Source organism: Alistipes onderdonkii (genome assembly GCF_025145285.1).
Classification (GTDB): Bacteria; Bacteroidota; Bacteroidia; order Bacteroidales; family Rikenellaceae; genus Alistipes; species Alistipes onderdonkii.
The window spans coordinates 3,567,960-3,625,630 of the sequence record NZ_CP102251.1 but is presented as its reverse complement, the minus strand read 5'-3'; the positions used below and the strand labels follow the sequence as shown (position 1 = coordinate 3,625,630).

38 protein-coding genes (2 of these 38 cut by a window edge) are annotated in these 57,671 nt (G+C 61.8%); 24 read left to right on the top strand and 14 right to left on the bottom strand.

Translation table 11 applies throughout. The features are described from left to right. The 3 genes from NQ559_RS14950 to glmS all read left to right on the top strand — a co-directional run. Window positions 1–1,365: the 3' portion of a dipeptidase gene (locus NQ559_RS14950; RefSeq protein ID WP_018696001.1), read on the top strand. The gene continues 3 nt to the left of window position 1, outside the view; the window shows 1,365 of its 1,368 coding nt (coding positions 4–1,368); its start codon lies beyond the left edge, outside the window; it ends in the stop codon at window positions 1,363–1,365. Window positions 1,366–1,369: 4 nt separating this feature from the next. Beyond that, window positions 1,370–2,152 (top strand): inositol monophosphatase family protein, encoded by a 783-nt coding sequence (locus NQ559_RS14945; RefSeq protein ID WP_018696002.1) that lies wholly within the window; start codon window positions 1,370–1,372, stop codon window positions 2,150–2,152. Window positions 2,153–2,360: 208 nt separating this feature from the next. After that, the gene (glmS, locus tag NQ559_RS14940; protein ID WP_018696003.1) at window positions 2,361–4,205 is read left to right on the top strand and encodes a glutamine--fructose-6-phosphate transaminase (isomerizing); all 1,845 of its coding nucleotides are present in this window, start codon (window positions 2,361–2,363) and stop codon (window positions 4,203–4,205) included. A gap of 130 nt (window positions 4,206–4,335) precedes the next feature. Here glmS and NQ559_RS14935 read toward each other — a convergent pair whose 3' ends face one another. From NQ559_RS14935 to NQ559_RS14920, 4 genes are all read right to left on the bottom strand, one after another. Next, window positions 4,336–5,694 carry an MFS transporter gene (locus NQ559_RS14935; protein WP_018696004.1) on the bottom strand — a complete coding sequence of 453 codons (1,359 nt, stop codon included), beginning with the start codon at window positions 5,692–5,694 and terminating at the stop codon, window positions 4,336–4,338. Between the two features lie 21 nt (window positions 5,695–5,715). Next, window positions 5,716–6,714 (bottom strand): glycerophosphodiester phosphodiesterase family protein, encoded by a 999-nt coding sequence (locus NQ559_RS14930; protein WP_018696005.1) that lies wholly within the window; start codon window positions 6,712–6,714, stop codon window positions 5,716–5,718. After that, on the bottom strand, window positions 6,711–7,886 hold the full coding sequence (locus tag NQ559_RS14925; RefSeq protein WP_018696006.1) for a mannitol-1-phosphate 5-dehydrogenase: 1,176 nt from the start codon (window positions 7,884–7,886) through the stop codon (window positions 6,711–6,713). The genes NQ559_RS14930 and NQ559_RS14925 overlap by 4 nt, the downstream gene beginning before the upstream one ends. A 97-nt stretch (window positions 7,887–7,983) precedes the next feature. Next, window positions 7,984–9,066 (bottom strand): PHP domain-containing protein, encoded by a 1,083-nt coding sequence (locus NQ559_RS14920; protein ID WP_018696007.1) that lies wholly within the window; start codon window positions 9,064–9,066, stop codon window positions 7,984–7,986. Between the two features lie 143 nt (window positions 9,067–9,209). On the opposite strand from NQ559_RS14920, the gene NQ559_RS14915 reads away from it, so the two are divergent. The 9 genes from NQ559_RS14915 to NQ559_RS14875 all read left to right on the top strand — a co-directional run bounded on the left by NQ559_RS14915 (window position 9,210) and on the right by NQ559_RS14875 (window position 27,058). Continuing rightward, window positions 9,210–9,806, top strand: coding sequence for an RNA polymerase sigma-70 factor (locus NQ559_RS14915; protein ID WP_018696008.1), 597 nt, complete (start codon window positions 9,210–9,212; stop codon window positions 9,804–9,806). A gap of 387 nt (window positions 9,807–10,193) precedes the next feature. Further along, a complete protein-coding gene (locus NQ559_RS14910; protein WP_169342437.1) occupies window positions 10,194–12,746 on the top strand; it encodes a GLUG motif-containing protein in 2,553 nt (850 codons plus the stop codon). A 40-nt stretch (window positions 12,747–12,786) separates the two neighbouring features. Continuing rightward, on the top strand, window positions 12,787–16,053 hold the full coding sequence (locus tag NQ559_RS14905; protein WP_033395210.1) for a SusC/RagA family TonB-linked outer membrane protein: 3,267 nt from the start codon (window positions 12,787–12,789) through the stop codon (window positions 16,051–16,053). 38 nt (window positions 16,054–16,091) lie between these two features. Further along, window positions 16,092–17,606: a RagB/SusD family nutrient uptake outer membrane protein gene (locus NQ559_RS14900; RefSeq protein WP_018696011.1), complete on the top strand. Its 1,515-nt coding sequence runs from the start codon at window positions 16,092–16,094 to the stop codon at window positions 17,604–17,606. 30 nt (window positions 17,607–17,636) lie between these two features. Beyond that, on the top strand, window positions 17,637–19,685 hold the full coding sequence (locus NQ559_RS14895) for a BACON domain-containing protein (RefSeq protein WP_018696012.1): 2,049 nt from the start codon (window positions 17,637–17,639) through the stop codon (window positions 19,683–19,685). An 85-nt stretch (window positions 19,686–19,770) separates the two neighbouring features. Further along, window positions 19,771–20,712, top strand: a complete 942-nt coding sequence (locus NQ559_RS14890; protein WP_018696013.1) for a glycerophosphodiester phosphodiesterase — start codon at window positions 19,771–19,773, stop codon at window positions 20,710–20,712. A 269-nt stretch (window positions 20,713–20,981) separates the two neighbouring features. Beyond that, entirely contained in the window at window positions 20,982–21,947 is a 966-nt protein-coding gene (locus NQ559_RS14885; protein WP_018696014.1) for a FecR family protein, read from the top strand. A gap of 74 nt (window positions 21,948–22,021) precedes the next feature. Further along, window positions 22,022–25,567: a SusC/RagA family TonB-linked outer membrane protein gene (locus tag NQ559_RS14880; RefSeq protein ID WP_018696015.1), complete on the top strand. Its 3,546-nt coding sequence runs from the start codon at window positions 22,022–22,024 to the stop codon at window positions 25,565–25,567. Between the two features lie 12 nt (window positions 25,568–25,579). After that, on the top strand, window positions 25,580–27,058 hold the full coding sequence (locus tag NQ559_RS14875) for a RagB/SusD family nutrient uptake outer membrane protein (protein WP_018696016.1): 1,479 nt from the start codon (window positions 25,580–25,582) through the stop codon (window positions 27,056–27,058). Window positions 27,059–27,226: 168 nt separating this feature from the next. Here NQ559_RS14875 and NQ559_RS14870 read toward each other — a convergent pair whose 3' ends face one another. From NQ559_RS14870 to NQ559_RS14860, 3 genes are read right to left on the bottom strand one after another with little or no spacing between them, the layout of a single operon-like run. Continuing rightward, entirely contained in the window at window positions 27,227–28,816 is a 1,590-nt protein-coding gene (locus NQ559_RS14870) for a calcineurin-like phosphoesterase C-terminal domain-containing protein (protein ID WP_026318391.1), read from the bottom strand. A 19-nt stretch (window positions 28,817–28,835) separates the two neighbouring features. After that, a complete protein-coding gene (locus NQ559_RS14865; RefSeq protein ID WP_018696018.1) occupies window positions 28,836–30,668 on the bottom strand; it encodes a RagB/SusD family nutrient uptake outer membrane protein in 1,833 nt (610 codons plus the stop codon). A 12-nt stretch (window positions 30,669–30,680) separates the two neighbouring features. After that, window positions 30,681–34,316: a SusC/RagA family TonB-linked outer membrane protein gene (locus NQ559_RS14860; protein WP_026318392.1), complete on the bottom strand. Its 3,636-nt coding sequence runs from the start codon at window positions 34,314–34,316 to the stop codon at window positions 30,681–30,683. A gap of 558 nt (window positions 34,317–34,874) precedes the next feature. Here NQ559_RS14860 and NQ559_RS14855 point away from each other — a divergent pair. From NQ559_RS14855 to NQ559_RS14840, 4 genes are all read left to right on the top strand, one after another. Then, a complete protein-coding gene (locus NQ559_RS14855) occupies window positions 34,875–36,257 on the top strand; it encodes a BACON domain-containing protein (RefSeq protein WP_244062048.1) in 1,383 nt (460 codons plus the stop codon). A 15-nt stretch (window positions 36,258–36,272) separates the two neighbouring features. Beyond that, window positions 36,273–41,072 (top strand): glycerophosphodiester phosphodiesterase family protein, encoded by a 4,800-nt coding sequence (locus NQ559_RS14850; RefSeq protein ID WP_018696021.1) that lies wholly within the window; start codon window positions 36,273–36,275, stop codon window positions 41,070–41,072. 180 nt (window positions 41,073–41,252) lie between these two features. Beyond that, entirely contained in the window at window positions 41,253–41,870 is a 618-nt protein-coding gene (locus NQ559_RS14845; RefSeq protein ID WP_018696022.1) for an RNA polymerase sigma-70 factor, read from the top strand. A gap of 40 nt (window positions 41,871–41,910) precedes the next feature. Next, window positions 41,911–42,891: a FecR family protein gene (locus NQ559_RS14840; RefSeq protein WP_018696023.1), complete on the top strand. Its 981-nt coding sequence runs from the start codon at window positions 41,911–41,913 to the stop codon at window positions 42,889–42,891. Between the two features lie 156 nt (window positions 42,892–43,047). Here the strand turns inward: NQ559_RS14840 and NQ559_RS14835 are convergent, their stop codons facing one another. The 6 genes from NQ559_RS14835 to glyA all read right to left on the bottom strand — a co-directional run bounded on the left by NQ559_RS14835 (window position 43,048) and on the right by glyA (window position 50,089). Beyond that, on the bottom strand, window positions 43,048–43,896 hold the full coding sequence (locus NQ559_RS14835) for an alpha/beta hydrolase (protein WP_022333191.1): 849 nt from the start codon (window positions 43,894–43,896) through the stop codon (window positions 43,048–43,050). Window positions 43,897–43,931: 35 nt separating this feature from the next. Continuing rightward, window positions 43,932–45,521, bottom strand: coding sequence for a phosphoenolpyruvate--protein phosphotransferase (gene ptsP, locus NQ559_RS14830; protein WP_051087687.1), 1,590 nt, complete (start codon window positions 45,519–45,521; stop codon window positions 43,932–43,934). After that, window positions 45,518–45,781 (bottom strand): HPr family phosphocarrier protein, encoded by a 264-nt coding sequence (locus NQ559_RS14825; protein WP_018696026.1) that lies wholly within the window; start codon window positions 45,779–45,781, stop codon window positions 45,518–45,520. The genes ptsP and NQ559_RS14825 overlap by 4 nt, the downstream gene beginning before the upstream one ends. 8 nt (window positions 45,782–45,789) lie before the next feature. Next, the gene (locus tag NQ559_RS14820; protein ID WP_026318394.1) at window positions 45,790–47,676 is read right to left on the bottom strand and encodes a PTS mannitol transporter subunit IICBA; all 1,887 of its coding nucleotides are present in this window, start codon (window positions 47,674–47,676) and stop codon (window positions 45,790–45,792) included. Window positions 47,677–48,115: 439 nt separating this feature from the next. After that, window positions 48,116–48,796 carry a DUF2461 domain-containing protein gene (locus NQ559_RS14815; protein ID WP_018696028.1) on the bottom strand — a complete coding sequence of 227 codons (681 nt, stop codon included), beginning with the start codon at window positions 48,794–48,796 and terminating at the stop codon, window positions 48,116–48,118. 12 nt (window positions 48,797–48,808) lie between these two features. Further along, the gene (gene glyA / locus NQ559_RS14810) at window positions 48,809–50,089 is read right to left on the bottom strand and encodes a serine hydroxymethyltransferase (RefSeq protein WP_018696029.1); all 1,281 of its coding nucleotides are present in this window, start codon (window positions 50,087–50,089) and stop codon (window positions 48,809–48,811) included. A 171-nt stretch (window positions 50,090–50,260) separates the two neighbouring features. Between glyA and fabG the strand changes: the two genes are divergently transcribed. The 3 genes from fabG to NQ559_RS14795 all read left to right on the top strand — a co-directional run bounded on the left by fabG (window position 50,261) and on the right by NQ559_RS14795 (window position 52,947). Beyond that, the gene (gene fabG / locus NQ559_RS14805) at window positions 50,261–51,007 is read left to right on the top strand and encodes a 3-oxoacyl-[acyl-carrier-protein] reductase (RefSeq protein ID WP_018696030.1); all 747 of its coding nucleotides are present in this window, start codon (window positions 50,261–50,263) and stop codon (window positions 51,005–51,007) included. A gap of 343 nt (window positions 51,008–51,350) precedes the next feature. Next, window positions 51,351–52,007 (top strand): chloramphenicol acetyltransferase, encoded by a 657-nt coding sequence (locus NQ559_RS14800; protein ID WP_018696031.1) that lies wholly within the window; start codon window positions 51,351–51,353, stop codon window positions 52,005–52,007. A 61-nt stretch (window positions 52,008–52,068) separates the two neighbouring features. Beyond that, the gene (locus tag NQ559_RS14795) at window positions 52,069–52,947 is read left to right on the top strand and encodes a PorV/PorQ family protein (protein WP_018696032.1); all 879 of its coding nucleotides are present in this window, start codon (window positions 52,069–52,071) and stop codon (window positions 52,945–52,947) included. 128 nt (window positions 52,948–53,075) lie between these two features. On the opposite strand, the gene NQ559_RS14790 is transcribed toward NQ559_RS14795, so the two are convergent. After that, window positions 53,076–53,546, bottom strand: a complete 471-nt coding sequence (locus tag NQ559_RS14790; RefSeq protein ID WP_026318395.1) for a low molecular weight protein-tyrosine-phosphatase — start codon at window positions 53,544–53,546, stop codon at window positions 53,076–53,078. 401 nt (window positions 53,547–53,947) lie between these two features. Here NQ559_RS14790 and NQ559_RS14785 point away from each other — a divergent pair, with 401 nt between their 5' ends. The 5 genes from NQ559_RS14785 to NQ559_RS14765 form a co-directional block, all read left to right on the top strand. After that, the gene (locus NQ559_RS14785) at window positions 53,948–54,361 is read left to right on the top strand and encodes a YybH family protein (protein ID WP_018696034.1); all 414 of its coding nucleotides are present in this window, start codon (window positions 53,948–53,950) and stop codon (window positions 54,359–54,361) included. 66 nt (window positions 54,362–54,427) lie between these two features. After that, window positions 54,428–54,841: a DoxX family protein gene (locus NQ559_RS14780; RefSeq protein ID WP_033395211.1), complete on the top strand. Its 414-nt coding sequence runs from the start codon at window positions 54,428–54,430 to the stop codon at window positions 54,839–54,841. Window positions 54,842–54,943: 102 nt separating this feature from the next. After that, window positions 54,944–55,462: a hypothetical protein gene (locus NQ559_RS14775; RefSeq protein ID WP_018696036.1), complete on the top strand. Its 519-nt coding sequence runs from the start codon at window positions 54,944–54,946 to the stop codon at window positions 55,460–55,462. A 4-nt stretch (window positions 55,463–55,466) separates the two neighbouring features. Beyond that, window positions 55,467–56,684 (top strand): BamA/TamA family outer membrane protein, encoded by a 1,218-nt coding sequence (locus NQ559_RS14770; protein ID WP_018696037.1) that lies wholly within the window; start codon window positions 55,467–55,469, stop codon window positions 56,682–56,684. Between the two features lie 12 nt (window positions 56,685–56,696). After that, window positions 56,697–57,671, top strand: partial view of a phosphoethanolamine transferase family protein gene (locus tag NQ559_RS14765; RefSeq protein WP_018696038.1) — the 5' portion only. The gene runs 738 nt beyond the window's last position; only the first 975 of its 1,713 coding nucleotides appear in the window; the start codon lies at window positions 56,697–56,699; the stop codon falls past the right edge of the window.

Here is a 57,671-nt window from a genome sequence, read left to right as displayed (position 1 = left end):
GATAAAGTAAAAAGTTATATAGAAGCCAATAAAGAACGGTTTATCAGCGAGTTGTTCGACTTGCTCCGCATTCCTTCGATCAGTGCCCAGAGCGAGCATAAGCCCGACATGACACGGTGCGCCGAATGGCTGGCCGCGGCGCTCGCAAAGGCGGGCGCCGACCGCACCGAGGTCTTCCCGACGGAGGGCAACCCGGTCGTTTACGCCGAGAAGATTGTCGATCCCAAGGCCAAGACCGTATTGGTTTACGGCCACTACGACGTGATGCCCGTAGACCCGCGCGGGGAGTGGCGCACGGAGCCTTTCGAGCCGGTCATCAAGGACGGCCGTATCTGGGGGCGCGGTGCCGACGACGACAAGGGGCAGCTGTGGATGCACGCCAAGGCATTCGAGGCGATGTGCGCCACGGAGAGCCTGCCCTGCAACGTGAAATTCATGCTCGAAGGCGAGGAGGAGATCGGCTCGCCGAGCCTCTACAAGTTCTGCGAACAGAACAAAAAAATGCTCAAGGCGGATATAATATTGGTGTCGGACACCTCGATGATCTCGATGCAGACCCCGTCGATCACCTGCGGCCTGCGCGGGCTGGCCTATATGGAGGTCGAGGTGACGGGCCCCGACAAAGACCTCCACTCGGGGCTGTTCGGCGGCGCCGTGGCCAACCCGGCCAACGTATTGACGCGCCTCGTGGCACAGCTCGTGGACAAGGACGGCCGCGTGACGATCCCCGGGTTCTACGACGACGTGCGCGAACTGACGCCTGCCGAGCGCAAGGCGTTCAACAAGGCCCCGTTCAGCCTCGCGGGCTATAAGAAATCGTTGTCGATCGGCGACGTGGAGGGTGAAGCGGGCTATACGACGCTGGAACGCACCGGCGTACGCCCGTCGCTCGACGTCAACGGCATCTGGGGCGGCTACACCGAGGAGGGAACCAAGACGGTGATCCCGTCGAAGGCCTCGGCCAAGATTTCGATGCGCCTGGTGCCGAACCAGGACTACCGCAAGATCAGCAGGCTGTTCGAAAAATATTTCAGGTCGATAGCGCCCAAGAGCGTGAAGGTCAAAGTGAAATCGCTGCACGGCGGCATGCCCTACGTGGCACCGACCGACATGCCGGCCTACAAGGCCGCTCAGAAGGCCATCGCCGAGACCTTCGGCAAGAAACCCCTGCCCTTCTATTCGGGCGGTTCGATCCCGATCATCAGCGGGTTCGAGTCGATCCTGGGCATCAAGTCGCTGCTCATCGGCTTCGGGCTCGCGGAGGATGCGATCCACTCGCCCAACGAGAGCTACGGGCTGGAGCAGTTCGACCGGGGCGTGGAGACCATCCCGCTGTTTTACAAGTATTTCGCAGCGGAGAAATAGCGCCATGTACGACGAATTCCTGAATTTCATCTTCCCGCTCGCAAAGGGGGCCGGGGAGATACAACTCGCCTATTTTCGGGGCGACGATCTGGGGATAGAGACCAAATCGAACGCGTATGACGTGGTGACGCGGGCCGACAAGGAGAGCGAAGCCTACATCGTGCAGGCGATCCTCGGGCGCTATCCCGGTCACGGGATTCTGGGCGAAGAAGGCGGCGTAATGGGCACGGAGGGGAGCGATTACCGCTGGGTGATAGACCCGCTCGACGGCACGACCAATTACAGCCAGGGGCTGCCGATCTTCTCGGTGTCGATCGCACTCCAGCACCAGGGGGAAACCGTCGTCGGGGTGGTCTATGCACCCTACCTGGGGGAGCTGTTCTGGGCGTCGAAAGGCGGCGGGGCTTACATGAAGAGCCGCTCAGGCGAGGTGAAGCGGCTGCAAGTCTCCGCCAAGCAGACCCTCGCCACGTCGGTGCTCGCCACGGGCTTCCCTTACGACAAGGATGTCGATCCGGACAACAACAGCGACAACGTCGCGCGGATCGTACCCTATGTGCGCGACATACGGCGGCTGGGATCGGCGGCCTATGACCTGAGCTGCATCGCGGCGGGGCTGCTGGACGGCTATTGGGAGCTGGATTTGCACGAGTGGGACGTTTGTGCCGCGAATCTGATCGTGCGGGAAGCCGGGGGCGTCGTCTGCGATTTCAGGCGCAACCGCGGCGTCTCGCAGGCCGCGGGCAACGAGGTGCTCGTCGGGGAGATGCTCAAATATATCCGATAGGCCGGGCAGCACGGCGCTGCGACGGCAGGCAACCGGTATTACGGGGTGCGGACATTCGATCCGCATCCCGTTTTTTGCGCTCCGGAGGCAGTTGCCCGTTTGCGGCAAATGACGCAAAGTTATGCCTGAATGTCCTTTTTTATTCCCGCAGGGAATATGTTTTTAAAATTTTTTCTTATTTTTGGCAGGATAAAAATTTTGAGAACGAATGTGTGGGATTGTAGGATATGTCGGGGGGCGCGAGGCCTGCCCGGTTCTGTTGAAGGGTTTGCACCGGCTCGAATACCGCGGATACGACAGCGCGGGGGTCGCCATGGTTGGCAAGGACGGTGCGCTCAACGTATACAAGTGTAAGGGCAAGGTCTCCGACCTGGAGCATTTCCTCGAGGGCAAGGAGCTGGGCGGTAGCATCGGCATCGCGCATACGCGCTGGGCGACGCACGGCGTGCCGAACGACGTGAATGCCCATCCGCACTACTCCGAATCGGAGAACATCGCACTGATACACAACGGTATCATCGAGAATTACCGGGTGCTCAAGGACGCGCTCGAGGAGAACGGCTACACGTTCCGCAGCAGCACCGATTCCGAGGTGCTCGTGAACCTGATCGAGTACATCCGCACCACGGGCGGCTGCACGCTGCTCGAAGCCGTGCAGCAGGCCCTGCGGCAGGTCGTAGGCGCCTATGCCATCGCCGTGATCGAGAAGGGCAACCGCGACGAGATCATCGCCGCGCGCCAGAGCAGCCCGATGGCCATCGGCATCGGCGAGGGGGAATTTTTCCTCAGCTCGGACGCCGCTTCGGTCATCGAATACACGCAGGATTTCGTCTATGTGAACGACGGCGAGATTGCCGTCATCAACCGCCATAAGCCCCTCAAGATCGTCACGCTCGACAACCACGAGGGCCGGGTCGATATCAAGAAGCTGCAGATGAGCATCTCGCAGCTGGAAAAGGGCGGCTATCCGCATTTCATGCTCAAGGAGATATACGAGCAGCCCAAGACCATCGTAGACTGTATCCGCGGGCGCATAAGCCCCGACACGTACGAGGTGAAGCTGTCGGGCGTGATTGACAACCGCGGGAAATTCCTCGCGGCCCGCCGCATCGTATTCGTGGCGTGCGGGACATCGTGGCATGCGGCGCTGATCGGCGAGCACCTGATCGAGAATATATGCCGGATCCCCGTGGAGGTGGAGTATGCTTCGGAATTCCGCTACCGCAACCCGATCATCAATGCCGACGACATCGTGATCGCCGTGTCGCAGTCGGGCGAGACGGCCGACACGCTGGCCGCCGTGGAGTTGGCCCGCAAGGCCGGGGCTTTCGTCTTCGGCATCTGCAACGTCGTGGGATCGTCCATCGCCCGGGCGACCGACTCGGGGGCATACATCCATGTGGGGCCCGAGATCGGCGTGGCTTCGACCAAGGCCTTCACGGGGCAGGTGACCGTCATGGTGATGCTGGCGCTGGCCGTAGGCCGCGAAAAGGGCACCGTGACGGAAGAGTATTACCGCGAAGTGGCGAAGGGACTGCTGGAACTGCCCGCCGTGCTGGAGGACGTGCTCGGGCTGGGCGACCAGATCGCCGACCTCTCGAAGATATTTACCTATGCGCACAACTTCATCTACCTGGGGCGCGGTTACAACTACCCCACGGCGCTCGAGGGGGCGCTCAAATTGAAGGAGATCTCCTATATCCACGCCGAGGGCTACCCCGCCGCCGAGATGAAACACGGCGCCATCGCGCTTATCGACAACGAGATGCCGACCGTGGCGATCGCCACGCCGGACAACACCTACGAGAAAACGGCCAGCAACATCGAGGAGATCCGCGCCCGGGGCGGCAAGATCATCGCCGTGATCGCCCGCGACGACACGCATGTGCGCCGCAGTGCCGACTATACGATCGAGGTGCCGGTGGTCACCGACTGCCTGATGCCGATCGTCGTGTCGGTGCCGTTGCAGCTGCTGGCATATTACATCGCCGTCAACAAGGGCCGCAACGTCGACCAGCCGCGCAACCTGGCCAAGTCGGTGACGGTGGAATAACCTCCCGGCGGAAAGAGTGCCGCAGCCGGCCGTGCGATCCGCCCGGAAAGCGGCTGCAAACGAAACCCCCGCAGTCAAGGAAGTCTGCGGGGGTTTCTCTACACACAATTATCATTAACCTAAAACTGCGTCAGTCGTCGTAGCCGTTCGGCTTGGCCTTCCATGCGGCGGCGAAGACCGCCGTGCCGACAAGCGCCATGCCGACCAGCGTGTAGAGCGCTACGCTCCAGTCGGTGTACTGCACCAGTATACCCATCCCCCAGCCCGAGACGATCGTACTGCCGTAGCCGAACAGGCCGCAGAAACCGCCTGCCGTGGCGGCGGCGCGCTTGGTGGCGATGTTCGCCGCGGCGATGCCGACGAGTGCCTGCGGGCCGTAGATGAAGAATCCGGCCGACATCAGGATGGCGATGGCAACGGCCAGCGGCGTATGTTCATTGAGGGTATAGAGCCCCACGAGGCAGAGCGCGGTCATTAGCATGCAGATCACGCAGGTGCGGGGCGCGCGGCCGCCGAAGAAACGGTCGGTGGCCCAGCCTGCGGCGAGCATACCCGCGATGCCGGCGATTTCGAATGCCGCGACCGTCCATCCGGCGTGGCTGATGTCCATGTGGAGGTGCTCCTTGAGCATCGTGGGCCCCCAGTCCAGCACGGCGAAGCGCACGATGTAGACGAAGAAATTGCCCACGGCGATGATCCAGATCGTCGGGTTCAGGAAGACCTTGCGGCGCAGGAACGCCTTGTGTTCGGCTTTTTCCTCGGCCTTGGTATGCGGTTTGGCGTCGGCCGGGGCCGCCTTGCCGGTCTTCAGTTCGGGCAGCCCTACCGACGAGGGGGTGTCGCGCACGAAAGCCCAGACGACGGCGGCGCCCAGGATGGCGATCGTCGCCGGGAGCAGGAAACACCAGCGCCAGTGCTGCGAGAGGATCGACGAGGCGTCGAACCATGCGCCCCAGTTCAGGCTGACGACATAGCCGCAGAAGATGATGGCCAGGCCGGCGCCGATCGAGTGGGAGGTGTTCCAGACCGACATCTTGGTGGCGAGCCGCTCGGGGACGATCCAGTGGGTCATCAGCCGCGTGCAGGGCGGGACGCCCATGCCCTGGAACCAGCCGTTGAGTACCCAGAAGATACCCAGCGCCAGCACCGACGAACTGAACCCGAAAAGCAGGTTGCAGATGCCGCAGAAGACGAGCCCCGTCACCAGGAAATAGCGTGCGTTGCTACGGTCGCCCCAGATGCCGTTGAAGAATTTGGAGAGCCCGTAGATCAGTCCGTGGAGCGTGAGGAACAGGCCGAGGTCGGATTTCGAGATGCCCATCTCCTCGTTGAGATAAGGCATGGCGATGCTCAGGTTCTTGCGCACGAAATAGAAGAGCGCATAGCCGAAGATGCACATCGCCATGGTGCGGAATTCCCAGTATTTAAAACGCTTGACCTGTTGGTCGGTCATGCCGTCATAGGCCGGATTGAGTTGTTTTGCAGACATTTATTCAGGTTGGTTCGGGTTTTACTTCAGGTTGGTGCGGTGGCTGCGCATCGCAGCTTCCTGTAGGGCGTGGATTGCATCGCGCGACCACGGCAGGCCGATGAATTCCGACGGGTAGTCGGTCTCGATGATGTCGGGTTCGGCGACCAGCTCGCGCAGGTAGGCCACACGGCGGTCGTAGGGGTTTTTCACCTTGTCGGACGAGCCGGTGATCGAGGTCATCGTCATGACGCCCTCGGCGTGCAGCAGGTCGTAGACCGGTTGCAGGTCGGGGTTTACGGCCAGGCGGATATAGGCCATGATGTATTTCCAGGGGATGGGCGATGCGTCGTAAGCCCTGAAATGTTCCATCGAGCTGATCTCGACGCAGAACATGACGTTGCGGATGCCGTGCTCCCAGTAGTAGAGCGCCTCTTCGATGGAGCGGACGCTCAGCATGATGTTGTGGTACATCGACCAGTCGCCGCCCGGCTGCAACTGCTCGATATAGTAGTCGAGGCTGGCGCGGCGCACCTGGTCGCTCACGCCCTTGGTGTTGATGTACTTGTTGTCGAAATTGAAGACGACTTTGTCCTTGCCCCATTCCAGCAGGTCTTTCAGGCGCGGGATCTTGTAGGGGGTGACGTTGCGGTCGCGGTCTACGAGGCAGAACTGTTGCAGCTCTTCGTAGGTATAGTCGGCCACACGCCCCTTGCCGGTGGTCGTGCGGTCGATCGTCAGGTCGTGCATCAGTACCATGACGCTGTCGCGGGTGAAGCTGAAGTCGACCTCGAAGAAGGTCGGCATCATCGACAGCGTCTTTTCGCACGATTCGATGCAGTTTTCGGGATAGCCGGGCATCATGCCCCCGCGGTGTCCGCTGACGATGATGTCACGGCCGGGGTCATAGGTGAAATAGGCTTGCAGTTCTTCGATCGACCCGATCCGCACGGCGTGCGGTATCGGGGCCTGGGCGCACGCGGGCAGCACGGCGGCGCAGCATACGGCCAGGAGCAGGAGAAGGGGGCTCGGTCTTTTCATTGTGCTTCGGGGATTTTGGCGATGATACGTTCCACTTCGTCGTAGGCCTGTGCGGCGAGCGGCAGCAGCGGGTCGGTGTCGGGAAGGGAGGCGATGCGGGCCAGGGCGGCCTTGACACCCTCTTTTTCGACCAGACGGCGCATTTCCACGCTCTGCACGTCCTCGGGGTTGTCGTAATGCAGCGCGGCGCCGACGCCCAGCAGCAGGTCGGGCGTGCCGATACCGTAGCGGCGGGCCGTGAGGATGGGCCTGACGAGGCGGTCGCCTGCCGAAAGCTTGCGCAGCGGCTCGCGTCCCACGCGGGTCACGTCGTCGCAGAGGTAGGGGTTGCGGAAGCGCCCGATGATCTTGTCGATATAGGCGAAGTGGGCGTCGCGGTCGAAGCCGTAGAGCGCCACCAGCCCCCGTCCGCTTTCGCGCATGGCGGCTTTCACGATGGTATGGATATGTTCGTCGGAGATGCTCTGGCAGATGGTCATGTAGCCTTTCATCCGTCCCAGGTAAGCCGTGATGGCGTGGCCGGTATTGAGCGTGAAGAGCTTGCGCTCGATATAGGCGATCAGGTTGTCGGCCGGATTCATGCCGGGGATTTCGGGCACGGCGCCCTTGAATGCGGCGCGCTCGACGTTCCATTCGAAGAAGCGTTCGACGACCACGTCGATCGGGTTCTCGCTCTTGACCGGCGGCACGATGCGGTCGACCGAGCAGTCGGGGAAGCCGACGTACTGCTCGCACCAGTCACGCTGGGCCCCGTCGAGGTGCTTAAGGACAGCCTCCCGGAGCTGTGTGGTGGCGCGGACGCCGTTTTCGCAGGCGATGACATTGAGCGGTTCGGTGACGCCTGCATCCCTGCGTGCGGCGATACCCGCCGCGATGGCCCCGGCGATGCGGGGCAGCACGGTCAGCCCCACCGCCGTGGTGACGAGTTCCGCCCCGGCGATCTGGGCGGCAAGTTCCGGGCTCCGGGAGTCCATTGCCGAAATGTCGGTAATGCGCATCTGCTCGCAGACCGTGTCCATGATCTGAACCGTATAGGCCCTGTCCGAGTTGATCCTCGCGACGACCTGTTCGTTCACATCGGCGAATACCACATGGTAGCCCGCCTGTTCCAGCACGGCGCCGATAAATCCGCGGCCGATGTTCCCGGCTCCGAATTGAATAGCTTTCTTCATTGCATTCGTGGTTTAAATATAGCTTCTGTAACAAAATACCGTATCGGTTGCCGCGGCCCGTCGCAGCGCTGAGCCCCGATGGCGTATGCCCTGCGCCCTATTCCCAGAATATGCGGGTGTAATACCTGCCCTTGCCGAGGATGCAGTTCGTGAATTCGACCTCCTCGCCCTGTGTGATGTCGATGCGCAGCACCTGCCCCGCATAGACGGGCATGGGATAGTCGTAGGAGGCCGGACGGACGGCGAAACGCAGGTCGGACTTGTTGGCGATCTCGAACGTGCGTTTGGTCTTGCTGACCTGGCGTATCTCGCGGATTTCGAGCGCAGCGTCTATCATCTGGCCGATGTACTCCCCGCGCCCCATCAGGTTGCCGTCGAAGCAGGCCAGGGCCCGCCCGGCGAGGAGTGCTTCGTGGATCGCCCCGGCCGTGCGGGCGGTGGCGAAGACCAGGGTCATCGGACGGCTGCCGCGCACGGGATAGATGCTCCCGCTCATATAATGTATGTCGCTGTTGGCGAACGGCACGAGGCCGTACTGAACCGCGTAGTCGAATGCGCGGGGATAGGATTCGGTCTTGTTGAACACCTCGACGCCGCGGAGTTTGCCCTGGGCGATCAGGCGTTCGTGGACGGGATAGATGTCGCTTTTCCGGTCGGGGTAGCCGGGATGGTTCCACAGCAGGAAGGCGCCCTGGCGGCAGGCCTCCTCGACGGCCTGCATCTCGTCCTCGACGTCGAGTTTGTCGGCATCCCGGATAAAGAGCGTGCAGATGTGCCCCAACGGCTTCTTGCGGGTGATTTCCGCACCGGGGATCACGATCATCCCGATCATGTCGCCGCGTGCCTTGGCCAGTTCGTAGGGTTTATTGAGGCCGCAACGGATAATGTCGGCGTTCTTGTGCACCTCGATGTGGTCGGTCATGGCGATCGCGTCCAGTCCGTCGTTCCACGCTTCGTTGACCCGGCCGACGGGCCACACCTGTCCGTCGGAGATGTCGGAATGGACGTGGAAATCGCATTTGAGCGTGATATAGCCGCCGATGTCGGGTATGCGGAGGTATTGGCGGTAGTTCTGGCGGCTGACGGCCTGATGGACGTGGACATCGTCGTTATGCAGTTGTGCGGCGGCGGTCAGGGCACAGAAAAGGGCAAAAAATGCGAGGGTAAGGTTTTTTCTCATCGGTCGTGTAGTTTGGTCGTGTCATATTAAATACAACCGATCGCGGGAAACCACCTAACCGGATTACAAAAAAATTAAAAAAGGTACCGGACATTGTTTCGTTCGGCGAGAATGTTTATTTTTGTACCGAATCTGATTATCCGATGGAGAAAATCTCGCTAATATCACGGGTTCGCGCGGGCGACCGCAAGGCGTTCGACGAACTGTGCCGGAAATATTACGCCATGCTGGTTTCCTACGCCCGCCTGTTCCTCAAAGACGACTGGGCCGAGGACGTGGTGCAGGACGTGTTCTACAACGTATGGCAGCGGCGGGAGACGCTCGACGATTCGAACTCGCTGTACAAGTACCTGCTGCGTTCGGTCTACAACCGCTCGCTCAACTACCTGGACAAGAACAGGCGCGCCGGTGAATACGGCGCCTACTACCGGGAGCGCATCGCCGCGCTGGGCAGTTCGTACTATGCACCCGACAACAGCCCCGTCGTGCAGAAACTCTACAACGACGACCTGCGCGCCAGCCTCGATGCGGCCATCGAGTCGCTGCCGCCCAAATGCCGCGAAGTGTTCCGTCTGAGCTACATCGAAGACCTTTCGAACCGCGAGATCGGCGAGCAGCTGGGCATTTCGCCCCGCACGGTGGAAAACCACATGTATGCGGCGCTCAAGCAACTGCGCCGGAAACTCTCCAAGGAACAACTGTTGCTGCTGCTTTCGCTGCTCTTCATGCGGGGCGTATAGGCCGGAGCGGCACAGACCCCAAGGCGTCGGGATACATAGTATCCCGGCGCTTTTTCGTTTGATCCCGCTCCCGATTTTTTCAATTTCCGGTAAGTGGTTTGGGCGGGTCGGCTGTATGTATCTATGAACACCGCCTAAACTACACGACCGATGGAAACGACATTCCCGAAGGCGCCTTCAGCCGCCGATAGCACCCTCATTCGCAGAGGTGCCATGAATTTGATATATAAATATATCGTATGATTTACCTGCACAATGGCTTTAAGTGTGTTTTTCTGCCGTCAGAGCCGGTGCGCGACAGCCGTACGAAAGGTTTGCCCGCGCCGGGCAAACCCTGCAACCCGTATTTCCACCAACCAAATATTTCTTAACCAACAAAACAAAACCATGCGAAAAATTTTTCTTTTCACAGCAGCAATGCTGGCGATCGCAGGCTGTTCGGAGGACAACACGCATCCGAAGGTATCCCCCGTGGACGAACCTTCGGCGGATGCCGTGACGATCCTTGCGACGATCGATGCGATCCCGTCCGCTACCGGGGACGGCGAGGCGTATGCTCCCCTATGGCAGGAAGGCGACCAGATCATCGTCGGCTACAAGGGGGTGTCTTATGTGTACGAAACCTACGACGCCGGCAACGGTGTCGAGTTCCATCCGGTGGCCCTCTCGCTGCCCGCGGACGCACGCGGCGAAGTGACGGCCTATTTCAAGGCCATCGACGGCGTATTTGCGGTCGGTGCCGACCAAACGGGCGCTACCCTGCCGATGTATGCCTATGCGGCCGACGCCGCACCCGCCCTGGGCAGCCTCGGCCTGCACTTCAAGCCACTGGCTTCGGTGCTGTCGCTCACGATCGGCGAGGAGGCTTCGAAGACCATTTCGAAAATCACGCTCGAACCGGTCGACCCCGACGGTGTGGAGGGGCACCTGGCTGTATCGGAGGCCGTGGTCGATCCCCGGACGGGTGCGGTGACCGTCGGCGAGGATGCCGCGGTGTCGGACATCCTTACGATGGAGATCGGCGAAATGTCGCTGGTGCAGGCCCAGACGGTGAATTTCCTGATCGCCAGCGGTACGAAGGTGGACGGCGGGCTGAAGGCGACGATCTCCTGTACGGACGGGAGCGTCTTCGTCAAAAACCTGTTCGAAACGCAGGAAGTGGCCTTTGCGGGGAACTGCGTCGGAGCCGTGACCGAGCTTTTCTTCCGGCTGAGGATCGCCACCTATGAAGACATGGTGAACTTCGCGCAGGAGTGTGCCGACGACAACGGCGGTGCCATCGTCGACCTCCAGGCCGACATCGACATGCGGAATGTCCCGTGGACGCCGATCGAGAATTTCACGGGGACGTTCAACGGCAACGGCCACCGTATCTACAATATCAACGTATCGGCCGACGGGCGTTATGCCGGGTTCTTCGCCTATGCCAAGGGGGCGATCTCGGATGTGGTTTTCGGGTCGAAGGACGGCACCTCCTATGACGGGACGAGCCGCATCGAGCTCAAATACAGCGCCGACACCGATACGTGGTGTTATGCGGGCATCGTCGCACAATCGAACAATACGCTCACCGGCGTGACCAGCTTCGTACCCGTGACCGTCACGGCGGATTCCCGATGCAAGTCGCGCACGGGCGGCATCGTCGGCAGCCTGTATAACGGGAAGATGAGCGGCTGCAGGAACTACGGCGCGGTGAGCAACGTGGCGACGGCGGGCGTGGCGAGCTATGTGGCCGGTATCGCGGGCATCGTCGACGGCTCGGGCGACGCGGCCGGGGCGATCACGCTGGACGGATGCCACAACCACGGCCCGGTGATGACTTCGCTCGGGCTGGGCAACGCCGTGGCGGGAATTACGGCCTCGGTGATGAAGACCGCGGTCAATACGACCATCAGCAACTGCACCAATGCGGGCGAGATCCGGTTTGACAACGCGGGCGCGTCGGCAGCCCACCGCATCGGCGGCATCGTCGCCTACATCGTGGACAGCTGCCCGACGCTGGTGATCGACAACTGCACCAACAAAGGCACCGTCGTCTCGAACATGAACGGCAACTGCTTCATCGGCGGGATCGCGGGCGTGAACTATGCGGCGGCGATCCGGGATTGCACGAACGAAGCCGAGGTGAAATTCGTGCAGGCCAATGCCGCAGGCGCGGGTTACCTCTGCATCGGCGGCATCGCGGGGCAGACGTACAGCGGGGCGAAGGTCACGGGGTGTGCCAACAGGGCGGCCGTCAGCTCCGACAAACTGCAGGTGACCCGCATCGGCGGTATCGTCGGTACGCACAACGCCAGCACGATAGACGACTGTTCGAACAGCGGCGACATCACCCTGGCCTATACGGCGACGGCCAACAACTGGGAGGCCGCAGGCGGCATCGTGGGTTTCTACGACGGCACGGACGGCACGGCGGTGACCAACGGCTGCACGAACAGCGGCAAGGTCTGGGCGACGGTAAATTCCAGCAACGCCAATATCGGCGCCGGAGGCATCGCGGGCATCATCAAGTCGGGCAATGCGACCAACAACACCAACGACGGTGCGGTCTGGATGCACAATGCCCAGGCGGGCAAGAGCTCCTATGCGGGCGGCATCGTCGGCTACGACTACAATACCAAGGACAAGTCGGCCGTCACGGGCAATGTCAACAACGGTGCGGTACAGGCCACTGTCGAGGGCACTTCGGCGCTGCTGGCGGCCGGGGGCATCATCGGGCGCAACGACGTGGGCGCCGTGTCCGGATGCAGGAATTTCGGCGCGGTGGCATGTGCGCTGCATGCGGGGGCACTCGTGGGCTGGAACAAGAAAAGCGTGGAGGACAGCGCCGCAGGCGGTTCGGTGAACGGCACGGCACTCACCGGGACGAACTATGCGGAACTGGCGGTCGGCTTCCAGGACGGGGGCTCGTCGTCGGGCATCACCTTCGGGGAGAAATAGCCCGGCAAATCATTAATTACTTAACTGAAAGAAACCTATTATGAAAAGAGTCCTTACGACACTTTTGAAAAGTGTATGTATAATTGCTCTGGTGTTGTGCGGGATGGACGCGCAGGCGCAGGGCAACCTCGTAACGGGTGCGGTCAGGGATGCGAAGGGCGAACCGGTGATCGGCGCCACCGTCATCGTGAAGGGAACCGCAACCGGCGCGACATCCGGGGCCGACGGCCGCTATTCGATCCAGGCGGGCCCCGATGCGACGCTCGAATTCAGCTTCATAGGCTACAAGAAACAGGAGGTGCCCGTAGGTACCCGCTCGGTGATCGACGTTGTGCTCGAAGAGGATGCGCTGATGGTGGACGACGTGGTGGTGATCGGTTACGGCACGCAGTCGCGCCGCACGATCACGGCCGCAGTTTCGAAGGTGGACGGCGAGAAACTTGTCGGCGCCCCGGTCAACTCCATCGGCGATGCCCTGAAGGGACGTGTCGGCGGCGTGCGCGTATCGTCGGCCGACAACCAGCCGGGTTCCGACCCCGTGTTCCTGATCCGCGGCGGTTCGTCGATCAACCAGTCGAACGCCCCGATCATCATCATCGACGGCGTGAACCGTGAAATGACCGGCCTGAACCCCAACGACATCGAGTCGATCGAGGTGCTGAAGGACGCCGCTTCGGCGGGTATCTACGGCGCCCGCGCCTCGAACGGCGTAATCCTCATCACGACCAAGAAGGGCAGCATGGCACGGGGCCCGCAGGTGACATTCGAGGCGCAGGCCGCATGGACTTCGCCTGCCGTGAGGTTCGACCTGATGAACGGCGGCGACTACCTGCGCACGATGCGCACGATGCTGAACGAATACCCTTCGACCTACGCCTACGGCTCGGGCATCCTGACGGGCGCCAACTCCGCCGGCATCGGCAACGGCGACAATTCGGTGTGGACGCCCAAATTCGTGGATACGCCGGCCGATGTCCCCGCAGGCTGGAAGGTGATGGTCGACCCCATCGACCACTCGAAACTGATCGCCTACCAGGACAACGACCAGCAGAAGCAATGGTTCGACGACTCGTACTGGATGAACTACTACGTCGGCGTGAACGGCGGCAACGACAAGGTGCAGTATGCCGCGTCGGCCGGCTACACGAAGGACGGCGGCATCGGCATCAACACCGATTTCTCGCGTTTCACCTTCCACGGCAACACCTCGTTCAAGATACTCAGGAACCTGAAGGCGACGACCGTGTTCGACTACTCGGAAACGAAGGGCAACACGCTCCCCTCGTCGGGTATCGCCACCTACTGGACGACCGTGGGCCGCGGCATGTTCATGCCTGCCACGCACCGCGACTACCTGGACGACGGCACGCCCGCCCAGGGAACCAACAACACGACCATCTCGGCCGCATGGTTCGACCGTTACTATACGAGCAACTACACGGCACGCCGCATGACGGCCAATTTCAACCTCGAATGGGAAATCGTCGACGGGCTGCGCGCCGTGATGCAGGTTGCCAACCACAACTATTACAGGATCGACAACCAGCGCCTGGCGGGCAACGCAATCTCCAACCAGCGCCGCACCTACGAGAAGTGGGGGCAGACCAACCGCTTCAGCACGCAGGGCTACCTGAACTACCGCAAGACCTTCGCGCAGGATCATACGATCGAGGGCACGGTCGGGTTTGACTACATGAAAAACACGGTCAACGGCCTTTCGCTGACGGTCACGGGCGCCGATTCGGACAAGGTGCCGACGCTGGCCGCAGGGACGGACGCCACGGGCTGGGCGGACACCAACACCAACGAGGCGCTCTCCTCCTATTTCGGGCGTCTGAACTACGACTACAAGAAGAAGTACCTCTTCATGTTCACGTTCCGCGCCGACGGCTCGTCGAAATTCGCCGAGGGAAACCGCTGGGGATATTTCCCTGCGGCGTCGGCCGGCTGGGTGGTCTCGGAGGAGAAATTCTGGAACGTGCGCAATTTCAACAGCTTCAAGATACGCGCCTCGTACGGCCTGACGGGTAACAACTACATCGGCCTTTACGATGCCTACGGAGGGTTCGGCGCAACGTCGATCTACAACGGTGCGAGCGCCATCCTGCCCACGGCGCTGCCCAACATGAGGCTCAAATGGGAGACCACCCACCAGCTGGACATCGGCGTCGACATGGGATTCTTCAACGACCGCATCCGCCTGATGGCCGACTATTACAACAAGAAGACCACCGACCTGCTCTTCAGCGTCACGCTGCCCGATACGTCGGGTTACGGCTCGGCCCGGCAGAACGTCGGTTCGGTACGCTTCTACGGCGCCGAGGTGGAACTCTCGACGGTGAACATCCAGAGCAAGAACTTCACCTGGACGACCGACTTCACCTACTCGTTCAACATGAACAAGGTGTTGTCGCTCCCCGACGAGTACAGGTACAAGGACGTCGACGGCAAGGATGCATGGCGTATCGGCGGGTACACGATGTCGGAGACGGGATTCCGTTTCGGCGGCACGGCTGTCGGCGAACGCATGGGGCGCATCTACGGCTACAAGACCGCCTACATCATCGAAACCGAGGCGCAGGCCGACGCGGCGCTGTACGACGTCAATTCACACGGCATCCGCCGTTCGGACGGCCGTTCGATCGCCGGCCGCAAGGACATCGGCGACTACGAATGGCTCAACCGCGCCGGGTCGGCGCGTACGGCGGACGGCAGCGAGCAGATCAACGACGAGGACATGTTCCTGCTGGGGTACGTGACGCCCCACTCCACCGGCGGTATGAACAATACCTTCAAGTACAGGAACCTCTCGCTGTCGGTCTACGTCGACTATGCGCTGGGGCACTCGGTCTACAACTACATGTATACGCGCGGCCTGCAAACCTCGATGGGCAACTGCAACTGGAACCTCATCTACGATGCGAACGACTGCTGGCAGAAGCCGGGCGACAACACCAAGCTGGCGCGCCTGTCGGCCAACGACGCCGACGGCGGCAACAAGAACTATTCGCGCATCTCGGACATCAACGTGCAGAAGGGCGATTACCTCTGTCTGCGCGACGTGACGCTGTCGTACAGCTTCCCCAAGCGGTGGATCGGCAAGCTCGGGCTGGGCAACCTGACGGTCTCGGTATCGGGCAACACGCTGGTATACTGGACGAAGGTCAAGGGCGTGTCGCCCGAGTCGGCGGTGGCCTCCTCGGGATCGAGCACGGGCATGTACAGCGCGGTGAACACCAGCTCGGCCGATTATAACATTTACCCACCCACGCGCAAGGTGATGTTCAGCCTGAAGGCCACATTCTGAACGGGATGATTCTCAACAACTAAATCGAATATACGAATATGAAATTCCATAAGCTATATATTGCAGCGATAGGCGCCGCCTCGATGGCGATGGCGGGGTGCGAGCTCGATATCGTCAACTCCGACCAGCTCAACACGACGAACATGTGGGTGGACGAAAGCGATGTCACGGGCGCGACGACGGGTATCTATTTCGAATTGCGCAACGCCTTCCGGCAGAATTACACGAACCAGTTCTTCTGGGGCGAACTGCGCGTCGGGCCCGCCATGTGGGATCGCGGTACGAACCGTTCGCTGATGGACTCGGACATGCTGGAAGTACTGCACAGCCTGCTCAACGGAGGCACGTCGTCGGTAAGCTGGACGAACCTCTACACCTGTATCAACCAGTGCAACTCGGTGATAAAGTACGCGCCGTCGGTCGAAATGTCCGACCAGACGCGCAGCTACTGCCTCGGGAACGCCTATTTCGTCCGGGCATACGTCTACTACTGGATCGCCCGCGTATGGGGCGACGCACCCGTCATCCTGACGCCCACCGAGAGCACCGGGCGGGAGATCTACCCTTCGCGTTCGCCCAGGGCCGAGGTCTACGCCCAGGTGGCGCAGGACATCGAAAGCGCGCTCACGCACATCACTTCCAACGCCCAGGGCTGCTATTATGCCACGGTGGACAACATCAACATGCTGAAGGCCGACTTCGCGCTGTGGATGTACGCCGTACAGAAAGGCGGCGATTCCTACCTGACGATGGCCGGGGAGGCGCTCGACGCCGTTACGCGCACGCCGCTGCTCGGCAAGTTCGCCGATGTGTTCGACGTGAAGAACAAGGCCAACAAGGAGATCGCCTTCGCGCTGCATGTCGATGCGACGAACGAGGTGCATTCGGCCAGCTACATCCAGCGCTTCATCTGGGGCTCGACGCAGGTCAAGGCCTCCTACCGCAACGTCGAGGGCGGCGTGCCGGTATCGAGCAACCAGTGGTTCTGTTATGCGGACGAATTCATCGGCGAACTGAAACGGAACAAGGAGCAGAACAACGACCAGCGCAGCGACGTGACCTATATGGAGCGCACGGGCGTGAGCGACATGTACGAAAAGGTCGGATGGCCCAACAAGTTCACGGGCGACTGGTCTTCGGGAACGCTGCTCTACGACGACGACCTGATCCTCTACCGGTATGCGCAGTACTATATGTTCCGTGCCGAGCTGTACTATTACAGGAAACAGTACAAGGAGGCACTCGGGGAGCTGAACGTGGTCGCCCAGCGCGCCTACGGGAAGGCGGACTTCTACACCTCGGCCACGCAGCAGGACGTGCTCGAAGCGCTGGCTGCGGAGAACCGCTGGGAATTCGCCGAGGAGGGCAACCTGTGGTTCACCTACATCCGCCTGGGTTACATCGACACCTACTGCCCGCTCAAATACTGGCCCAATACGGGTGTCGAGGGCGGCGTGGGCGGTTCGACGAACCCCAACATCTACCTCTTCCCGATCTCGACCTCGGCGATCAACAAGAACAGCAACCTCAGGCAGACCGAAGGCTGGTCTTAATCCATTTACCCAACAGAAAACTATTCAGCTATGAGAAAATTCATATCCGGCCTGCTCGCCATCGCCGCCGCGGCATTCACAGGCTGTTACGAGTCGGGCACCGATGCGGACAACACGAGCCGGGAGGCGCGCATCTCGATTTCGCCCGCCGCGATCGGGTTCGATGCCGACGGGCGGACGACGGACGGACTGGCGTTCGGCACATACATCGTGACGGTGAACCCCTACGGCAAAATGTATAGCGACTGGTATGCCGAACTGGTCGGCACCGACTGGGCCACGCTCGACTACCATACGGCCTCGCCCGACGGCGCGGTCGAAAAGGCGCTGCGGATCACCTGCTCCGCGAATACGGACTACAAGCGCACGGGAACGCTGCGCGTAACGCTCTCCAAGACGGGCGAAAGCGTCGATTTTCCGATCACGCAGGTCGGGCTCAAACCCGATGCCACGCTCACCCTCTCGACGGAATCGGACATCGAAATGATGGCCCTGGAGCCTGCCGAGGTGACTGTGGCCTTCGAGACCAACATGCCCGCCTCGACCGTCACGGCCGAGCTGGAAGAGGGCGTGGAGTGGCTCACCTGCACGCTCGACAGGGAGGCCGGGACGGTCGTCCTCGCGGCTTCGGACAACACCTCACCCACCGACATGCGGGAGGCGACGGTGACTGTGAGCGCCGGGACGGAGGATACGAGCCTCGCCACAAGGCAGATCAAGGTGCGGCAGCTGGCCAACGAAACCTACCTGTTTATTTACGGGTCGGGCATACCCCACTTTGCGGCTTTCGGCGATGCCGCACAGATGAACAAGAACGACCTGGTGTTCGGCCTCGACCACTATTTCCGCAGCGGCAAGGTGATCCTCTCGACTTCGCGTACGCCGGACGCCTATCCGCGCTATGCGCTGACGGCCGACGGCAAACTCGCCGTACTGGCCGACGCGGCTGCCGAGGCCGCGGCGCCCGAGCTCACGTTCGGCATTGCGGGGATGAACGCCCTGCGCGTGACGATCGCGCTCGACGACGACAACAACGTGGTGGCAGCCGACTCGAAGGCCGAGTTCACGCGCATCTCGACCGTGAACAGCATGCCCGAATCGGAACTGGCCGGCTACCCCACCAAGGAATACGTCACGCGTGACGGAAAGACCAAGACGTGGATGACGACCGGCCTGCACTGGAACGGCGGCGCGGCGATGGGCACCTACAAGCTGGGCAGCGGTCTGGTCGGGGGCTCGAAGACGGGCGGTTACGACGAAGCGGAGTATTCGATGCGCAACCCGGCCTATGACACCGAGGAGAACGGCGGGACGCTCAAGGAGCTGATGATGCCCGACGGCGTGACGACGCGCGCTTCGGTCTACGGACGCCTTTACAGTTCGTACGAAACGCTGACGGGCGACCCGGCCGGCGCGCTGAGCCCGGCCCTGCTGATGCCCTTCCCGCTGGGAGGCGCCGGGACGGTGGTCGTGGATGCCGTGGGCAACAGCATCACGCTGGAACCGATCCTCAAGGCCGACCTGAAAGACTACGCAGCCTCCGACGGCGGCAATACGCAGGCCGAGGCCGACCACCCGTCGCTCTCGATGCAGGTGCAGGGCATCTGTCCCTACGGCTGGCATATCGCCAACATGTCCGACTGGAAAGACCTGATCTACGCGGTGGCGGAGTCGTCGAAGAGCTATTCGGACTACCCCGTGGCGGCTGCGACGGCATCGTACGGCGCCATGACCTCGGGCAATGCGGCCAATGTGGCGGCGCACCTGCGCTGCAAGGAGTGGCAGGACGCCGAGTTCAACCCCGCGACCGCCATTTCGAACGGTGCCGAGGCCTTCGCTTTCAACCTCTACCCGCAGGGGTGGCGCCTCTACAAGAGCGGCTATGACTACTGCGCCAACTCGGGCAACGTGCGCTTCTACTGCCTGATTCCGATGATGGGACAGACCACGGCCTCGAAGATGGCCCTGTGGCGCGCCTACTGTACGACTTCGGCCGATATGGTATTCGACGACGGGTTCGACGTGGGCAACGGTTCGGGAGCCGCGGTGCGCTGTGTGAAAAATTACGAGAATTTCTGAATCCGGAGCGGGCCGGACGGGAGAACGCCCCTGTCCGGCCCGGGCTCCGGCCATGGAACGACAACGAATAAAAAAAGAAAAACCTATGAAATACTATAAAATGCTTATGCTCCTCACCCTTGTCGCAGCCGGCCTGGCGGCAGGATGCAGCGACGACGAAGATCCGCTGAAGGACTGGACGGGGCCGTCGAAGCCCGGCACCGAGATCAAAACCCCGGCCGAGGTCGGCAACCGTGTCGTCGCGCACCGCGGCGGTTCGACGGAGGCCGGGACACGGCAGTTCCCCGACAATTCGGTGGCGGCGCTCAACTATGCCATCGGGCTGGGCTGCTACGCGTCGGAGTGCGACATCTACCTTACGAAGGACGACGATGTCGTGGTGGCGCACGCATCGGCGGGGTGTTACATCAACAACCTCAAGCCGTGGGAGCATACGCTCGCCGAACTGCGTGCCGCCGGGACGCTGGCCAACGGGGAACAGCTGCCCTCGCTGGCCGACTTCATCGACGTGGTGCTCGAGGCGGGAACCACGCGCCTGTGGCTCGACGTGAAGAACATTACCATCGACGGCAAATCGACCGAAGAGGGGCGCGAGGCTTCGGCCAGGGCGTGCGAGCGGGCGTGCGAGATCATCGAAGAGATGGGCGCGCAGAATTTCTGCGAGTTCATCGTCACGGGCAATGCGACGAAAATCAGTTCGAGCAGCCCCGTCACCATCTGGCAGCGTTCGCTCGCCGCGGCGGGCGCCGTGGGCAGCAATGCCGGGTGGATGAGCTTCCGCAACCCGGCCGATTACATCTCCTACGGCTATCCGTGGGCGAACCTCTCGACCGAAAACCTCTATTTCGAGGGCAAGACCGTGAACAAGAACGGTTATTCGGTGCAGAAATTCCTCGATGCGGGGCTGAAGCTCAGCGTATACAATGCCGACCTGGATGTCGACATGGATTACTACCTGGCCTACAAGGACAAACTCTACGCCATCTGCACGAACTACCCCCGCAAGCTGCTGGGCAAATGGAACTGACCGAACCGTTCCGTATCCTGCCCGGCACCTGTGCCGGAGGTACGGCCGGGATGATATCCGGGCTTTGAAGCCCGGATATTTTTATTACCTTTAGCCCTGCGCAGCTTCGTCCTCGACCCGTATTTCCCGGGATTCCAGAAAAAATGCACTTTTTCGAAAAAAAAGTGAAAACAGACTAGGTATTTTTGTGCCTATGGCTGTATAGTATAGGTAACACCCTAAAAGTATACATATTGGAACGCCATACAGATACCCCTACCATAACCGATATGGAGAGACTGCTATACAGATACCTCGTCCGCCGGACGAGCGGGGCCGAAGACCGGGAGGTATATGCCTGGCTCGAAGCCTCGGAGAAGAACCGCAGCCTGTTTTTCGAAGTCGCGGCCGTATGGAGCGCACACAGGACGCTCATCTCCCCCGCCACCGGCGAGCGCTGCGATGCCATGCTACGGCGGCTCAACGCGCGTATCGACGCCGACGACGCCATGCAGCGCCCCGCGCGGTTCGCATGGCGGCGTTGGATGTCCGCAGCGGCTGCGGCAGCCGTGGTCGTGATCGCGGTCGCGGCAGCCTGGCTGGCAGGTCTGCGCTTGCCGGAAGCCGGGCGGTTCCAGTCCTATGCCAACCATACCGGCGACGTGGCCGTCCTGCATCTGGAGGACGGGACGCAGGTGTGGCTGCAAGACGGCACCGAGTTGCGCTATGCCGTAGGCAAGGGGGACGGGGAGCGGATCGTGCGGCTCGACGGCGAGGCCTATTTCGACGTGTCGCACGATGCGCGGCATCCCTTCGTCGTGGAGACCCGCGAGCTGGCGATCCGGGTGCTGGGCACGGCCTTCAATGTCCGGGCGCTCGCCGGCGACCCGTTCACGGAGGTGGTGCTCGAACGCGGCGCCGTACGCCTCGAAACCCCCGGCGGCGACAACCTCGTGCGGCTGCATCCCAACCAGCGGGCCGTGTACGACGCCCGGATGGGCGACATGGAGGTGGCCGAAATCAACGCGCCGCTCTATGTGACCAGGCGTTACAACCTGGTCACGATGAAGGGCGCCACGATCACGGAGATCATCGCCGGCATCGAAAAGAGCTACGGCGTACGCATACGCATCATGTCGCCCGACGACGGCAAACGCTACGACATCAACTACCTGCGGAGCAATTCGCTCGAGGAGGTCGTCGACATCGTCGAGTTCATGACCGGAACGCATTGCGAGGTGATCCGCAACGAATGATACGGGGCCTGCGGCCGACCACCGCAGGCCTTTTGCACCGCACAACCCGGAACACGCTTCACGAACCTTAAAATATGAAGAAAAATTCCATCCCCAAGCTGGAATTGGTATTTCTTCTCCTGTTGACCGGCATGTGTCCGCAGGCCCATGCTACGGATGACGGCAGAAATGCCTCGCCACAAAAGACCTACGCTGTGGATCTCACGCTCGGATCCGCAACGGTGCTGACCTTCACGGAGGCCGTCACCTCACAGACGGGCGTACTGTTCTCCTACGAATCGGCACTGTCGCAGATGCCGCTCGGCGACGTGTCGGTGCATGAAACCGCGGCGCCGCTGGAACATATCCTGGAAAAGGTATTCAAGGGACGGGGATTCCGTTACAAGGTCGTCGACCGCATCGTGGTGCTGACCTACGACACGGATTCCGCGCGTTCGCAGCTGGTACTCGTGACGGGGCGCGTCAAGGACGGCTCGGGGATGCCGCTGGTCGGCGCCTCGGTCGTCGTGAAGGATACGATGCGGGGCGTTTCGGCCGGGGCGGAGGGCAATTACCGGATCTTCGCCGATCCGGAAGCCACCCTCGTTTTCTCGTACATAGGCTATGCCGACCGGGAGGAACGCATCGGGACGAGGTCGGCCATCGACGTCGTACTGGAGGAATACGAAGCCGTGCTCGAGGACGTGGTGGTGGTCGGATACGGCACGCAGTCGCGCAGGACGGTGACTGCGGCCATCAGCAAATTCGACGGGCATCTCCTGGAGGGTATCCCCGTCAATTCGGTCGGCGACGCCCTGAAGGGACGCATCCCCGGCGTGAGGGTCGCCACGACCGATGCGACACCGGGCGCAGACCCCAAATTCCTGATCCGCGGCGGATCGTCGATCAACCAGTCGAACGACCCGATCGTGCTGGTCGACGGCGTAGTCCGCGAAATGGCCGGGCTGAACCCCAACGACATCGAATCCGTTTCGTTCCTCAAGGACGCCGCGGCGGCGGGCATCTACGGTTCCCGCGCGTCGAACGGCGTGATCCTCATCACCACGAAGAAAGGTTCGAAACACCTCGGCCCCCGGATCGTATTCGAGGGGCAGTGGGCCTGGGCGTCGCCCGCCACGAAGTTCGACCTGATGAACGCCCGCGATTACATCCTCATGGTGCGTCCGGCGCTCATGGAGGGGTATTGCGGCGGCATGGATCCGGCATCGGTGCTGGGCGGCGAACAGTCGGCAGGCACGGGCAATACGGCCAAATCGCTCTGGACGACCCGTTACCTCCGGCCGGACGAACCGGTTCCCGCCGGCTACCAATGGGTCGAAGACCCGGTGAACCCTGGGCGCATCATCGTATTCGAGGACAACGACCAGCAGAGCCAATGGTTCGGCGACGCATGTTGGCAGAATTACTACGTCGGCATCGACGGGGGCGGCGACAACATCCAATACGCCGCCTCGGCGGGTTATACGGACGACAGCGGGATCGGGATCACGACGGGCTATTCGCGCTTCACGTTCCACGGCAACACGACCTTCCAAGTGACGCGGCGGCTCAGGGCCTTGACGACATTCGACTATTCGCAGATCGAGCAGCAGACCTTCGAGAGCGCGCCGCTCAGCCTGCGCAACTCGGTCATACGCGGGCTCTCCGTCCCTAACACCCACCGCGACTGGTACGGCGAGGAGGCGGGCGAGGAGCTGGCGGGCACGCCCGCGCTGGGCACCAACAACACGACGATACCGGCCGCCTACTACGCCTATTACTACCACAATGCCGGGTCGACGATCAAGCGTTCGACGGCCACGATCAACCTCGACTGGGAGGTGTTCGACGGGCTGCGCCTGGTCGGGCAGTTCACCAACTACAACCGCCATACGCGCAGCTATTTCTATGTCGAGGACAACCCCACGACGGGCTCGAACATACGGCCCATGAAGGAGGGCTTTTCGGAGACTAACCGCATGGATTTCCAGGCCTATGCCGACTACAAGGGTACGTTCGGCAACGGGCACCGCCTGGGTGCCGTGGCGGGCTACGAATACATGCTCGACAAACTCAACAGCTTCGACGTGCGGGTGCAGGGCGCCGTGTCGGACAAGCTGCCCGTGCTCGACGCCGGGACTTCGAACATCGCCAACTATCCGAAGAGTACCCGCACGCGGGAGTGCCTGATCTCCTATTTCGGGCGTGTGAACTACGACTACGGCGGGCGTTACCTCTTCGCCGCGACGATGCGCATCGACGGTTCGTCGAAATTCGCCGCAGGCCACCGCTGGGGCTATTTCCCGGCGGCATCGGCCGGATGGGTGGTCAGCAAGGAGGGGTTCTGGCCCCAAAACAGTGCGGTCAGCATGCTCAAGGCGCGCGTGAGCTACGGGCTGACGGGCAACAACGGGATCGGGCTGTACGACACCTACGGCAGCTACAACTCGCTCTACACCTACAACGGCAACGCGACCACCACGACCAATACGATGCCCAACAACGGCCTGATCTGGGAGAAGACCCTCCAGTTCAACGCCGGCATCGACCTCGGGCTGCTGGACAACCGCATCACGCTGGCGCTCGACTATTACAACAAGGAGACGCGCGACCTGCTGTTCGACGTCAGCCTCCCCAATACGACGGGCTACAATTCGGTTTCGACCAACCTGGGGCGCGTCAGGTTCTACGGCACGGAGCTGTCACTGTCGTCGGTCAACATCGACCGCAAGGGTTTTTCGTGGAGGACGGATTTCACGTACAGCTACAACATGAACCGCGTGCTCGAACTGCCCGACAACGGCAATCCCCGCAACCGCATCAACGGCATCTCAGTCGGCGACGGGAGCCAGTTCGGGGGCATCGCCGAGGGCGAGCGCATGGGGCGTATCTTCGGCTATGTCGCAGAGCGCATCATCGAGACGCAGGAGGAGGCCGACGCGGCCCGGTACGACACGCAGTCGCGCGGCTACCGGCGCAGCGACCGGCGGCAGATAGCCGGGCGCAAGGACATCGGCGACTACGAGTGGAAAGACCGTCCGGGATCGACGCGCATGGACGGCCGGCAGATCATCAACGCCGAAGACCAGTTCCTGCTGGGGTATGCCCTGCCCCACTCGACGGGCGGCATCGGCAATACGTTCCGTTACCGGAACTGGACGCTGAACGTCTACATGGACTATGCCCTGGGACATTCGGTGCGCAACGACATGCAGATGCGCTATTTCCAGTCGACGATGGGCAACTGCAACTACAACCTGGTGAACGAGGTGAAAAAATGCTGGTCGCAGCCGGGCGACGACACGCGCTACGCCCGTTTCACGGCCAACGATACGGACTGGGGCAACCGCAACTACGGGCGCACGTCCGACATATTCGTCGAGAAGGCCGACTACCTCTGCCTGCGCGATGTTTCGCTCTCGTGGTCGCTCCCGAAGGCGTGGCTGCGCAAACTGCACATAAGCGACGTGACGCTCACCGTCTCGGGCAACACGCTCTGCTACTGGACGGCCGTGCACGGGGTCTCGCCCGAGGCCGCGACCACCGGCGGCCTCTACACCGCGTCGTCGACCTACGACACCGGGTTCAGTCCCTACCCGCCGACACGCAAAGTGCTCTTCACGGCCAAACTCACGTTCTGACACCCTACTGCCATGAAAACGAAATTCGGAAAGATCATAGCCGGAGTCGCGCTGCTGTTCTGCGCATACGGGGCGGGCGGCTGCCACGGCGACCTGGACATCATGCAGGACAACAAGCTCTCGGCCAGCAACATGTGGAAAGAGGAGAGCGACGCCACGTCGGCCACCTACGGGCTGTACGTCTACCTGCGCAGTGCGCTCAAGAGCATGAACGACATCTACCTCTGCTGGGGCGAGCTGCGCAATGGGCTGTGGGGCCCGGGGACGCACAACACGCTCAACGGCGTCGACCAGTCGCAGGTGCGCACCAGCACCATGAGCTCGGTCAACGAGTATGCCGACTGGACGGCGCTCTACACGACGGTCAACCAGGCAAACCTGGTCATCAGGCATGTTCCTGCGATGGGGTTGAAGGAGAAACCGCGGGCCTTCTGTCTGGGGAACGCCCACTTCATCCGCGCGTACTGCTTCTTCCAGATCGCACGCATCTGGGGCGATGCCCCGCTGCCGCTCTGGGGCTACGAATCGACCGACACGGAGCTGTTCCTCGGACGCACCCCCGTATCGGAAGTGCTGATGCGCGTGGAACGCGACATTGCCGACGCGGAAAGGTACGTCGCCGATACGTCGGACAAGACCGTGGCCACGCCGGCCGCCGTGGCGATGCTGAAGGCCGACTATGCCCTGTGGATGTACCGTATGCAGGCCGGGGGCGAGGCTTACCTGGCGATGGCCCAAGAGGCGCTCGGGGAACTCGGCCTGTCGGACGCCCTGCTCGAGCCCGCGTATGCCGATATTTTCAGTTCGTCGAACAAATGCGGCCGCGAGGTCATTTTCGCCGTGCACCAGGATGTGTCGGAAGCCCTGAACGGCCCGGCCTACTACCTCGGCTGGAACGAGAGTTACGTCGAAGCGGCCTACCGCAACAACCCCGTCCCCACCACCGGGGGCAACCAGTGGTGGTGGTATACCGACACCTACCGGGCCCTGCTGCAGGCCGACCCCGCCGATACGCGTGCAGCGCTGACCTGCCGCACGGCCGATTACGGCACGGGCGGCCGCAGGATCGGCTGGACGGAGAAACTGATGGGGCGCGTGGACAACGGCACACGCATTTTCGACTCGGATTTCATCCTTTACCGCTACGGCGAAGCCTTCCTGATGGCGGCCGAAGCCCGGTATTATGGGAAGGACTACGCGGGTGCGCTCGAAGCCCTGGCACCGCTGGCCGCCAGGGCCTACGGGCGGAAGGATTACTACACCGACACGTCGCCCGAAGCCGTCCTGCAGGCGATCGTCGACGAATACCTCAGGGAGATGGTCGGCGAAGGCCGCACCTGGTGGATGCTCCTGCGCACGGACAAGATATGGGAGTACAGCGCCGACATCGCGGCGCAGCGCGACAAGAACCCCAACATACTGCTATGGCCCATCACGCAGGCGGCCATGAGCCGAAATTACAACCTCACGCAGACCGAAGGCTGGTATTGACCGCCCGGGACGGAACGCCGCCGTATAGGGGCGGCGACGGGGTTCCCGCAAGGCGGGAGGAGGAACCTGCGCCCGGGAGGCGACGTGCCTGCAACCGCGCCTGTGAACCGGCAAGAAAAATGCCGCGCCCTTTTCGGGGCGCGGCATCGCTTTTAGGAAGCGGGAGGGTCAGAAGCCTATGAAGTCGGTCTGGAGCTTCGAGGTGCGGTAGGTGTTGCCCATGCCGTCCTCCGCCACGATTTCGAAATCGGCGGTCTCGGGCGTTCCCGACGCCAGGTTCCCGTAATAGTAATGGTCGAGGTTCTTGCCCCAGGTCGTGCCCACGCTCTTGCTGTAATAGAGCACGTGGTAGGCATAGGCCCAGTAGTCGTAGGTCTTGACACGGGTCATGTCGCAGACTTTCGTGCCGTTCTGCCAGAGCGAGACTTTCCAGTTGCCCGAGGCGTCGGAGTTCCAGACGTTGGCCACGATGCACTTCGCATCGTTCATGGCCGGGGCGTTGGCCGCCCAGCCGAAGGTGAGGCTGCCCGACTTGCCGAACACCTGGGTGGCCGAATAGGCCCGGATCTGGTAGCCGGCTTCCTTGTTGGTCGACTTGTAGTACTGGTTGGCAACGGTGTTGCCCGAGATCTCGTAGACGCTGTACCCGTTCGGCGTGCCGTCGGCGCAGATGTTCGCCGTCCACCACGCACCGCAGGCGGCGCCGTGGACATGTTCGAGGATCGTCTTTCCGTTACGCTTGTGGATGTATTTCTGGTGGTAATGCGTATGGCCGATCATGATGTGCGCCTCGGAGAACCCGGACAGCAGGTCGAGCACGCCGTCGTAGTTCTCGTGGCTCTCGTCCGTCACGCTCGTACCCCCGCGGAACGGGATGTGCGCGCAGAAGATCACGAGCTTGTCCTTGTCGACGTGCGACAAGTCCTGGCGCAGCCACTCGAGCTGCTTGTCGGTGATGCCGCCCTTGTACTTTTTCTTGCCTTCGTAGAGGACGTTGTCCATCGACACGATGTGCACGTCGCCGCGGTTGAACGAATAGTTGCGCGGGCCGAACTGCGTTTCGAAATTGGCCGCAGCATTGTCGTCGGAGGTCTCGGTCTGCAAATGGTCGTGGTTGCCGATGGTCTGGAAGATGGGCAGGTTGCGATTGGCCATCGACTCCTTCATGTTGCTCCACAGGTCGGGCGTATCGAAGACGATGTCGCCGAGCGTGATGCCGTAGACCGGCGTGCCCTTGGCCTTGTAACCGTCGACCGTAGCCTCGACGTCGGGGATCGTCTCGTTGACGTAGCGGCTGATCTCGGCCGTGGTCGCACACTGCGGGTCGGCGATGCAGACCAGCGTGAAATCGCTTTCCGGGGCCGGCAGCGGCGTCAGCACGAAGTCGTGGCGGTCGGCGATGTTCTTATGGACGATCTCCGAGTAGAAGAGCGGGTAGTTGTCGGCCGACGTGTTGACGGCATACCCTGCCGGCGTGCTGTAATGTACGAAGCGCGCCTTCTTGTAGCGCTCCATCTGGTAGACGCCGTTGGCATCGGTCGTGACGCAGCCGTAGCCGTCCGACACGACCACGCCCGGGACGGGGTTCCCCGACGTGTCGGTCACCAGTCCGTAGAGGGTCGTATTGCCGTCGAGCTGCGTGCCGTTGACTTCGGTTTCGACTCCCTCGTCGCCGTCATGCCCGCCGGACTTGTCGTTGCTGCATGCCAGCATCAACGTCGCCGCCATACAGCATAATAACATGATTTTCGTTTTCATATCCTGAGTTTTTTATTGCTTATTTCCAGAGCGCGTTCTGTTCGAGGTTCGGGTTGCGGGTGATCGCCGTCTGGGGGATCGGACGCAGGTATTTCTTTTCGCCCCACGTGCGCTTGTACTCCCAGACGATATTCCCCGCGGCGTTGAGCGAGAAGGTCTGGTTGGCCCCCGTATTGGAAATGGCGATCGAATGTTCGGTATCCTCGCCCGGGCGGATGTAGAAGTCGGGTACGGGATCGCCGTTGTCGTCGGTGCTCTGCCCCGTGAAATCGTAGGTGTAGCCCGTGTTGCCGATCCAGATGCCCGTCCAGGGGTTGTTGTCGCTCGTGAGCAGGTCGCCCATGTGCCAGCGCATGTCGTCGTCCCAGCGCAGCCCCATTTCGAGGCAGAGCTCGATGCCGCGCTCACGGCGCACTTCGAGTATCCACTTGTCGGTCACGGTATTGAGGAAATAGGCCTCCATGTAGGGGTCGGCCTTGTCCGGGACGACCGGGGTCACGCCGGCACGGCTGCGCAGCTGCGCGATGGTCTGATCCCATACCGCGGCGTCCATTTCGCCCAGCTCGGCCTTCGCCTCGGCGTAGTTCAGCAGCACCTCGGCATAGCGGAGGATCGGCAGCGAATTCCAGCTCGCGGCCTTCGACAGCACGTTGTCGGCATCGTCGTCGATCGACCACTTGATCGGATGGTAGCCCGTACGGGTCACTTTCCAGTTGGGCGAATAGAGCCGTTCGCGGCCGCTGATCTTCATCTTGTAGGTCGGGCTGATGACCGTCTGCGCCATGCGGGCGTCACGGCCGTCGAACTCGCGGATGAAGTCGATGGTCTGGTAACCGTCGATGTCGGTGAACGGCGTGCCCCGGGTCGTGAGGTAGGTGTTCATGAACTTCTTGGTCATGGCGATCTTGGCACCGTAGGTCGGCGAATAGTAGTACCAGCTGGTCTCGTGGAACGCCGAGAGCTCCTTGCTGTACTCGCGGCCGAAGATCACCTCCTGCGTGAGCAGCCCGGCGCTGGTGAAGAGCGAGCGGTAGGCGGTCTTCACATCGCCCGTGACGAGCGAATAGGGCCCCTTGTCCATGATCTCCTTGGCGGCGGCAGCGGCCTCGCGCAGGAATTTGTTGTCGGCGTTATACTCGGCCTGCCACGGTTTGTCGGACGACGGCTCGCGCGAGTGGTACTTGCGGAAGGTGCCTTCATAGAGGCAGACGCGCGACTTGAAGGCCAGCGCCACCCACTTGTTGATGAGCGCCGAGCCTTTGGTGAACTTGGCGTCGGAGAGGCAGTAGGTGCTTGCGAAGGTGAGGTCTTCCAGCACTTTGTCCATGACGTACTCGCGGCTGTCGCGGGGTTTCATCATCGCCTCCTTGTCGCTGGCCGCGATCGTGAAGTCGTACCAGGGCACGGCGCCGAAGGTCTGCACCTTGTCGTAGTAGAACCAGGCGCGCCAGAAACGGGCGACGCCCTCGTAGTGGTTGTAGATCTCGTCGCTCACACGCCCCCTGCACTTGTGCATGTTGTCGAGCATGTAGTTCACGCGGCGAAGGTTCGTCCAGTTGCTCTCAGCCCATCCGGTCTGGTTGTCGGGCGAGACGTTGCCGTCGGGGCGCAGCAGGTCGGTCGGGATGTCCACGGCGCAGTAGTCGGCATAGATGTCGCCGCGCGTGATGGTTCCGTCGCCGGGGATCATCTTCTGGATGAAACCGTTGGCATAGAGTTCCAGGTCGGTTTCCGATTTCCAGAACTCGTCGCTGCCGATCTGGTCGTAGGTGTCGCGCGTCAGGAAATCCTCGCAGGAGGCCATTCCCGCAGCAGCGAGGGTCGTCAGCGTATATAGCAGTATCTTTCTCATGGTTGCTGTCGGTTAAAATGTTACGTTTATACCCAGGGTCACGGTTTTGAGCATCGGGTAGGAATAGCCGTTACCCGTACCGTTCAGGCCCGAAGTGGTCGAGGCTGCGAAATCGGAGTCGCCGCTGGTGATGACTTCGGGGTCGAACATGTCCGTGTGCTTGAACATCGGCGAGTGGGTGAAGAGGTTCTCGCCCGACAGGTAGACCTTCAGCCCCTCGAGGCGCAGCTTCTTGCAGATGTGCTTGGGGAAGGTGTAGTCGATGGTGATGTTCTTCAGTCGGATGTACGAAGCGTCCTGCAGGTAGTGGTCGTTCTCCCACGTCAGCGGGCCGTCGTTGCGGTTGGCGGCGAGCGATACCATGCGTGTCCAGTAGGGGTTCTTGTCCATGTTCGTGACGCGCCAGTTGTCGGTGCTCTTGTCGATCCGGACCACGTTGTCGCCCGTCTGCGTCTTCATCAGCGAGTTGTAGGCGCGGTTCCATTTGCCCCAGAAGAATCCGGACTCCGTCCACGGGTACCAGTCGCGCTTGCCCACGCCCTGCCACAGCATCGAAAGCCCGATGCCGTTCCAGTTCAGCGACATGTTGATGCTGTACTGGTAGCGCGGCGACTGGTTGCCGATGATCTCCAGGTCGCCGTGGTTGGACAGCGTGCGGTTGCCCTTGGTCATGATGCCGTCGCCGTCCACGTCGACGAAGCGCAGGTCGCCGGCATAGGCGCGGAACATCTCGCCGTTCTTGAAGAAGTTGTAGGCCGGGCCGTTCAGGGCGTCGGCGTTGCTGGCGTAGATGCCCGCCGTGCGGAAACCCCATATCTCGCCGATCTCCATGCCCTTGTAGTAGGTCGTCAGGTCGCCCGTTTCGTTATAGTAGTCGGTGATCCAGCTGCGGCTGTCCCACAGCATACCCTTGATGCTGTAACTGAACGGCTTGCCGCCCAGGTTGAACGAGTCGCGCCACGAAAGGCTCAGCTCCCATCCCTTGGTCTTGAGGCTGGCGTAGTTGCCGTAGGGCGCGGCGCTTCCGAGTACCTGCGGGAGGTTCGGGCCGACGGTGTAGAGGTCGGTCGTATTGCGGCGGTAGTAGTCGCCGGTGAACGAAAGCCGGTTGTGGAACAGGTCGAGGTCGAGGCCGATGTTGTAGGTGGTGACCTTTTCCCAGGTGATGTCGTCGGGGATCAGGCTGGGCACCGACGTGTAAGGTACGTTCTGGCCGTTGATGATGACCGACGACTTGGCGATCGAGGCGCTGCCCGAAGCGGTCATGGTCTCGAGGTACTGGTAGGGGTCGATGTTGGCATTGCCGAGCGAACCGATGCTGGCGCGAACCTTGAAGTTGTCCAGCCACCCTTCGACGTGCGGTTTGAGCCACGGCTCTTCGGAGAGGCGCCATCCGACCGATGCCGAGGGGAAGAAGCCCCACTGCGAACTGGACGGGAATTTCGACGACCCGTCGTAACGGGCGCTCACTTCGGCCAGGTAGCGGCCTGCATAGGCGTAGTTGACGCGGCCGAAGAATCCGACCAGCCCCCACGTGTAGCCGCCCGAGGTGGTCGAGTAATACTCGCCGTCCATGAGCGTGAAGCTCGGCTTCGAGGGATAGAGGTTGCCCTGGCGGTAGGTCTTCTGCGTGCGGTAGTCGTAGTCCTCGAGGTTCCATCCGGCGACCACGTTCAGGTCGTGGTCGGCACCCAGCTTGGGCGTGACCGTACCGACGATGTTCGTCGAGATGTAGTCCGAGCGGTACGTCCAGTTTTCGAGCGACGAGAAACTGTTGTCCTGCCCCGAAACGTTCACGCCGGTGTAGTAGGTGTAGAGGTTCTCCATGCGGTCGCGCGACCAGCGGGAGCCCTTGTAGGTCACGTCGGCCGAGACCTTGAAGACGTCGGGGACAAATTCGAAGTTGAACGTCGTGGTGTTGGCCACTTCGAGCTTGTTGTTCTCCTGCCACGAGGTGCCCTCGGCGAAGGCCGCATAACCGGTCTTGGCCGCGGTCTGCGTCCAGGTGCCGTCGGGGTTCTTCAGCAGGGCGAACGGGAAGGCGAACATGTCGATCTGGCGCGAGATCACCTGCTGGCCGTAGTGCACCATGGGCTGGTGGTACTTGCTGCTCATCAGGCTGGTGTTGTTGTCCAGCGTCAGCCACGGGCGGATGCGGATCGAACCCTTGGCGCGGAGGTTATACTTCTTGTAGGTCTCCTCGCCCACCTTGTAGATGCCGTCCTGGTTGTAGTAACGGCCCGAAATGTAGTAACTGACCCCTTCGCGGCCGCCCTGGATGCTGACGGCGTGGGTGGTCGAATAGTTCACCGACTTGTAGATCTCCTTGAGCCAGTTGGTCTCGCCGTAGTAGTTGTAGTTGCCGTTGGCGTCGATGTCGTAGTTGTCCATCGTCGGATCGGCACGGCGGCGCTTGAGCTCCTCGAACCAGGCGTTCGAATAGGGCATGTAGTTGTTGAAGAGCGACGGTACGGTCGCCGTCGGCGAGGAGTTGAGATACGACTCGCGGAAGGCATCGACCCACTGCACGGGGTCGGTGACCACGTTGTCCTCCCAGATCACCGTGCGGCGGTGCAGCGATACGGAGCCGTTGTAACTCACGCGCACCTTGCCCTTCTCGGGGTTCTTGGTTGTGATGAGGATCACGCCGAATGCGCCGCGGGCGCCGTATACTGCGGCCGACGAAGCGTCCTTGAGCACCGAAATCGAGGCGATGTCGTCGGGGTTCACCGAACCCATGTCGCCTTCGGCTCCGTCGATGAGCACCAGCGCACCGCCGCCCTGTCCGAGTTTGTTGGTCTTTTCACCGCCGCTCACACGGGCCTTGAACGTGTTGTTCACGCCGCGGATGGTGACTTCGCCGGCATGATCGGCCTTACCGTCGACCTGCACGATGTTCAGGCCGGGAATCTGGCCCTGCAACGAACGGGTGATGTTGGCATTGGGCCGGTTTTCGACCGCGTCGCCCGAAAGGTTCTCGACCGCGCCCACGATATTGCGTTTCTTGAGCGTGCCGTAGCCTACGACGACTACTTCGTCCATCACCAGCTCGTCCTCCTGCATCGTGACGTCGATCTGCGTGCGGCGCCCTACCACCTCCTCATGGGGGCGGTAGCCGATATACGAGAAGAGCAGCGTGGCGTTCCCGTCGGCCGGGATCGCATAGCCGCCGTCGACACCCGTCGAGACGCCGACCAGCGTCCCCTTGATAGTGACCGTCACGCCGATCATCGGGTTGCCCGCAGCGTCGCGGACGACCCCTTTCACCTCCGATTTGGCGGCGGCCCTGGCTGCCGGGACGGGGCGCGTGCTGCGCGTCAGCACGACCACTTTGTCAACCACCCGGTAGTCGATGCCGCGGGGCGTGAATACGGTCGCAAGGATGGCCTCGATGGTGGCACCCTTCTCCGAGACCTCCAGGTTCTCCATCGGATAGCCGGCCAGTGCCGTTTCGTAGGAGAAGGCGATGCCCGCCTGCTGCGTAATAGCATCGGCAACGGCCTTGAGCGTCGTCCGCGAGTAGGATAAATTCAGGTCATACCCCTGCCCTTGCGCACCGGGGAGCGATCCTTGGGCGGCATATCCGCCGAAAGCCCCCGCGCAGAGCACCATGACCAGACATAGTCCTTTATGGAATAATTTCTTCATAGTTTCAATTCGGTTAATTGGTTATTTCCCGCTGCCGCGTGCAAAGCACGTCCGCAGCCGCGCCGTGCAGGCGGGCTCCGGGGAAATTCGTTCCGATACGGCAGACAGAACCTTGCAAGTCATCCGTCGTCCGATAAAAAACCGTGTAGTGCTGGTGTAGGGGGATTAGTCAGGCATTTTTCGAAGCTGTTTTAAAGTTTCCGGTTAATAATCGCTTTTTTAAGTTTACATTGGGTCGGTTGCGGCCGGCGTTTTCCGCCCGGTCTGCATTAGATACAAGCGACCGGGGCAAACTACCCAATGCCGGAAGCTTTTTTCACAAGATTGCAATGCAAATTTTTATACCTATATATTACAGATATTTTATTTTTCGGTTTTTCGTCGCAAGGTTCGTAAAATTTTAAACATTTTTCTTGCGAATCCCGGAAAATTGCTATATTTGCAGTGCAAGTCATTCGATATCGTTAGAAACCGTGTAGGAAATTGACATCCGGCAGTGTATCCGGAGTCGGTTTCTGTTTTTTTTATTGGTTTTACAAACAAACTAACGATCCAATCATGATGAAATTTATTCATAAACTGACGATAGTTCTCGCGTTGGGCGGGATCTGTGGCCTTGCCGCGTGCAGCGACGACGACCAGGGGTTCCTCAAACGCAACCTGCGCGAGATGAGTTTCCCGTACGTCGAATCGAGCGATACGTTTACGATCCGCGCCACGGGGGACTGGCAAATCAGCGACGCCCCCGACAGCCGCGAGTGGACGAACGCCTACGGCTGGGTGCATGTCGACCAGCTCTCGGGCAAGGGAGACCCCGGCACCTACCAGAAGGTGACGGTCACCTGCGACCAGAACACCTCCGAGGAGCGCAGCGCCACCATCTACCTGCACGGCTGTGGCGAAGAGAACGTCGCCATCGCCATCAGGCAGGACAACGGTATCTTCGAGTGGAAACCCTTCGACAACGGACAGCAGTTCGACGTCTCGGGTATGCTCAAACTCAACGCGGAAGCCGGGGCCAAGCTCCGCATCCCCTACATCAAGGCGCTCGGCACGGAAAAATACACCGTCACGGTGACGCAGACCGGCGGCGACGGGATCACGGCCGCCAGCGGCAGCTATTCGATCTCGACGGCCGGCAACGGCTACATCGAAGTGCCCCTGACGGGCACCGCCACCAAGCAGGGCATCGTGACCTTCGGCGTGAAGGCTACCGACGAGGCTGGCGCGGAGAAGGATTTCGGCTCCGTTTCGACCATCGTCCGCGCCGGGTTCGACGCCCAGGGCGAGGAGCTTCCCCTGCTGACGCAGAACTTCGGCAAATTCCCCTGGGGCGGCGACTGCATCGGCCAGAAGGCGGGTGTCACGACGGCCGACAAGACCGTGGCCAACCTGAGCCTCGACAACGAGACGGTGAGCGTCTCAGCGGGCACCAACGCCAGCATCGGCGGCATCACCTCGACCGTACGCAATGGCAACGCGGCGTTCTACCGCGCCATCGGCATGGAGGGATGGACAGGCTACCTGAACTATATGTGCCCGGGTTACATCCAGCTGGGCGCTGCGAGCGACAATGCCGACGGGCAGCCGGGCAACCTCATCTCCCCGGTGCTGAACATCCCCGCGGGCTACGACCTGCTGCTGACCTGCAAGGTCGCCATCTGGGCCGCAGCCCCCGACCAGGGCATGGTGGGCATCTGCGAGAAGAACGACGGGTTCTGGATCTCGAAGGGCACGCTGGACAAGATCGTAGCTTCGACCAAGAGCTACGTTTCGCTCGACATCCCCGCCTACACGTGGGTCGAGGTCACGGCCGTCATCCCCAATCCCGGCGCGAAAGCCAATCCGGCATTCTTCATCTCCACGGCCGACAGCTGGTTCTCGGGCTCCTCGGTGAAGGCGGGCCGCTGGTACATCGACGACATCAAGCTCGTATACTAAAACCGGACAACAATCATGAAAAAAAGCATTTTATATATTCTGTTCGCCCTCTTCTCGCTATCGGCCGCAGTCTCGCTGACGGCCTGCAAGGACGACGGCGTGGAAATATCGGGGGCCAACAAGTCCAAGACCCCGAAGAACGTGAAACTGCTCGAATACGGGGCCACGTCGCTTACGATCTGCTGGGATTTCATCCGCGGCGCGACGTCGTACACCGTACAGCTCGTCGACGGGGAGATGAATCCCGTCAGCGAAGCGCTCTGCAAGACCACGGACGCAATCGACTACCATGAATTCACCGACCTGGCGGCCGACCGGATATACTACGGCCGCGTCAGGGCCAACTTCCCCTACTCCTCCACCTCGGACTGGGTATACGTCACGGCAAACGAGCAGCCGGCCATGCTGATGGCCTCGGTGGGTATCCTCGAACTCGACCCGAAGCTCACGCTCAATGCCGCAACGGGGTCGACGCTCACCTACGAGTGGTCGTATACCGACGATGCGGCGACCGACGCCACGCGCCTCTACAACATCGAACTGTTCCGTGACGAGGCGTGCAGCGAGCTGCATGTCAGCTGGCTGGCCGACGGCAAACTCGCGTCGGACAAAGGCATCTTCACCGCCCTGGCGGGTTATCCCGTCGTGCGGTTCACCTTCTCGGGGCTCGATCCCGAAACGACCTACTACGCCCGGGTCACCAATGCCAGCTTCGGCAACATCATGACCCCCGTCGTCGCCGGGACCACGGCCAAGGCCGGGCCCAAAGCCTCGCAGAATAACCCGGCACAGGCCGGAGATATCGTGCTGGCGCAGGATTTCGCGGCATTCATCCACGGCGGCGACATCGTCCGCTCGGCGGCAGGTTACAACGCCGTATCGGGTACCGAGTACCGCAAGACGTGGGAACCCGCCACGGGCGAGAACCCGCAGGCCGACGGCGACCGTCCGGTCTGCAACTGGACGACGGAGTTCAACGTATTCACCGGAGGCACGTCGGCCGAGTACATCGAAAGCGTCGGCATGAAAGGCTGGGGGCTGTCGGGCAACACCTCGACCCGTCCGGGCTACATCAAGTGCGGCGGCGGTGGCGGCGGCATCGGCATCCTCTATACGCCCGAGCTGGCGGCCCTGCCCAAGAACACGACCGTAACGGTGAGTTTCTCGGCGAGCGCTTATGCCGAAGGCGAAAACGTATACGGCAGCGACATCGTGGTCGAGGCCATCGAGGGCGCCGAGTTCGGGTCGAACAACTCCGTGAGCAAGAAAGGCACGGCCGTGGCTTCGAAAGTCGTGGACATCTCGTCGGCCGTAGGTCGGTTCGAGACCTTCACGGTGACGCTCGACGGCCTCTCGCCCACTTCGCGCATCGCATTTTCCTCGAACCCCGCACAGGCGGGCGCCAACAAGACCCGCTACCTGCTCGACGACATCGTCGTGGTTTACGACGGTGAGACCAGACTGGAGAAACTCACCGTTCCGGCGAACGTGAAATTCGATGCCGAAGCCGTCTATTCCGACAAGCTGACCCTCGAATGGGACGAAGTGGCCGGGGCGGCTTCCTATACGGTGGCATGGTGGGCCGACGGCACCGAGGAGAAGGACGCCACGGTAGCGGAGGGCATCACCTCGGCCTCGTACCTGCTCAAGGAACTGGAGGCCGGCACCGAGTACCACGCGAAGGTCAAGGCGTGCCGCTACAACAACCCCGACTACGATTCGGACTACTCTGCCGCCGTGTCGCAGAAGACGGACATAGCCCCGGTACAGGCCGGGATCGTCGTGTCGAAAGTGCTGGCGACCTCCTCGACCCTCACGGTCGAATGGGCCCGTGCGGACGGCCAGGCGTGTGTCAACAGCAGTGCGCAGGTCTACCACGTGAAACTTTACAGCGACGCCGAATGCAAGGATCTGGTCGTCGGTTGGAATGCCTCGAACGTCTTCGGCATCACGGCCGGGAACCGCTTCCGCTTCACCTTCTCGGGACTGGCCCCCGCCACGACCTACTACGTCTGCGTGGACGACAAGACCAACGATTTCTTCTCCGACCCGCTCGCATATGCGACTGCCGCCGCAGGGCCGCAGGCGGGTGCCACGACGGCAGGCTCGGCAAAGGCGGGCGACATCCTCCTGGCGGAAGATTTCTCCAGGGTGATCCACGGCGGCGACATCGCCAATTTCGCCGCGGGCTACTATCCCCCGAGCTCGAACCGCGGGACTTACGCCGCAGCTTCGGGCGACAATCCTTCGGGGTTCTCGGCCACCCGCTGTACGGCCAATGAGTTCGACGTGTTCAGCGGCGGCGGCGTGGCTGCGCCCTACACCGAGGGCACGGGCCTTGCGGCCTGGGGCAAGTCGGGCAATATCGCAGGCCGCCCGGGCTATGTCAAGATGGGCGCCGGAAGTGCGGCCGCCTCGCTTTACACCCCCGAACTGACCGCCCTGCCCGATGCGGCGACCGTCAAGGTGCGCTTCTCGGCACAGGCTTACAGCGAGAAATACGACGGTTCGGGCGCCGATGCCGGGAAAATCCTCGTCAAGGCCGTCCGCGGCGCCGTGCTCGGCGCAAAGGGCGCCATCACCGGCACGGTCACGGAGGTCTCCGCGGCCGACCCCGTGGATATTTCGGCTGCCAAAGCCCGGTTCCGCGAGTTCGAGGCAACCCTCACGAACGTGACGCCCGATTGCCGCATCGTGATCTCGACGAGCGAGAAACGCGCCCTGCTGGACAACGTGGTCGTCACCTGCACGGCCATCACCCCCGCGACCAAACCCGCAGCACCGGGCGGGGTTTCGTTCGACGCCGCAGCGGCGGCCGACAGGCTGACGCTCAAATGGAACGCCGTCCCCGATGCGACTTCCTACACGGTCGCCTACTGGAAAGGTTCGGCCTCAGCCCCCGAAAGCGAGTATGCCTACAAGACCGGCATCGCGTCCACGGCAACGTCGCAGGAGCTGACCAACCTGGAGAGCAACACCTCCTACTGGGCCAAGGTCAAGGCGGTCGGCAGCCTCGATTCCGACTGGTCGGAAACGGCGAACGCCACGACCATGGACAGCGGCGGCGAGCCGCTCCTTCCGACGGCCGACCTGCTCGACGTGGTGTTCCGCAACGACGGTTCGGCCATGGACAACTCCCCGTCGGCAACGCCCGTGCGGGCGCTCGAAGGTACGGCGATGATGACCTATTACAACGACCTCTATTCGAGGTATGCGGCCCATTTCAACCACACGCCGGGCACGTCCGTCAACGAGGGGTTCTACAAGGCCGATTACTCGGCCAACAAGCAGTTCCAGGATGCGCTCGCCGACGGGCACACGCTCGAGGCGCTCTTCAAGCTGGATGAGAAGTCGGACGGTTCGGCCGAGCTGAAGATGTTCAGTTCGATGTCGAGCGGCGGCACCGGGTTCCTTATCAGCAAGGCCGACAGGGGTACGGAGCTGACCTTCCTGCCCAACGTCAGCACGACCGGTAAATCCAGCTGGGTATGGACGAAGAGCGGCATCAACCCCGAGGCGGGGCGCTATTACCACGTCGTGGGCGTATGGAACAAGCAGGAGGCCAAGACCTACATCTACGTAGACGGCGAGCTGAAGGGTACGATGGATGCCCCGGGCAACTACGTGCCGCCCACCACCACGACGAGCTACTGGTTCGGCATCGGCGTCGACGCCAGTGCGACCGTGGGTCAGAACGCCTGGAAAGGCGACGTGGCCATCGCACGCGTCTACGACGCCCCGCTCACGGCCGAAAAGGTGAAGGCTCTGTGGGAAACCGTCAAACGCGACCAGCAGCCCGCCGCGATCAACATTACCGGGCTGCTCTACCTTTCGGGCTGCGAGGTGGGTGCCGATTACACCTACACGCTCTACGGCAAGGGGTTTGCCGCCGGGGACAGGATCCGCTTCGAACCGCTCGCCGGCAGTGCCGGGGCTTTCACGCTCGACGGGTCGGCCGCAGCGGAGTCGCTTTCGGTGCGCATCCCGAACGGATTTGCCTCGGGCAGGTACCGGATGGTGCTGATGCGCGGCCAGAACCAATACCCGCTGGGCATCACGCAGCTCACCTATTCGAATAATCCCGCCCGAGTCGCCAAACCCCGGGTGATCGCCCACAGGGGCTACCACAAGGACGGCGCCGCCCAAAACTCCGTAGCTGCGCTCGCCAAGGCGCAGGAGCTGGGCATCTACGGCTCGGAGTTCGATGTCTGGATCACGGCCGACGGCAAGGTTGTCATCAACCACGACAGCACCGTTCCCGGGAGCAGCCTCGTGATCGAGAACGTCAATTACGACCAGATCAAGGATCTGACGCTCGCCAACGGCGAAAAGCTCCCGACGCTCGACGATTACCTGGAGCAGGCCACGAAAAATGCGGACACCAAGCTGATCCTCGAAATCAAGAGGCACAGTTCGGCCGCCAACAACGCCCGTGCGGCGGATGCCGTCATCGAGGCCGTAAAGGCAAAGGGGCTGACCGACCGTGTGGAATACATCGCTTTCGACTATACGACCTGCAAACGCATCGTCAACGCCCTTCCGGGTGCCATGGTGCAATACCTGAACGGCGACCTGGCTCCCGCCGCAGTCCGGCAGGACGGCATCGGGGGTATCGACTACCGCTTCTCGGCTTATTCGGGCAATCCGGGATGGGTCAAGGAGGCACATGCCAACGGCATGGTCACGAACGTATGGACGGTCGACACGGTGCAGGACATGATGACCTGCATCGCATGGGGAATGGATTTCATCACCACCAACAACCCCGAGACCCTCGTGGAGCTCCTCACCAGGACATTCGTGTCGGCCAACTGACTGCCGCAGGGCGGTGCGCCTGTGCCCGGGGATTTCACCCGGCACTCCGCAGTTCCCTGAAGGCGCGACCGACAGCCGACGGCGGTGGGTATCATGCCCGCCGCCGTTTTTATTGCCCTGCGGAAAACAAAAAAGGCAGGCGGGCTCGCCAATCTGCAAATATTTTCTAACTTTGTGCATATGAACATGGAGCCTGCAGAACTCATATCCGCCATACGCGCCGGGAGCCGCGAAGCCTTCGACGAGATGTGCGGCCGTTATTATGCGCCGCTGACGGCCTACGCACGCCTCTTCCTGAACGGGAACTGGGCGCAGGACGTCGTGCAGGACGTATTCGTTAACGTATGGGTGCGCCGCGAGGCGCTCGACCCGGGACAGTCGCTCTACGGCTACCTGCTGCGTTCGGTCTACAACCAGTCGGTCAACTACGTCAACAAGCACCGCCATGCGTGCAGTTACCGCTCCTACTACCAGGAACGTATCGAAAGCATCGGCTACGCCTATTACGATCCCGACCGGAATCCGGTCATCGAAAAGCTCTACTCGCAGGATCTGCGCACGAGTATCAACGAGGCGATCGCAGCCCTCCCGGTCAAATGCCGCGAGGTCTTTTCGCTGAGTTACCTGCAAGGATTCTCCCACCGCGAGATCAGCGAACAGATGGGGATTGCGCAGAGCACGGTCGAAAACCATATTTACCTTGCCCTGAGGCAACTGCGGGCAAAATTGTCGAAATCGGAGCTGATTCTGCTGCTGTTTTTCATTTTTTTGCAAAATAATTCCCATCCGCTTGGGTAGATTTCTCCCGTGGATTGTATACTAAACGGACACAGAACAAATGGACGATACGATTATAATGGACTCAGTCATACAAAAATATTTTGCCGGGGAGACTTCGGAACAGGAGGAAAAGTACCTCCTCGCGTGGCTGGAGGAGTCGGAGGAGCACCGCAAATACTTCTTCGAACTGAAGAGCCTGTGGGGGGCACGCCGCGTCTTCGAGGAGAGCACCGACCTGGCGCGCTTCGCATCGTTCATGCGCAGCACCGACCACCGGATCGGGAAGATCGCCGCCGGGGAGCGATACGCCAGGCGCCGCAAACTGGTGCGGTGGACGCTGGGGGCCGCTGCTGCCGTCCTGCTCGCCGTATGCGCCGGCACGGCGTGGCTTTTCTTTTCGGCACCCAAAATATACCGGGTTTACGAGAACACGGGCGATGCGGTGACGACCGTCACGCTTGACGACGGGACGCACGTGTGGCTCAACGCCCGTACGAGGCTGACACTGCCCGAAGCTTTCGGCCCGACGCAGCGCAACGTGCAGCTGGCCGGTGCGGCCTTCTTCGAGGTGGCGCGGGACGAAGCCGCCCCGTTCGTCGTGTCCACCGACAAATTGCGCGTGCGCGTGCTGGGCACCTCCTTCTGCATGCAGGCCTACGAAGGTTCGCAGCAGGCCGAAGTCGTCCTCGAACACGGCTCCGTACGCCTTCAGACGCCCGCAGGGGTCAACCTGGTGACGCTGCAACCCGACCAGCGCGCCCTGTACGACGCTGCGGACGACAACCTCGCCATTACGCAGGTTAACGCTTCGCACCTCGTGCTGACCCAGTACGACCTGGTGACGATGTCCGACGCTACGCTGCACGAGATCATCTCGCACATCGAGACGACCTTCGGCGTGCGGCTCTCGGTGGCGGGACGCTACGACGACAAACGCTATACGTTCAATTACCAGCGTTCCAATTCGCTCGAAGAGGTGCTCAATATCGTCGAATACCTCACGGGCGAGCATTGCGAGGTCATCTACCGCAAGAAATAAGCGCAGCGGGGAATACCGGCCGCCGGATTCCCGGGATCGGCCGCACGCGGCACCGGCGCCAGCTCGCGTACCGGAATGCCGGCAGAACCGCACAACAAAAAGAGGCTCTTTCCAGAGCCTCTTTTATCGTTTCACGGGGCCGCAGGCGCCGCGGGATCAGAGCGTCGAAAGCCAGTCGAGCGTGGCTTTCTGCCAGTCGTCGTAATAGCGGAAGCGGGAGTTCATGCCCCAGCCGTGGCCGCCCGACGGATAGATGTGCAGCGTGGCCTTGATGCCGTGTTCCTTGAGCTTCTGGTAGAACAGCGCGCTGTTCACGGCCGGTACCACCTTGTCGTCGTCGCAATGGAACAACAGCGTCGGCGGCGTGGCGGCATCGACCTTCTTCTCGAGCGAGAACTCCTGTGCAAGGGGTTTGTCGGCATCTTCGGCGCCGAGCAGCTGTACGAAAGTCCCCTTGTGACGTTTGTCCGGGTCGGCCGAGATCACCGGGTAGAAGAGGATCATGAAGCCCGGCTTCACGTCCGAAAGCGTCCCGACGCTCCCGGCGAGGTAACCCCCGGCCGAAGTCCCCGACACCCCCACTTTCGCGGGGTCGATGTTCAGCTCCGCAGCCATCGAACGCATCACGCGCAGCGCCTCGTCGGCATCGTTGCGCGGAACCTCGCTGTGGCCGTTGGGCAGGCGGTATTTCACCACCGCGGCCGTGATGCCGTTCCGGGCGAACCACTGGGCCTCCTTATGTCCGTTGCCGACCGAGAGCGACGAATAGCCGCCCCCGGGGAAAAACACGAGCGCCTGCCCCGTGGCATTGTCTCCGGCCTTGTAAATCCACATTTCGGCCGTCTGCGTGTTTTTCCACTGTCCGGGCTTGGATTCGACCTCGTCGCCCGAAAGCCCGTTCGAGGTGGGTGCCGTCGTGTTGTCCCACAGGACAACGTGGTAATCCTGCGCACAAATCGCCGACGACAGCATGAGGGCGAAGAGCAGGAGCATTGTTTTCTTCATAATTCGAGTTTTAGACGTTGGGATAAAGATAAAAATTATTTGTCAGTCCGTATACGGTGTTTCAACGGGGCGATGGCCGGGGGGCCGACGCTGAATTCCCCGAGGCCGAGTGCCACGAGGCGCTGCGTGGCGCGCGGGTCGGCGGCCAGTTCGCCGCACATCCCGGCTTCGATACCCGCCCGGTGCGCGGCGTCGAGTACCATGCCGATGCTGCGTTGCACGGCCGGGTCGAATGCGTCGCAAAGGTAGGCTACGCGGGGATTTCCGCGGTCGGCAGCCATCACGTACTGCGTCAGGTCGTTGGTGCCGATGCTGAAAAACCGCGCCCGGGCAGCCAGTTCGTCGGCGATGAATACGGCGGCCGGGGTCTCGATCATCACCCCCAGCGCTATGTCGCGGTCGTAGGCAACCCCTTCTGCGTCGAGTTCCGCCATGCAGGTCTCGACAACCGCTTTGGCGGCGCGGAACTCCCCGACCGAAGCTATCATCGGGAACATCACCCGCACGTTGCCGAATGCGCTCGCGCGCAGCAATGCCCGCAGCTGGGTGCGGAACAGCTCCGGCATGGCCAGCGAAACCCGGATCGCACGCCATCCCAGAAACGGGTTTTCCTCCGGCTCGAAGTGCATGTAGGGCAATTCTTTATCCCCGCCTATATCAAGTGTCCGTACAGTCAGCGGACGTGCCCCGCAAAGCTCCGCCGCGGCACGGTATGCCGCAAACTGCGTCTCTTCGTCGGGAAGCGCCGGGCCCTGCATGTAGAGGAACTCGCTCCGGAAAAGTCCGATGCCCTCGGCGCCTGCATCGAGCGCGCGTCGCACTTCGTCGACGTTCGCGGCATTGCCCAGCACCGTGATCCGCCGCCCGGCGGGCGCCTGTGCATCCGCCGCGCAGCGGAACGCATCCTGGCGCAGCGATTCGAGCCGCGCGGCGTATTTGCGTCCGGTAGCCGGATCGGGGTCGACGATCAGTTCGCCCCGCTCCCCGTCGATTATCAGCCGGTCGCCGGTTCTGACCTGCCGCATGCACCCGGCAACGCCGACCAGCGCCGCGATGCCCTTGTTCCGGGCGATGATCGCGACATGGCTCGTCACGCTTCCGTGCGCCGTCACCAATCCGGCGACCCTGCTGAAATCCATCTGTGCCGTATCCGAAGGCGCCAGCTCGTCGGCCACCACGATCGTCCCGGGAGCCAGCCCGGCAAAGGGATCGTGGGCGGTTTCGCCCGACAGGATGCGGCCGATACGCGCACATACGTCCCGCACATCGTCGGTACGTCCGCGCAGGTAGTCGTCGTCGAGCGCCGCGAACATGCCGCACACCTCTTCGCAGGCTTCTCCGAGCGCCTGCTCGGCGGACAGGTGCTTTTCCGCAATCCTCCCCTCGACCAGCCCGGCGAGCATCGGGTCGCCGGCCATCTCCAGATGGGCGGCGAAAACAGCCTCCCCTTCCGCCAGTGCGGACAGCTCCGCCTTCGCACGCTCCAGCGCCGCATGGAACCGCCCGGCCTCGGCCACGGGGTCGCCTGCCGCGGCCGTAGCAGCGGCGGATGCGCGGCGTTGCAGCACGAACGCCGTCCCGACGGCGATCCCCGCCGTCGGGATTCCTCGGATCGTGAACATCATTCGCGGATGCCGGCGATGAAATCCGTTACGGCCCGCACGGCGGCGGCTTCGTCGCCGCCCTCGGCGCAGACTTCCACTTCGGTGCCGTGTTTGAGCCCCAATGCCAGGAGCGAAAGAATGCTCACGGCACTGGCCTCCCGGGCTGCGGTGCGCAGGGTGATCCTGGCGGGCGCAAGCCCCCTGATTAACTTTACAAGTTCGCCCGCAGGCCGCGCATGCATGCCGTTCGGGGCGGTGATCGTTACTTTTCCGGTTGTCATATAGGTAGTTATTTCAGTGCTTCGTATATCACCTGCGGATCGCCTTCGGTCGTCAGCCTCCGCAACAGTTCTTCGTCCCCGAATACCTCGCCCAGCCGGGCCAGGATATCCAGATGGGCGTCCCCCACGCCGGCAATGCCCACTACGAGGTATGCCTTTTCGTCGCCGAACGCAACCCCGCCGGGGTATTGCAGCACCACGATGCCCGAGTGCAGGACGCACTTCTTGGCGTCGGACGTGCCGTGCGGAATGGCGATGCCCATGCCCATATAGGTCGTTGCGAGTTCCTCGCGGCGCAGCATGGCATCCGCATATCCGGGTTCGACATATCCGCCCGCTGCGAGCAGTTCCCCGGCCCGCCGGATCGAGGCTTCCTTGGGTTCGGTGGAAAGTCCCGTCCGGATATTCCCGGGGCGCAAGACCTCGCCGGGAGACCGCCCCGCAGCATCGTCCGGCTGCGGGGAGGCCATGCGATCCGGGGCATCGCCCGCCCTTCGCAGGCCGGCGTCGGAGGGCTGTGCGTCCGCACCGTCCTGTTGCGCCAACCGGGCGAACAGGACGTCGAGGGCCGGGTCTGCCAGGAAATTGTCGATCACGACCAGCGCGGCTCCATGTGCCGATCCGGCGATCCGCCCGGCCAGCACGGACTGGCAGACAACGACGTCGGCATCGGCGGGAATGCCGTCCGCGGCACAGTTGCCGACCGCCGTGCCGATGCCCGCATCGGAGAGCCTTTTTCGAAACCGCGTGGCACCCAGCGCACTCGACCCCATGCCCGCATCGCAGGCGAAAACCACCTTGCGGATATGTGCCGGGAAGTGCAGCGCGGCCTTTACGGCGGGTGCCCCGCTCTGCGCGGCGGGGATTGCGCCTGTCGGCATATCCTCCGCAGCGGCGGCACGCCGGACGAAGGGCGCCGCCATGAGCAGCGACACCGCCGTGGAGATCAGCACCCCGGCCAGCACGACGAGGGTCTGGCCTTTGGGAGCCATGGCCAGCACCGAAATGATGCTGCCGGGCGAAGCCGGCGCCACCAGTCCGGCCCCGGCAAGCGAAAAGAACAGCAGCCCGGCGGCACTGCCCGCAACAGGGGCGAGGATCAGCGCCGGGCGCGCCAGGATATAGGGAAAATAGATTTCGTGGATACCGCCGAAGAACTGGATGATTACGGCGCCGGGTGCCGACTGGCGCATATTGCCGCGGCCGAAAAAACAGCAGGCCAGCAGTACGCCCAGCCCGGGCCCGGGATTCGTTTCCAGCAGGAACATGATCGACTGCCCGGTTTCGCGGGCCTGCTCGATGCCGATCGGCGAGAAGATGCCGTGGTTCAGGGCATTATTGAGGAACAGCACCTTGGACGGCTCGACCAGAAGCGACACGAGCGGCAGCAGTCCGTGGCGGATCACGACCTCCACGCCGTTGCTGACCAGCAGCGTCAGCCCCGTCACCGCACCGCCGATGACCCAATAGCCCAGTATGGCCAGCAGCATACCGAGGATGCCTATCGAGAAATTGCTCACGAGCATCTCGAAGCCCGCCTTTATGCGTCCCTGCGTAAGTTTGTCGAACCACCGGATCGTATACCCGCCCAGCGGGCCCATGACCATGGCTCCGATGAACATCGGGATGTCGCTGCCGACGATGACGCCCATGGCGGCGATGGCCCCGATTACGCCACCCCGTTCGCCGGCGACGTTGCGCCCGGCCGTATAGGCGATCAGCAACGGCAGCAGGTAGGTCAGCATCGGGTCGACCAGGCGTGCCATCTGAGCGTTGGGCCACCATCCCGAGGGGATGAAGAGCGCCGTGACGAATCCCCACGCGATGAATGCGCCGATATTGGGCATGACCATGCCGCTCAGGGCCCTGCCGAATTTCTGTATTTGTTGTCGCATAGCTTTCTTTCTTGTATATAATACAAGGAAAGCGCGCGAATCACCTATTCCGCAGGCAAAGAATCGCCCTGTTTTTTTCGGGCGGCGGCGGATTTCGCCGTTTTTTGTCGCGGGCGGGGCTTCCGGCCACGGCACCGAACCGGGGACACGACCGCTGCAGGGATGGAAATTGCCGTCCCGTCCCGCCGGGAACCGGGATTTCGGGATCCCTTGCGAATTTCCGCAGGATGCCGGGGAGCTGTTTTTCATGCCCCTCTTCCCCCGGCCGTGCGGTCGCCGACGGCGAAACGGTTGGAAGCCGTCCCGCCCTGACGACCCCTCCGGCGGATGGCGCCCGCCATACATGCGATTCCCTGCGAAGTGCCGCGCCGGAGGCTCCCGCCGACAAAAAACCGCCTCCCCCGATCCGGGAAGGCGGTTGCGTTATTGCACGGGCAGGTCACATCATCTCTTCGTGGGCGAACTGCACGGCACGGTTCAGGATCGCGATGAACGGCTGCGTGCGGCGGAACTCCGCGAGGGTTCGCTCCAGCAGGTCGTCCGAGAGCAGGAACTCCTCGGTGATCCGCTTGGCGATATAGAAATCCTTGAGCTTCAGCATCTCGGCATACTCGCTGTCGGCAGGGAATCCCGTAGGAACCCGCTTGAGCTTGTTCTCTTCGACGATGCCGAACCCCTTGGCCTTGCGGATGGCCGCCGCGATTTCCGCACCGTTGTCGAGGATCTCCTCGCGCACGCTGCGCAGCACGACCGGCTCGGGGCAGTAGAGCCCCGCCGAAAGCAGGTTGCTCCACACCAGGCTGTCGCAGCAGGGTTCGATGTGGAAATAGTAGCCTGCAAACCCCGACTTCTTGCCCTTGGGCGCGATATACGCACCTATATATGTTTTATAGGGCGACTTGTCGGGACTGAACCGCGTGTCGCGGGCGATGCGGTAGGTGCAGTCCTGCACCCTGAGGCCGCGCACCGTAGGGTCGAACTCGGCGATCCCGGCGATGAGCTGCTCCGTGAAAGCCGCGAAGCGTCCCTTCACGTGCGCCCATTCGGTGCGGTGGGCGTCGAACCATGCACGGTCGTTGTTGTCGTGCAGGCGGCGGAAAAAGTCGATGACCTCTTTCATCCTACCGGAATTTTACCACGCGAAAAGCGGATAGCCGGCCATCAGGGCGTTCACGTCCTTGCGTACGGCGGCGATATTGGCCTCGTTCTCGGGGTCGTGCAGCACCCGGTCGATCAGGCCGACGATGTAGTCCATCCTGTCCTCCTTCAGGCCGCGGGTGGTGATGGCCGGCGTCCCGAAGCGCAGCCCCGAAGTCTGGAACGGCGAGCGGCTGTCGAACGGCACCATGTTCTTGTTGGTGGTGATGTCGGCCGCCACGAGGCACTTCTCGGCCAGCTTGCCCGTCAGCTCGGGGAACTTCGTGCGCAGATCGACCAGCATCAGGTGGTTGTCCGTGCCGCCCGAAACGATCTTGTAACCGCGTTTAACGAACGCTTCGGCCATCGCCCTGGCGTTCTTCTGCACCTGCGCCTGGTACTCCTTGTACGAGGGCTCGAGCGCCTCGCCGAACGCCACGGCCTTGGCGGCGATGACGTGTTCGAGCGGCCCGCCCTGGATGCCGGGGAATACGGCCGAATTGAGGATTTGCGACATCATCTTCACGGCACCCTTGGGCGTGGTGAGCCCCCAGGGGTTCTCGAAATCCTTGCCCATCAGGATAATACCGCCGCGCGGGCCGCGCAGGGTCTTGTGCGTCGTCGAGGTGACGATATGCGCGTATTTCACGGGGTTGTCCAGCAGCCCGGCGGCGATCAGGCCGGCCGTGTGCGCCATGTCCACGAGCAGCAACGCCCCCACCTTGTCTGCGATGGCGCGCATACGTTTGTAATCCCATTCGCGCGAATAGGCCGAGGCGCCTCCGACGATCACCTTGGGCTTGCACTCCAGCGCCTTGCGTTCCATGGCGTCGTAGTCGATGACACCCGTGGCCTCGTCCAACTGGTAACCCACGGCGTTGAAATACTTGCCCGACATGTTGACCGGCGAACCGTGCGAAAGGTGGCCTCCGTGCGCCAGGTCGAGCCCCATGAAGGTATCGCCCGGCTGCATGCAGGCGAAGAATACCGCCATGTTGGCCTGTGCGCCCGAGTGGGGCTGCACGTTGGCGTATTCGGCGCCGTAGAGGCGGCAGATGCGTTCGATGGCGAGTGTCTCGACCTTGTCCACGACCTCGCAGCCGCCGTAATAGCGGGCCCCGGGATAGCCCTCGGCATATTTGTTGGTCAGCACGGAGCCCATGGCTTCCATGACCTGGTCGCTGACGAAATTCTCCGAGGCGATCAATTCGATGCCATGCATCTGACGGCTGCGCTCGGCGGCGATCAGATCGAAAATCTGGGTGTCTCTTTTCATATCGTTAAGGGTTTTACGAAATTCCGTTTACGGACGGTAAAGTTAGTAATATTTGGCGAAAATCCGGCGGCGGCGGGACGTTTCAAAATATTTTTCTTAACTTTGTTCGTCTTTTGGACGAAAAAAGGAAAAACAGAATATTTTACCGAAACTCTTAATACGTTGAAAGTTATGAAATTACTCGAAGGAAAAGTGGCTGTCGTAACGGGTGCAGCCCGCGGCATCGGCAAAGCCATCGCACTTGAATTCGCCAAGGAAGGCGCCGATGTGGCGTTCACCGACCTGGCGATCGACGAGAACGGCAAGGCCACCGAGGCCGAGATCGCAGCGCTGGGCGTCAAGGCCAAAGGCTATGCCTCGAATGCGGCGAATTTCGAAGAGACGCATGAGGTCATCGACCGGATCGTGAAGGACTTCGGCCGCATAGACATCCTGGTGAACAACGCCGGCATCACCAAGGACGGCCTGATGATGCGCATGTCCGAGGCGCAGTGGGACGCCGTGCTGACCGTAAACCTCAAGTCGGCGTTCAACTTCATCCATGCCGTGACGCCCATTATGGCCCGCCAGAAGAGCGGTTCGATCATCAACATGTCGTCGGTGGTGGGCGTCAGCGGCAACGCGGGCCAGTGCAACTATTCAGCCTCGAAGGCCGGCATGATCGGCCTGGCCAAGTCGATCGCCAAGGAGATGGGCCCTCGCGGCATCCGCGCCAACGCCATCGCCCCGGGCTTCATCATGACCGAGATGACCGACAAGCTGCCCGACGAGGTGAAAGAAGGCTGGTACAAGCAGATCCCGCTCCGCCGCGGCGGCACGCCCGAGGATGTGGCGAAAGTCGCGCTGTTCCTCGCGTCGGATCTCTCGTCGTATGTCAGCGGGCAGGTCATCCACTGCTGCGGCGCGATGAACTGCTAAAAGGCGGTACAGGCCATAGAAATACGTAAAACCATGCCGCAAGGCATCGGACGCGAATCGAAGCATCCGTCCCGAACAGGTTCGGGCGGGTGCTTTTTTACGGCCATACCCCCGCAGGGAACTTATCGTATTGCCGCTGTCCCGCAGCCGGCCGCGGAGCGTCACGCAACGGAGCGCATGCAATTGCACCATGCCGCGGCGGTCACGCAGCGGGAAGCGGACGTAATTGCCTCCCCCGCCCCAAGATGCCCGCCGCACAACGGCAATCGTCCGGCATGCAAAATTCCGCCGGCCGCACGACAAACTGCAATGGGAATCGCTATCTTTGCGGAAAATTTCCGCCATGAAACATATCGTAGACATCGAAACATGGGAGCGGCGCGACAATTACGCCTTCTTCCGCAATTTCCTCAATTCCTGGATTTCGGTAGCGACCGAGGTCGACTGCACCGAAGCCCGCGCGGCGGCGAAGGCCACCGGGCGTTCGTTCTTCCTCTACTACCTCTATGCCGTCCTGCGTTCGGTAAACGAGATCGAAGAGTTTCGCTACCGCACCGACAGCAGCGGCAACGTGGTTTACCACGACAGGGTGGACGTCATCACGCCGATTGCCGTCCCGGGACGCACGTTCTACACCGTCCGCATCCCCTACCACGCCGAGTTCGACAGGTTCTATGCCCGGGCGCGCGCCATCGTCACCGGCATTCCTTCCGACGGGGATCCTTACGGGGAGGAAAAAGTGTTGCAGGCACAGGGCGACTACGATGTCTTCCTCCTGAGCGCCACGCCGAAACTCTATTTCACCTCGGTCACCTATGCCCAGGGAGCACCCGGCCAGCCCACCGAATACCCGTTGATGAACGCCGGCAAGGCGGTCGCACGCGAAGGCCGGCTCGTGATGCCCCTCTCGATCTTCGTCAACCACGCTTTCGTCGACGGGGAGCATATTTCGCGCTTCTTCGAACTGGTGGCAGCCCACCTGAAACGGATTTCGTGCTGACGGAACGTGCGCAGGCAGCGCCCCGGAATGGAAGTTGCATCTTTTTTGCTATATTTGCCGTATGAAACGTCTGACAACCACCCTGGCACTCCTTGCCGCCGCGCTGTATGCTTCGGCGCAGGAGGCTACGCTCCCGACACCCGACGCCAAGGCGCTCGGCATGGGCGGCGTAGCCATGACGACCCTGTCGGGTTCGCACGCCATCTATAATAATTCGGCGACGGCCATCTTTTCGCAGATGCCCTCGCAGGTCTCCTCGTCCTACTACGGGCAGGGCGAGTTCGACTACTATGCCGTGACCGGGTTCTGCCGGTTCGACAACGTCAACATGGCACAAATCGGCTGGCGGCAGTACCTGCGCGAACGGGGCAACAACGACATGGCCGTCGACCTGGGCTATTCGCGCCGCCTGGGCGAGAGGTGGGCCGTCGGCATCGTGGGGCGCTACATGCACCTCAAACGCCACGACGACACGGCCGACGCACTGGCCGTCGACCTGAGCGTTGCGTGGTCGCAGCCGCTGGAGAACGTCGGCAGCTACTCTACGCTGCGCGTCGGCGGCAAGCTGGGCAACCTGGGCGGTTACCTCGGGAAAACGGACTATACGCTGCCGATGGATCTCACGGCGGGCGTGGCGCTGGATACGTTCCTCACCGATGCCCACGAAATAACCGTCGGGGCGGACTGGGGCTACTATTTCTCCCCGGCGCGGGTGCGCGGGTTCCAGATGTCGGTGGGCGCCGAATACAACCTCATGCAGCTCATCCAGCTGCGGGCGGGCTACCACTACGGCGAACGGCGGAATTACTACCCCACCTACGGGTCGGTCGGCGCCGGCGTGCGGTTCCTGCACCTGCGCCTCGATTTCGCCTACCTGATCGCACGCAAGGAGACGCTGCTGCACAATACGTACAGCATCAGCTTCGGACTCGATTTCTAAGGGATTTCCGGAACATGAAAACACCGGCCCGGGTACTTCCGGGCCGGTGTTTCGCATTGCGTGCCGCGGTGCCGGCAGGGTTTTCCGACAAATGACACCTGCACCCGTCCGCCCGGTATTCCGGCAGCCTATTTCCCGAGGTGCGCGAGGATTCCCTCGCAGCCGTCTTCCAGCATGTCGAGCACCAGCTCGAAGCCCTCGGCACCTTCGTAATAGGGATCGGGAACATGATCCCAGCCGGGATGGCGGCTGAAAAACTCCCGCATACGGAAGATCCTGGCGGCATCCGCACGCGACGGCGCCAGCCGGTGCACGTGCTCGTAGTTCCGGTCGTCCATCACCACGATCATGTCGAATTTCCCGAAGTCCTCCTCGCGGATCTGCCGGGCACGGTGCGTCAGGTCATAGCCGCGGCGCGACGCCGCCCGCCGCATGCGCGCATCGGGCAGTTCGCCCGTGTGCCCGGCATACGTCCCGGCCGAGTCGACCGCAATCTCCGCCCCGAGCCCGCGTTCGCGGACTATGTGCCGCATGATTCCGTCGGCAGCCGGGGAACGGCAGATATTCCCCAGACAAACGAAAAGTATCTTTGTTTCCATGGGGACAAAGATAGTGCAAGGCGCGAGGAGTGCCAAATTTATCGGGTCGTGCCGTGCCGCCGCCCGTCCAAAAAACGAAGAGCCCCCCCCCGGGAAGCCCGAATGTGTTCGCCTCTCCCAGAAGCCGAAGAGCGTGCAACCCCCGGAAGCCCGGACTTATTCCATGCCGCGCCACAACCCGTCCAGGCCCTGCGGAAAAGGCGCAGGCGGGTGCAGCCGCGGTAATTTTACCCGCCGGGACGTAGCCGCACGGCTGCCGGCCGGGGGGGGGCGGTAACCGTCCCGAGGCGGATGGGGATTAGGCCGTTTCAGGGAAATTGGCTATATTGGGCGGCGGGGCCTGTGCGGGCATCCCGCGGGAATGACAGCTCCAACACGGCATACATCCTAAATTTAATTTTATGAACGGGCACACGAACCACACCCCTTGCGGCGGGGATCCCGAAGCCGCAATCATCGCATTGGAAAGGCGGGCACTGGAGCGGTGGAACCAGGGCGACCCCGACGGGTTCCTGGAACTCACGTCCGGCGACGTAGTCTATTTCGACCCGGCTCTCGGACGCAAACTCATCGGCAAAAAAGCCCTCGGAGAGTACTACGGCACAGTCAGGGGCAAGATCCGGATCGACACGTACCGGATGATCGGCCCCGTCGTGCGATTGTCGCCGGGCGCTGCCGTCCTGGCATACGATTACGAGGCCCTCAGGGACGGGCAGGTGTTCAGGATGCACTGCACGGAAGTTTACACGGCCGCAACGTCCGGCGGTTGGGAGATCATCCATACGCACTGGTCTTTCGCCCGGCAGGACGATTGAGGCGGTGCGGCGTGGCCGGATATTCGCCTCACCGGGGTTTGGAATGCAAATTGCACGGCACGGGGCATGGAAAAAAGAATCGGTGAACGGATCGCACAATGCAGGCACATGGATTGGGCCGTATTGTACATGCGCCTGTTCGCGGGAGGCATGATGTTCTTCCACAACATAGGCAAAATACAGGATTACAACGAGATCGTCGACTCGTATCCCTCTTTCGCATTCGCCGGCAGCCCGGCCGTGTTCGTCATCGTCTCGCTCGTCGAGGTGGTGCTCGCCACCCTGATAATCATGGGCCTGTGGGTGCGGGCATCGGCCATCGTCATGGCCGCGGGAATCCTCGGGGTGCTGCTCTGGGGCGCCCCGGGCTTCGGGACGCTGGCATTCACCTGGCTGGGGGTCTATGTTTTTCTGGCCATGTCCGGCGGCGGGCTGTACGCATTCGACACGGCCCTTTTCCCTGCGAAACGAAAAAATTGAACGAAGAGAACAATATTATATGGCCTGCCGGTCGGTATGTTAGCGGAAATGTTGTAACTTTGTCCCGATTTGTTTTCATTTAAAACCAAAAAACAGAATATAATGAAGATGAAAGTAATCGCGATGCTGGCGGCCCTCTCGCTCACGGCATCCGCAGCCATGGCCCAGGGGCTGCCGCGCAAAGTGAACAATGTCGAAGTGCTCGACCTCGACGGCAAACCGACCAAATTGCCGTACTGGGGAGAGAAGAACCTGATGATATTCTATGTAGATCCCGACCGCCACAAGCAGAACAACGACTTCACGGTCGAGCTGGAGGAGAACCACCGTGCACAGGGGGACAACATCTACGGCTTCGGGGTGATGAACCTCAAGGACGCCCCGATGGTTCCCAACGGCATGGCCCGCAACATGGCCAAGAAGCGCACGGCCAAGAACGGCGCGCTGGTACTGGCCGACCAGGATCGCATCCTGAGCACGGCATGGGAGCTGGGCGACTGCAACAACCAGTTCGTGCTGATGATCGTATCGAAGGAAGGCGAGCTGGTATTCCTGCGCAAGGGCGTGCTCTCGGAGCAGGACAAGGCCGATTTCTACGAAACAATCGAGAAGTACAAATAGCCGGATGCTGCGCAGGATAGCCGTTGTATGCTTCACCCTGGGCTGCGCCCTGCACGGACGGGCACAGGAGCAGGAGGTATACATCAACGGCAGCGATACGCTGCACTATACATACACCCCGCTTCCGGAGGAAGAGGAACCGCAGGCCGAAAAACGCCCGCCGTTCCTGCGCCGCGTCGTAAAATATTTCGAAGGTTCGACCACCGACCGCACGTTCGAAAAGAAGATCGACTTCACCTTCGCGGGGGGCCCGAGCTACTCGAAGAATACGAGCCTCGGCATCGGGCTGCTGGCCGCGGGCCTCTACCGCATCGACCGTACGGACTCGGTGACGGCGCCCTCGGACATCTCGATCTTCGCCAATGTCTCGATCTCGGGGTTCTATGCTCTGGGGGTCACGGGCAACAACATCTTCGCCCGCAACAGCAAACGCATCGACTACACGGTAATGTTCGCCTCGGCGCCCCGCGACATGTGGGGCATCGGCTACCACGACGGGCGGTATAACGAAGAGGGGTCGTACAACGAAAAACGCTACCTCGTGAAGGGGCGCTACCTGCACCGCGTGCTGCCCAACACCTATGTGGGCGGCATCCTGAGCTTCGAGCACACGCAGGGCAAGAAATTCGACGCCCGCAGCGAGCGTTACCTGTCGCAGTACGGACAGAAGACGCACTACACGGCCACCGGCATCGGGGCCATCCTCGAGTACGACTCGCGCGACTTCATCCCCAACCCGTACCGGGGCATCTATGTCAGCCTGGAGGAGACCTTCTTCGCCAAGGGGCTGGGCAACTGCGGCAAGTCGCTGTGGCGCACGACCTTCACGGCCGACTGGTACCGTCAGGTATGGAAAGGGGGACTGATCGCCACCGACCTCTACGCGGAGTTCAACTCCGAAGGCACCCCGTGGCCGATGCTGGCCCGCATGGGCGGTTCGCAGCGCATGCGCGGCTACTACCAGGGGCGCTATACGGACAACGACATGATTACCTTCCAGGTAGAGTTGCGCCAGCGCATCTGGCGGCGTATCGGCTGCACGGTATGGGGCGGTGCCGGCAACGTATTCGAGAGCCTCGACCGGTTCGACTGGTCGGAAACGCTTCCCAACTATGGCGTCGGCCTGAGGTGGGAGCTGAAAAAACGGGTCAATGTGCGGCTCGATTACGGCTTCGGCAAGAAAACCAGCGGGTTCCTGCTGAGCCTGAACGAAGCTTTTTAGGTTAGTAAAGATATGAATGCTGATCCGAATAAAAATAACAGGCGACGGACGGTCAAAACCCGCAGCCGTTTCACCACGCTGCTGACCGTCTATTTCTTTGTCGCGCTGATTATCCCCAACTGCGTGCTGGCCAACACCGAACCCTACTCCGTATGGACGGTCGAGGCGCTGATACTGATGCCGTTGGGATTTTATATGATGTGGAGCGTGGCACTGCGCCGTTCGGGCATAATGATCTGGCTGGCGTTCCCGTTCATTTTCCTGTGCGCGTTCCAGATCGTGCTGCTGTACCTTTTCGGCAACTCGATCATCGCCACGGACATGTTCACCAACCTGGTGACGACCAACCCGGGCGAGGCGGGCGAGCTGCTGAGCAACATCTACCCCTCCGTGATCCTGGTCTGCGTGATGTACCTGCCGCTGCTGTGGTTCGCCGCGCGCGAAATCGGGCACAAACGGCAGATATCGCGCACCACGCGCATGAACGTCGGGCTGACCGGGGCGGTGCTCATGGCGCTGGGCATGCTGGCGCTGTGGCCGGCCTACCGCGTGAGCGAAGACCGGCACGTGCTGCGGGACGAGATCTTTCCGCTCAACGTGCTCTACAACGTACACCTGAGCGCCACGGAATTCTGCAAGGCCTACAATTTCGAGGAGACCTCGGAGGATTTCACCTACGGTGCGTCGCGCACGGCCCAGGCGCCGGGGCGCGAGATATACGTCTACGTCATCGGCGAAGCCTCGCGTGCGATGAACTGGCAGTTGTACGGTTACGACCGCGAGACGAATCCCCGCCTTTCGCAGGTCGATGACCTGATCGTTTTCCGCGACATGCTCACGCAGAGCAACACCACGCACAAGAGCGTGCCGCTGATCCTCTCGTCCGTTGCGACCGACGAGCACCCCGAACTCTACCGCCGCAAGGGGCTCCCGGCGCTGTTCAACGAAGCCGGTTTCGAGACCTGGTTCATCTCCAATCAGTCGCCG

Excerpts from the sequence above, each read along its gene's own strand:
- NQ559_RS14945 (WP_018696002.1), top strand. The coding sequence starts at position 1,370 with ATGTACGACGAATTCCTGAATTTCATCTTCCCGCTCGCAAAGGGGGCC.
- glmS (WP_018696003.1), top strand. The coding sequence starts at position 2,361 with ATGTGTGGGATTGTAGGATATGTCGGGGGGCGCGAGGCCTGCCCGGTT.
- NQ559_RS14935 (WP_018696004.1), bottom strand. The coding sequence starts at position 5,694 with ATGTCTGCAAAACAACTCAATCCGGCCTATGACGGCATGACCGACCAA.
- NQ559_RS14930 (WP_018696005.1), bottom strand. The coding sequence starts at position 6,714 with ATGAAAAGACCGAGCCCCCTTCTCCTGCTCCTGGCCGTATGCTGCGCC.
- NQ559_RS14925 (WP_018696006.1), bottom strand. The coding sequence starts at position 7,886 with ATGAAGAAAGCTATTCAATTCGGAGCCGGGAACATCGGCCGCGGATTT.
- NQ559_RS14920 (WP_018696007.1), bottom strand. The coding sequence starts at position 9,066 with ATGAGAAAAAACCTTACCCTCGCATTTTTTGCCCTTTTCTGTGCCCTG.
- NQ559_RS14915 (WP_018696008.1), top strand. The coding sequence starts at position 9,210 with ATGGAGAAAATCTCGCTAATATCACGGGTTCGCGCGGGCGACCGCAAG.
- NQ559_RS14910 (WP_169342437.1), top strand. The coding sequence starts at position 10,194 with ATGCGAAAAATTTTTCTTTTCACAGCAGCAATGCTGGCGATCGCAGGC.
- NQ559_RS14905 (WP_033395210.1), top strand. The coding sequence starts at position 12,787 with ATGAAAAGAGTCCTTACGACACTTTTGAAAAGTGTATGTATAATTGCT.
- NQ559_RS14900 (WP_018696011.1), top strand. The coding sequence starts at position 16,092 with ATGAAATTCCATAAGCTATATATTGCAGCGATAGGCGCCGCCTCGATG.
- NQ559_RS14895 (WP_018696012.1), top strand. The coding sequence starts at position 17,637 with ATGAGAAAATTCATATCCGGCCTGCTCGCCATCGCCGCCGCGGCATTC.
- NQ559_RS14890 (WP_018696013.1), top strand. The coding sequence starts at position 19,771 with ATGAAATACTATAAAATGCTTATGCTCCTCACCCTTGTCGCAGCCGGC.
- NQ559_RS14885 (WP_018696014.1), top strand. The coding sequence starts at position 20,982 with ATGGAGAGACTGCTATACAGATACCTCGTCCGCCGGACGAGCGGGGCC.
- NQ559_RS14880 (WP_018696015.1), top strand. The coding sequence starts at position 22,022 with ATGAAGAAAAATTCCATCCCCAAGCTGGAATTGGTATTTCTTCTCCTG.
- NQ559_RS14875 (WP_018696016.1), top strand. The coding sequence starts at position 25,580 with ATGAAAACGAAATTCGGAAAGATCATAGCCGGAGTCGCGCTGCTGTTC.
- NQ559_RS14870 (WP_026318391.1), bottom strand. The coding sequence starts at position 28,816 with ATGAAAACGAAAATCATGTTATTATGCTGTATGGCGGCGACGTTGATG.
- NQ559_RS14865 (WP_018696018.1), bottom strand. The coding sequence starts at position 30,668 with ATGAGAAAGATACTGCTATATACGCTGACGACCCTCGCTGCTGCGGGA.
- NQ559_RS14860 (WP_026318392.1), bottom strand. The coding sequence starts at position 34,316 with ATGAAGAAATTATTCCATAAAGGACTATGTCTGGTCATGGTGCTCTGC.
- NQ559_RS14855 (WP_244062048.1), top strand. The coding sequence starts at position 34,875 with ATGATGAAATTTATTCATAAACTGACGATAGTTCTCGCGTTGGGCGGG.
- NQ559_RS14850 (WP_018696021.1), top strand. The coding sequence starts at position 36,273 with ATGAAAAAAAGCATTTTATATATTCTGTTCGCCCTCTTCTCGCTATCG.
- NQ559_RS14845 (WP_018696022.1), top strand. The coding sequence starts at position 41,253 with ATGAACATGGAGCCTGCAGAACTCATATCCGCCATACGCGCCGGGAGC.
- NQ559_RS14840 (WP_018696023.1), top strand. The coding sequence starts at position 41,911 with ATGGACGATACGATTATAATGGACTCAGTCATACAAAAATATTTTGCC.
- NQ559_RS14835 (WP_022333191.1), bottom strand. The coding sequence starts at position 43,896 with ATGAAGAAAACAATGCTCCTGCTCTTCGCCCTCATGCTGTCGTCGGCG.
- ptsP (WP_051087687.1), bottom strand. The coding sequence starts at position 45,521 with ATGATGTTCACGATCCGAGGAATCCCGACGGCGGGGATCGCCGTCGGG.
- NQ559_RS14825 (WP_018696026.1), bottom strand. The coding sequence starts at position 45,781 with ATGACAACCGGAAAAGTAACGATCACCGCCCCGAACGGCATGCATGCG.
- NQ559_RS14820 (WP_026318394.1), bottom strand. The coding sequence starts at position 47,676 with ATGCGACAACAAATACAGAAATTCGGCAGGGCCCTGAGCGGCATGGTC.
- NQ559_RS14815 (WP_018696028.1), bottom strand. The coding sequence starts at position 48,796 with ATGAAAGAGGTCATCGACTTTTTCCGCCGCCTGCACGACAACAACGAC.
- glyA (WP_018696029.1), bottom strand. The coding sequence starts at position 50,089 with ATGAAAAGAGACACCCAGATTTTCGATCTGATCGCCGCCGAGCGCAGC.
- fabG (WP_018696030.1), top strand. The coding sequence starts at position 50,261 with ATGAAATTACTCGAAGGAAAAGTGGCTGTCGTAACGGGTGCAGCCCGC.
- NQ559_RS14800 (WP_018696031.1), top strand. The coding sequence starts at position 51,351 with ATGAAACATATCGTAGACATCGAAACATGGGAGCGGCGCGACAATTAC.
- NQ559_RS14795 (WP_018696032.1), top strand. The coding sequence starts at position 52,069 with ATGAAACGTCTGACAACCACCCTGGCACTCCTTGCCGCCGCGCTGTAT.
- NQ559_RS14790 (WP_026318395.1), bottom strand. The coding sequence starts at position 53,546 with ATGGAAACAAAGATACTTTTCGTTTGTCTGGGGAATATCTGCCGTTCC.
- NQ559_RS14785 (WP_018696034.1), top strand. The coding sequence starts at position 53,948 with ATGAACGGGCACACGAACCACACCCCTTGCGGCGGGGATCCCGAAGCC.
- NQ559_RS14780 (WP_033395211.1), top strand. The coding sequence starts at position 54,428 with ATGGAAAAAAGAATCGGTGAACGGATCGCACAATGCAGGCACATGGAT.
- NQ559_RS14775 (WP_018696036.1), top strand. The coding sequence starts at position 54,944 with ATGAAGATGAAAGTAATCGCGATGCTGGCGGCCCTCTCGCTCACGGCA.
- NQ559_RS14770 (WP_018696037.1), top strand. The coding sequence starts at position 55,467 with ATGCTGCGCAGGATAGCCGTTGTATGCTTCACCCTGGGCTGCGCCCTG.